At 62.8% G+C, this 57,671-nt stretch carries 47 protein-coding genes (1 of these 47 running past the window's edge); 14 read left to right on the forward strand and 33 right to left on the reverse strand.

From position 1 onward, the window contains the following. On the forward strand, positions 1-912 hold a 912-nt coding region (locus G473_RS30600), incomplete at its 5' end, for an MBG domain-containing protein (RefSeq protein ID WP_169728464.1). A gap of 31 nt (positions 913-943) precedes the next feature. On the opposite strand, the gene G473_RS0100010 is transcribed toward G473_RS30600, so the two are convergent. The 9 genes from G473_RS0100010 to G473_RS0100045 form a co-directional block, all read right to left on the reverse strand. Further along, a complete protein-coding gene (locus tag G473_RS0100010; protein WP_029011413.1) occupies positions 944-3,451 on the reverse strand; it encodes a sulfite reductase flavoprotein subunit alpha in 2,508 nt (835 codons plus the stop codon). A gap of 121 nt (positions 3,452-3,572) precedes the next feature. Then, positions 3,573-4,106, reverse strand: coding sequence for a DUF2244 domain-containing protein (locus tag G473_RS0100015; RefSeq protein ID WP_084437531.1), 534 nt, complete (start codon positions 4,104-4,106; stop codon positions 3,573-3,575). Positions 4,107-4,150: 44 nt separating this feature from the next. Then, entirely contained in the window at positions 4,151-4,588 is a 438-nt protein-coding gene (locus G473_RS0100020) for a hypothetical protein (RefSeq protein ID WP_154667193.1), read from the reverse strand. A gap of 24 nt (positions 4,589-4,612) precedes the next feature. After that, positions 4,613-6,025, reverse strand: a complete 1,413-nt coding sequence (locus tag G473_RS0100025; RefSeq protein WP_051329706.1) for a PepSY-associated TM helix domain-containing protein — start codon at positions 6,023-6,025, stop codon at positions 4,613-4,615. Between the two features lie 31 nt (positions 6,026-6,056). Next, entirely contained in the window at positions 6,057-7,877 is a 1,821-nt protein-coding gene (locus G473_RS24230; RefSeq protein ID WP_210163184.1) for a TonB-dependent receptor, read from the reverse strand. After that, positions 7,864-8,256 (reverse strand): TonB-dependent receptor plug domain-containing protein, encoded by a 393-nt coding sequence (locus tag G473_RS30800; protein ID WP_210163185.1) that lies wholly within the window; start codon positions 8,254-8,256, stop codon positions 7,864-7,866. Before G473_RS30800 ends, G473_RS24230 begins: the two co-directional genes overlap by 14 nt. A 148-nt stretch (positions 8,257-8,404) precedes the next feature. Next, positions 8,405-8,764, reverse strand: a complete 360-nt coding sequence (locus G473_RS0100035) for a DUF2946 family protein (RefSeq protein WP_029011417.1) — start codon at positions 8,762-8,764, stop codon at positions 8,405-8,407. 126 nt (positions 8,765-8,890) lie between these two features. Further along, a complete protein-coding gene (locus G473_RS0100040; protein ID WP_029011418.1) occupies positions 8,891-10,141 on the reverse strand; it encodes a HAMP domain-containing sensor histidine kinase in 1,251 nt (416 codons plus the stop codon). Next, positions 10,138-10,824, reverse strand: a complete 687-nt coding sequence (locus tag G473_RS0100045; RefSeq protein WP_029011419.1) for a response regulator transcription factor — start codon at positions 10,822-10,824, stop codon at positions 10,138-10,140. The genes G473_RS0100040 and G473_RS0100045 overlap by 4 nt, the downstream gene beginning before the upstream one ends. 180 nt (positions 10,825-11,004) lie before the next feature. On the opposite strand from G473_RS0100045, the gene G473_RS0100050 reads away from it, so the two are divergent. Genes G473_RS0100050 through G473_RS0100060 form a run of 3 tightly spaced genes read left to right on the forward strand, consistent with a single transcriptional unit; the run spans position 11,005 to position 16,603 of the window. Beyond that, positions 11,005-12,384 (forward strand): efflux transporter outer membrane subunit, encoded by a 1,380-nt coding sequence (locus G473_RS0100050; RefSeq protein ID WP_245579957.1) that lies wholly within the window; start codon positions 11,005-11,007, stop codon positions 12,382-12,384. Positions 12,385-12,386: 2 nt separating this feature from the next. Next, positions 12,387-13,547: an efflux RND transporter periplasmic adaptor subunit gene (locus G473_RS0100055; protein ID WP_210163186.1), complete on the forward strand. Its 1,161-nt coding sequence runs from the start codon at positions 12,387-12,389 to the stop codon at positions 13,545-13,547. Further along, a complete protein-coding gene (locus G473_RS0100060; RefSeq protein ID WP_029011422.1) occupies positions 13,544-16,603 on the forward strand; it encodes an efflux RND transporter permease subunit in 3,060 nt (1,019 codons plus the stop codon). Before G473_RS0100055 ends, G473_RS0100060 begins: the two co-directional genes overlap by 4 nt. 83 nt (positions 16,604-16,686) lie before the next feature. Here G473_RS0100060 and G473_RS0100065 read toward each other — a convergent pair whose 3' ends face one another. The 4 genes from G473_RS0100065 to G473_RS0100080 form a co-directional block, all read right to left on the reverse strand. After that, on the reverse strand, positions 16,687-18,267 hold the full coding sequence (locus G473_RS0100065) for an FAD-binding oxidoreductase (RefSeq protein WP_029011423.1): 1,581 nt from the start codon (positions 18,265-18,267) through the stop codon (positions 16,687-16,689). Between the two features lie 107 nt (positions 18,268-18,374). After that, the gene (locus G473_RS0100070; protein WP_035704793.1) at positions 18,375-19,595 is read right to left on the reverse strand and encodes an MFS transporter; all 1,221 of its coding nucleotides are present in this window, start codon (positions 19,593-19,595) and stop codon (positions 18,375-18,377) included. A gap of 19 nt (positions 19,596-19,614) precedes the next feature. After that, positions 19,615-20,970 carry an MFS transporter gene (locus G473_RS0100075; RefSeq protein ID WP_029011425.1) on the reverse strand — a complete coding sequence of 452 codons (1,356 nt, stop codon included), beginning with the start codon at positions 20,968-20,970 and terminating at the stop codon, positions 19,615-19,617. 155 nt (positions 20,971-21,125) lie between these two features. After that, on the reverse strand, positions 21,126-22,151 hold the full coding sequence (locus G473_RS0100080) for a DUF1838 family protein (RefSeq protein WP_029011426.1): 1,026 nt from the start codon (positions 22,149-22,151) through the stop codon (positions 21,126-21,128). Positions 22,152-22,367: 216 nt separating this feature from the next. Between G473_RS0100080 and G473_RS0100085 the strand changes: the two genes are divergently transcribed. The 3 genes from G473_RS0100085 to G473_RS0100095 all read left to right on the forward strand — a co-directional run bounded on the left by G473_RS0100085 (position 22,368) and on the right by G473_RS0100095 (position 24,380). Continuing rightward, positions 22,368-23,606, forward strand: a complete 1,239-nt coding sequence (locus tag G473_RS0100085; protein WP_029011427.1) for a class I SAM-dependent methyltransferase — start codon at positions 22,368-22,370, stop codon at positions 23,604-23,606. Continuing rightward, positions 23,606-23,968: a hypothetical protein gene (locus G473_RS0100090; protein WP_035704760.1), complete on the forward strand. Its 363-nt coding sequence runs from the start codon at positions 23,606-23,608 to the stop codon at positions 23,966-23,968. Before G473_RS0100085 ends, G473_RS0100090 begins: the two co-directional genes overlap by 1 nt. Positions 23,969-24,170: 202 nt before the next feature. Then, positions 24,171-24,380: a helix-turn-helix domain-containing protein gene (locus G473_RS0100095; RefSeq protein WP_154667194.1), complete on the forward strand. Its 210-nt coding sequence runs from the start codon at positions 24,171-24,173 to the stop codon at positions 24,378-24,380. Here G473_RS0100095 and G473_RS0100100 read toward each other — a convergent pair. The 6 genes from G473_RS0100100 to G473_RS0100125 all read right to left on the reverse strand — a co-directional run bounded on the left by G473_RS0100100 (position 24,366) and on the right by G473_RS0100125 (position 34,880). After that, complete coding sequence (locus G473_RS0100100; RefSeq protein ID WP_029011430.1) at positions 24,366-25,244, reverse strand: alpha/beta hydrolase family protein; 879 nt, start codon at positions 25,242-25,244, stop codon at positions 24,366-24,368. The genes G473_RS0100095 and G473_RS0100100 overlap by 15 nt on opposite strands. A gap of 254 nt (positions 25,245-25,498) precedes the next feature. Then, on the reverse strand, positions 25,499-27,370 hold the full coding sequence (locus tag G473_RS0100105) for a hydantoinase B/oxoprolinase family protein (protein WP_029011431.1): 1,872 nt from the start codon (positions 27,368-27,370) through the stop codon (positions 25,499-25,501). A 15-nt stretch (positions 27,371-27,385) separates the two neighbouring features. Continuing rightward, entirely contained in the window at positions 27,386-29,434 is a 2,049-nt protein-coding gene (locus G473_RS0100110; RefSeq protein WP_029011432.1) for a hydantoinase/oxoprolinase family protein, read from the reverse strand. A 207-nt stretch (positions 29,435-29,641) separates the two neighbouring features. Next, positions 29,642-30,865, reverse strand: a complete 1,224-nt coding sequence (locus tag G473_RS28795; RefSeq protein WP_051329708.1) for a c-type cytochrome — start codon at positions 30,863-30,865, stop codon at positions 29,642-29,644. Between the two features lie 31 nt (positions 30,866-30,896). After that, entirely contained in the window at positions 30,897-32,369 is a 1,473-nt protein-coding gene (locus tag G473_RS0100120) for a flavin monoamine oxidase family protein (protein WP_029011433.1), read from the reverse strand. 69 nt (positions 32,370-32,438) lie between these two features. Then, a complete protein-coding gene (locus G473_RS0100125) occupies positions 32,439-34,880 on the reverse strand; it encodes a TonB-dependent receptor (protein WP_029011434.1) in 2,442 nt (813 codons plus the stop codon). 298 nt (positions 34,881-35,178) lie between these two features. Between G473_RS0100125 and G473_RS0100130 the strand changes: the two genes are divergently transcribed. Then, positions 35,179-36,264 (forward strand): DUF3089 domain-containing protein, encoded by a 1,086-nt coding sequence (locus tag G473_RS0100130; protein WP_029011435.1) that lies wholly within the window; start codon positions 35,179-35,181, stop codon positions 36,262-36,264. Positions 36,265-36,326: 62 nt separating this feature from the next. Here G473_RS0100130 and G473_RS0100135 read toward each other — a convergent pair whose 3' ends face one another. Then, positions 36,327-37,841 carry an aldehyde dehydrogenase family protein gene (locus tag G473_RS0100135; RefSeq protein ID WP_029011436.1) on the reverse strand — a complete coding sequence of 505 codons (1,515 nt, stop codon included), beginning with the start codon at positions 37,839-37,841 and terminating at the stop codon, positions 36,327-36,329. Between the two features lie 15 nt (positions 37,842-37,856). Beyond that, the gene (locus tag G473_RS0100140) at positions 37,857-39,005 is read right to left on the reverse strand and encodes an FAD-dependent monooxygenase (protein WP_029011437.1); all 1,149 of its coding nucleotides are present in this window, start codon (positions 39,003-39,005) and stop codon (positions 37,857-37,859) included. Between the two features lie 355 nt (positions 39,006-39,360). Here G473_RS0100140 and G473_RS0100145 point away from each other — a divergent pair, with 355 nt between their 5' ends. Then, positions 39,361-40,206: a helix-turn-helix domain-containing protein gene (locus tag G473_RS0100145; RefSeq protein WP_029011438.1), complete on the forward strand. Its 846-nt coding sequence runs from the start codon at positions 39,361-39,363 to the stop codon at positions 40,204-40,206. 377 nt (positions 40,207-40,583) lie between these two features. Here the strand turns inward: G473_RS0100145 and G473_RS24240 are convergent, their stop codons facing one another. Further along, the gene (locus tag G473_RS24240) at positions 40,584-41,306 is read right to left on the reverse strand and encodes a GntR family transcriptional regulator (RefSeq protein WP_035704800.1); all 723 of its coding nucleotides are present in this window, start codon (positions 41,304-41,306) and stop codon (positions 40,584-40,586) included. 201 nt (positions 41,307-41,507) lie between these two features. Between G473_RS24240 and G473_RS24245 the strand changes: the two genes are divergently transcribed. The 4 genes from G473_RS24245 to G473_RS24250 all read left to right on the forward strand — a co-directional run bounded on the left by G473_RS24245 (position 41,508) and on the right by G473_RS24250 (position 47,044). After that, positions 41,508-42,875, forward strand: a complete 1,368-nt coding sequence (locus G473_RS24245; protein WP_051329710.1) for an MmgE/PrpD family protein — start codon at positions 41,508-41,510, stop codon at positions 42,873-42,875. Between the two features lies 1 nt (position 42,876). After that, on the forward strand, positions 42,877-44,247 hold the full coding sequence (locus G473_RS0100160) for an MmgE/PrpD family protein (RefSeq protein WP_029011439.1): 1,371 nt from the start codon (positions 42,877-42,879) through the stop codon (positions 44,245-44,247). Positions 44,248-44,269: 22 nt separating this feature from the next. Further along, positions 44,270-45,676, forward strand: a complete 1,407-nt coding sequence (locus G473_RS0100165) for a phenylacetate--CoA ligase family protein (RefSeq protein WP_035704762.1) — start codon at positions 44,270-44,272, stop codon at positions 45,674-45,676. A gap of 63 nt (positions 45,677-45,739) precedes the next feature. Then, a complete protein-coding gene (locus G473_RS24250; RefSeq protein ID WP_154667195.1) occupies positions 45,740-47,044 on the forward strand; it encodes an amidase in 1,305 nt (434 codons plus the stop codon). 9 nt (positions 47,045-47,053) lie between these two features. Here the strand turns inward: G473_RS24250 and G473_RS0100175 are convergent, their stop codons facing one another. The 11 genes from G473_RS0100175 to G473_RS0100225 all read right to left on the reverse strand — a co-directional run bounded on the left by G473_RS0100175 (position 47,054) and on the right by G473_RS0100225 (position 56,703). Next, a complete protein-coding gene (locus tag G473_RS0100175) occupies positions 47,054-47,746 on the reverse strand; it encodes an RES family NAD+ phosphorylase (RefSeq protein ID WP_029011441.1) in 693 nt (230 codons plus the stop codon). After that, positions 47,743-48,132: an MbcA/ParS/Xre antitoxin family protein gene (locus tag G473_RS0100180; RefSeq protein WP_029011442.1), complete on the reverse strand. Its 390-nt coding sequence runs from the start codon at positions 48,130-48,132 to the stop codon at positions 47,743-47,745. Before G473_RS0100180 ends, G473_RS0100175 begins: the two co-directional genes overlap by 4 nt. A 70-nt stretch (positions 48,133-48,202) precedes the next feature. Continuing rightward, positions 48,203-49,315, reverse strand: a complete 1,113-nt coding sequence (locus G473_RS24255; RefSeq protein WP_051329711.1) for a CaiB/BaiF CoA transferase family protein — start codon at positions 49,313-49,315, stop codon at positions 48,203-48,205. Further along, complete coding sequence (locus G473_RS0100190) at positions 49,315-50,442, reverse strand: CaiB/BaiF CoA transferase family protein (RefSeq protein WP_029011443.1); 1,128 nt, start codon at positions 50,440-50,442, stop codon at positions 49,315-49,317. The genes G473_RS24255 and G473_RS0100190 overlap by 1 nt, the downstream gene beginning before the upstream one ends. Positions 50,443-50,710: 268 nt before the next feature. Then, positions 50,711-51,907, reverse strand: coding sequence for an acyl-CoA dehydrogenase family protein (locus tag G473_RS0100195; protein ID WP_029011444.1), 1,197 nt, complete (start codon positions 51,905-51,907; stop codon positions 50,711-50,713). A gap of 21 nt (positions 51,908-51,928) precedes the next feature. Continuing rightward, positions 51,929-52,450 (reverse strand): MaoC family dehydratase, encoded by a 522-nt coding sequence (locus G473_RS0100200; protein WP_029011445.1) that lies wholly within the window; start codon positions 52,448-52,450, stop codon positions 51,929-51,931. Positions 52,451-52,469: 19 nt separating this feature from the next. Beyond that, positions 52,470-53,285, reverse strand: a complete 816-nt coding sequence (locus G473_RS0100205) for an HpcH/HpaI aldolase/citrate lyase family protein (protein WP_029011446.1) — start codon at positions 53,283-53,285, stop codon at positions 52,470-52,472. Positions 53,286-53,352: 67 nt separating this feature from the next. Continuing rightward, entirely contained in the window at positions 53,353-54,339 is a 987-nt protein-coding gene (locus G473_RS24260) for an alpha/beta hydrolase (protein WP_161630922.1), read from the reverse strand. A gap of 149 nt (positions 54,340-54,488) precedes the next feature. Then, a complete protein-coding gene (locus G473_RS0100215; RefSeq protein WP_029011447.1) occupies positions 54,489-55,376 on the reverse strand; it encodes a polysaccharide deacetylase family protein in 888 nt (295 codons plus the stop codon). A gap of 156 nt (positions 55,377-55,532) precedes the next feature. Next, on the reverse strand, positions 55,533-56,378 hold the full coding sequence (locus G473_RS0100220; protein ID WP_029011448.1) for an SDR family NAD(P)-dependent oxidoreductase: 846 nt from the start codon (positions 56,376-56,378) through the stop codon (positions 55,533-55,535). A 13-nt stretch (positions 56,379-56,391) separates the two neighbouring features. After that, the gene (locus G473_RS0100225; RefSeq protein WP_029011449.1) at positions 56,392-56,703 is read right to left on the reverse strand and encodes an REDY-like protein HapK; all 312 of its coding nucleotides are present in this window, start codon (positions 56,701-56,703) and stop codon (positions 56,392-56,394) included. Between the two features lie 114 nt (positions 56,704-56,817). Here G473_RS0100225 and G473_RS0100230 point away from each other — a divergent pair, with 114 nt between their 5' ends. After that, positions 56,818-57,671: the 5' portion of an NADP-dependent oxidoreductase gene (locus G473_RS0100230; RefSeq protein ID WP_035704765.1), read on the forward strand. It continues 169 nt past the right edge of the window; only the first 854 of its 1,023 coding nucleotides appear in the window; it begins with the start codon at positions 56,818-56,820; the stop codon falls past the right edge of the window.

Below are 57,671 nucleotides of genomic sequence, written 5' to 3' on the forward strand. Positions count from 1 at the left end.
TTGGCCTATAGCGGCGGCAATGGCGTCACCTATACCGGCTTCGTCAATGGCGAAACCGCCGCTATCCTCGGCGGTACGCTGACCTATGGCGGCACGGCCCAGGGCGCCATCAATGCCGGCAGCTACAGCCTCACCGCTTCCGGCCTCACCGCCGGCAACTACACCCTGACCTACAACCCCGGCACACTGACCATCGACCGCGCAGCCCTGTCGGTTGCGGTCAATAACGCCACCAAGACCTATGATGGCTTGGCCTATAGCGGTGGCAATGGCGTCACCTATACCGGCTTCGTCAATGGTGAAACCGCCGCTATCCTCGGCGGTACGCTGGCCTATGGTGGCACGGCGCAGGGCGCCACCAATGCCGGCAGCTACAGCCTCACCGCCTCCGGCCTCACCGCCGGCAATTACACCCTGACCTATAATCCTGGCACGCTGACCATCGACCGCGCAGCCCTGTCGGTTGCCGTCAATAACGCCACCAAGACCTATGATGGCTTGGCCTATAGCGGCGGCAATGGCGTCACCTATACCGGCTTCGTCAATGGCGAAACCGCCGCTATCCTCGGCGGCACGCTGGCCTATGGCGGCACGGCGCAGGGCGCCACCAATGCTGGCAGCTACAGCCTCACCGCTTCCGGCCTTAGCACCAGTAATTATACCATCACTTATCAGTCTGGATTGCTGATCGTGGAACCAGCGGCCCCGGTCCCGCTTCCGCCCATCATAGACAATAATGGTGGTTCTATTGAACGCGAAGTTACCGATGGGGATTTGCTGGTCCTGTTGTCGGACAATATCCGCATAGCGCCGCCGCCCTCAAGCAACATGGTCGGAATTGTTGCCCGCTACCTGTCGGTCACACCTGACCATATCCGCCTGCCGGCCAACGCACCCCGTGAGGAGCCCTGAACCGGAAGGCATAGTCAGCAAATGGAGGTGATCAGTAGATGTCACGGCGGTAGCGGCCATGCTCGACCATCGTCTCCAGCATTTCCTCGCCAAGGATCGCGCTCAAGGCGTGATGGACGGCTGGCGCCATGCCTTGGACACTGCCGCACACGAATATCGCCGCACCCTTGTTTACCAGATCCGCAATGATCGTCGCGGAAACGGTGACCTTATCCTGAACATAGGCACGTTGATCCCCAGGTAACCGCGACCAGGCATATTCGCCCCCGGCCAGAACCCCTTTCACCTGCAGGGAAAGCAGTTCTTCGGCGTGATAATGGTCATGATCAGGATGCCGCTCCCCCCAGAACAGCCAAACCGGACCACCCCCCTCTGCTGCCCTGTAGCGCAGATGGGCAAGAAGGCCGGCAAGCCCGGTACCATTGCCAATCAGGATCAGCGGGGCATCGCTGGCTGCCGGGGGATGGAAGCCGGCATTGGCCCGGATACGGGCCTGCACGACGCCGCCTATGGGCGCCAAAGCCGTCAACCAGCCAGACCCCAGCCCCAGAAAGCCGTCTGCCGCCCGGCATTGACGCACGATCAGTTCCACCCGTCCGGAAGACGGTATAGAGGCGACGGAATATTCACGGTGGGGCAGCGGCGGCAGTGACGTGACATCGATATCCGCGCTGACTTCCGCAGGCAGGATACGCGATGCGAGAAGATCCCTGTTCTCCGCCGTGTCGGGCAAGCCGCGGGATACCAGATAGGCGCTGAGGCGCGCGGGATCCTGGCGGGGCGCGATTTCCAGGATATCGCCCGGCAGCCAGTTTTCGGCACGGCCACCCACCGGTTCCAGCGCGATATGAAAGGTCGCCTCCCCAGCGGAGCCGGGGTTGAGCAACCGGCGCTCCACCAGCCGCCACTCCGCCATCGGGGCCGGGGCCCAATCCGGCTGGTCCGTCCGAGCACCAAGTCCGGTCAGTTGCTGTTGCCACTGGCGTTGAGCGTCAGCATCTTCCCCATCCATTTCGATAAGGTCGAACAGACGTTCCGCCCCCGCCGCGTGCAGAAAATGGTCCAGTTGATGGCCGAAGGCACAGAAATCCGGATATTCTCTGTCGCCCAGGGCCAGAACGGCATAGCGCAGATGTGACAGGGCCGGTGTGGTGCCCAGAAAACGGCGGACAAAGCCGCGGGCAGCGTCCGGCGGCTCGCCCTCGCCATAGGTGCTGGCGATCAGCAACAGGCATTGTGCCTGGGCCAGGGCTGGCTCATCCAGCCGGGACAATGGCAGCAGGGCTGCCCCCGGCATGGCCTGTGCCGTCAACCGGGCAATCCGCTCCGCCGTGCCAGTCTGGCTGGCATAGACGATCAGCGTCCCGGCCCCATCGATCCCAGAGGGGGAAAGAGCCGGTTCGGCCACGGACATCGCGCCTTTCCGGCGCCTGCGACGGGCGAAATAAAGCAGGAAGCCGGTGATCGTGAAAAGCGGCATGGTCAAGCTGGCCAGCATGATGCCGATCCGCCCGGCAAGGCCGAAATAAGCACCGCGATGCAGCTCATAGATGCTGGTGATGATGTCCTGACCAACAGTCCGCTGCGCATAGGGTACGTGGGAGACGACAGCGCCTGTCCTGCCATCAATCGTCAGTTCATCAGAAACACGGTCATGGCGGGCGCCCGGCAGCATGGCGCGGAATTGGATATTATCGGCCCCCCGCACGATCAGGGTCACCGTCTCGTATCGCCGATCCGCCGTTGCCTGCCGGAAGCTTTGCCATACCTGCGTAAGGTCAGGGGGCAGCGTCTCCGCCCGGGCACGGCTGCCCCCACTGCCGCCGGCACCGACGGCGGGGGCCGGCGTTGATTTCTCACCCGTCAGGGCATAGCGCACCCCTTCCCGGTACCAATCGTAAGACCACCACAGGCCTGTCAGCCCGCTGAGCAGATAGAAGACCAGAACCCAACCGCCGATAACAGCGTGCAGCGCACGATAAAGATTGCGGCCAGTCTTCCGCAGGTCCAGGACCAGCCATGCCCGCCAATCCAGCGGGTGGCGTGGCCACCGCAGGTAAAGTCCCGACAAAGCGAAATAGATCAAGGCGATGGCGGAAAAGCCCGTGATCTGGCGACCAATACCATTTCCACCGTCCGGCAATGCCAGCCAGCGATGCAGCCGGGTAATGAAGGCGAAGAAGGCTTCGCCCTGTGCCTCCCCAAGCAGCGTACCCGTCACAGGGTCAACATAGCTGCTGCGCCGCTCCCGTTCACCTGGCGGCACAAAGCTGATCCAGGCGGTCCGCGAAGGATCGTCATGGACGATCAGCCGCACAACACGGGCACCGGGAAAATCCCGTTCAAACCCCGCGATCAGGCCGGGGGCATCCAGCACCGGCCCGCGCCTAGGGTCCGCTTGCATGATCCTGGGATTGAGCGCGGCCAGGATCTCATCCTCAAACGTCATCATGGCACCGGTCACACCCATGACCGCCAGCACAAGCCCCGCTGTAATGCCAAGGAACCAATGAAGCTGGAACAGGATGTTACGGGCCATGAACAACTCTTTCGCATTTATGCAATTGCGAGGCGATTGCATAAATCATTTGGCATCAAAAGCGTCAAGCCTCTGTAATTGCATCCCACCCCCGGATGCGGGGGTGGGTGCGGAAGCCTGTTCACGCCGCAATGATGGGCATGGCGATGCGATGGCCGGCCTTATACAGGCTGCGGCCCAAGGCGTCGGCGAACTGTTCCCGCTCCTGCGGGGTCAGGTCTGCTGCGAAGCCCAGCCGGTCATTGCGGTGATGCAGTTCCAGCCGGCGGCACAACCCGTCCGCGTCACGCACCCGGATCAGCCGCAGGCCAAACAGGGGCAGCGTGTCGCTGCTGCCCGGCTGGCCCTGCCAGCGCCGTTCCAGGCGCAGCACGCCATCGGCGACCAATACACGTTCCGACCGCGCGCGCCCCCGACGGACAGCAATGAAAGCCGCCAGCAGGAAGATCATGTTCCCGGTCAGGAAAATCATCGCCCACCACAGGCCGCTGGCAAGAAAGGCGAGATCAATCAGACAGACAATCGCCAGTGTGATGGCCATGAACGTGGCGAACCCCTTGTTCCCCAGAGAAGCGGGGGGCGTAATAACGGCATCGAACAAGGGGGTGGCCGGCGGCTCTGTCGGCGTGGGGGCAAAGGAAATAGCTTGGTGCATGAGGACACCTTTGGCGTGAAGGGGACCAGCGGCCGGCCCCCGCCTTACAGCGTCACGCCGATCGCACTGATAAGGAAGACCAGACCACCAAGCGGCGGCCCCCGCGCCGACATTGCCCCCCGCATTGCAGACGGACGGGGAAAGGAAACAGCAACAGCGACACCATCCGCGAGCGGCCTTCCCGCCGGAGGTGCCAACATGGGCATGGGGCTTTCCCCCAGCACGGGCAGATGGGCAGAGGCGAAAGGACACAGGGCCTGATCGATCCCGGCCCGATGGTCCAGCGCACCTTTATCCTGGTCACGAGTGCCCGCCACAGCGCAGATGACCAACGGCACGCCGGCCAGCATCTGGGACGCCGGGGCCGGCATCAGGCCAGGCGCCAGCATGGCCCGAAGCAGCAGGGACAGGAACAGCAGACCCGCCAAGGGGGCTGCTGCCCATCCACCGACCCTGTACCGTATCCGCTGCCGCATCATCATGCCGCTTTCATCGCATAAGCCGGCTCAGCCCGCTTTGCGATGCATCAAGCTGGCGGTGAGACGATCACCAATCAACACCGCCAGAAGCGATGCCCCCGCCAGGGGAAAAAGGGCCGACAGCCCGATGGTGATCATCGCCAGATTGCGGAGCTTCGCTGGCGAGGGCACAGCGGGAACGCCCAACTTGCCCTTGGGCCGGCGTTTCCACCACATCCAGGGGCCGGTGATGCACAGCAGGACAATGCCGATGCAGGGCAACAGCATCAGCAACTGGTTCGCCAGGCCGAAATAGCGGCCCAGATGCAGTTGCACACCCAGTTCAACAGCCTGGGCACCCCAGCCATAATCGGCGAAGCGGGTATCGCGCAGCACGGCACCGGTATATTGGTCGAGATACAGGCTGCGCTGGCCCTGGGGCTGACCGGGATAGGTGAAGGCCAGATAAACACCCGTCTCTCCCCGTGGAGTGGAAAGGCGATAGGGCCATTCCAGCCCCTGTTCGGCAAAGATGGCGGCGGCGCGATCAATACCGATGGCGCCTTCCACCGGCCCGGTTGGGACAGCGCCGCCATGATGATGGGCATGCCCACCCCCACCCGATGGGGCCGATGGCGCCGGTGTGGAAACCGGCATCAGCGATGGCTCCAGCGTCCAGGGCACCTCCCCCACCACCTGTTTAGCGGTCAGGGTGCTGGTGGGGGCATTATAACCGCGATGACTGGCGGGATAGCCGATGCCCGCCACATCCATGGCGCCCACCAGCAGCGATCCCCAGAAGGTCGCCCAGGGCAGCCCGGTCAGGATGAGAAACAGGATCAGCAATCCAGTCCAGAAACCGACAACCCCATGCAGGTCGCGCAACAGCGCCCGCCCGCCGGAAGCCAGACGCGGCCAGAGGAAACCGCGCAGCCGCAAGGGGCCTGATGGCCACCAGAGATAAAGCCCCGTGACGGTCAGCACCGCCCCCCAGCAGGCCATCAATTCCACCAGCATATCCCCGGCATCCCCCATCAACAGGGTGCCGTGCATCTGATCGGCAAAACCCACGAGGGTCCGGCGATAATCCAGATCCCCCAGCACTGTCGCCCGATAGGGATCAATGAAGACCCGCCGGCTGCTGCCATCCGGCAAGGACAGGAAGAACTGGACCGATCGGTTGGCATCCCCTGGCGTATCCACCCTGGTGGTGACAGCCCCTGGCAGATGCGCCTCTGCCGCCGCCATCATATGGCTGAGCGGCATCGGCTGCCCCGTTGCCTCCACAAAGCGGAGATGGGGGTATGTCAGATCGTTGATTTCATCATCGAACAGATAGATCGCACCCGTGATCGCCAGGATCAGCAGGAAGGGGGCCGTCACCAGCCCGGCATAAAAATGCCAGCGCCAGACGGCCCGATAGATCGGTCCATAAGGCTTGTTGGCGGTTTTGCTGGTCATGGCTCCCCTCCCCTTGATCCTTAACCGCTGATCAGAACCGGGCCGTCAGCGTGACATCCACGCTGCGCGGGGCGCCGATATAGATGTTGGTGCTGGGATAGCCTGAATATTCGCCATAGAAGGCGTTGGTCAGGTTGCGCCCCCGCACCGACAGGCTGACATCGTCTGTCACCGCATAGCTGACGGAAGTGTCCACCAGCCAGTGACCGCGCACGAAGATGCTGTTCGCATTGTCGGTATAGAAGCCGCTGGCATGGCGCAGGAAACCGCCAAAGGTCACCGGCACAGCATCCAGCGTGTAAAGGGCCGAGGCATTGAACGTCGTCGTCGGCATATTGATCGGGCGGTTGCCCTTGCGGCTGGTCAGCACGCCGCTGACCAGTTCGTTCAGTTCCTCATATTCCGCATCGCTGTAGGATACCCCGGCTGACAGACGCAACTGGTCAGTCAGCGCGGCACTGGCCGTCAGTTCCACGCCCTTGGAGGCCAGTTCGCCACCCTGGATGGACTGGGAAGGGTTATTGGGATCGCGGGTGACGATATTTTTCTGTGCGATGCGATAGACGGAACCGGTCAGACTGACCCGTCCATCCAAGGCATCAGCCTTGAAGCCGCCCTCGACCGACTTGCCCTTGGTCAGTTTGAAGGCGGTATTGGCCAGCGACAGGGTGAGCATGGAGCCGACCGGCTGAGCCGCCGTGGTGTATTGGGCATAAAGCGTGAAGGAAGGCGTCAGATCATAGGTGGTGCCAACGCGCCAGGAGAAGGGGTCGTAATCAGCGTCAGCACTGGTAAAGGCGCCACCCGCATTCAGGTTGGTGATGCCGCGTTCCAACTCAATCTTCTCATACCGCGCGCCGGCCAGCAGCAGCCATTGCGGCGTCAGGTTGAAGGCATCTTCGGCAAAGACGGCCTTGGTCTTCATCTGACTGTCGAAGACGACATTCTGGCTGGTATAGACCGCATCCCCCACCGGCCAAGTGCCGACGATGGGGTTATAGGGATCGACAGCGGCGATGCCGCCCACGCTGCTCTGCTTACGCGGGTTGATGAAGTCGGTATCGTTATATTCCACACCCAGCGTGAAGCGGTTGCGATGACCGGCAAACTGGGTGTCGTTGGACAGGGCCAAACGCTCGTTCCAGAATTCATGATCGTGATAGATGGCCTGGGCGGAGCGGGCGAAGCTGCCATTGGGGAAGGCTGTCGTGGGGGCGGTGAAATTCTGATCCCCGCTCAACACGAAATCACGGTCGGCTGTGTACCAGATCAGGTCATTGGCCAGCGACCACCCTTCCCCGAACGCGTAATCGACGCGGGAACGCAGCGTCGTCTCGTCCGCACCGGAATAGGCACCGTCAGGATTATAATTCTTGTGGCGCAGGGCCTTGTCGATCACCAGCCCATTGGCGCTGCGCAGCGCCTTGCTGGGATTGCGGGCAACGGCGGCGGATACCAGCGGCACACCCTGATAGGAGCTGTCATATTTGTCGTTGTAATGATCGACGGCCAGCAGGACGGTCAGGTTCTGCGCCGGCTTATAAAGCAGGCTGGCGGTCAGGCCACTGGAACGGGTGCGGTTATTTTCCACATCATACAGGCTGTCAGACCGCATGCGGCTGGCATCAGCGCGCACCGCCACATCGTCTGACAGCTTCACATTGATGCCGGCTGCCGTCGTCAGCGTATCGAAGCTGCCATAGGAGAGCATGGCGTCGATATAGGTGCGGTCCAGGGTCGGCTTGCGGGTCACCTTGTTGATCACACCGGCCAGCGCACCTTCGCCGACCAGCACCGAAGCCGGGCCCTTGATCACCTCGATCCGGTCAAAATGCCAGCTATTTGCTGTCACGGGTGACCATGGTGGAGCTGGAAACCCGCACCCCATCTTGCAGGATGGACACGGTATTGCCGGAAAAACCGCGCATCGACACCACAGCCGGATTGCCCGGCACATTACCCGCAACCGCCCCCACCACATCGGCGAAGGCTTCGCGTGAGGTCCGCAGGCCCCGCACCTGCAGGTCTTCCTGGGTCAGCACCTCCACCGTTGCCGGGGTTTCCCGCAGGGTCAAGCCCAGGCGGCTGGCGGTATCGGTCGGCTGGTTGAGCTTTGCCGCTTCCCGGTGGCCGATCACGACCACCGTCTCATCGGCGGCATCGGGTGCGCCATAGGCAACCTGCGCCAGAGCCAGGGTGGAAACACCGGCGACGAGAAATTTCTTCAACATATCAAAAGCCTCACACACCCAGGACAATGGGCGCGACAGATGGCATCCGTGGCTGGCAGCCGTATCCGGCCGCTTCTACGGATGGTGAAAGGTCAAGGGCCCAGAGGGCCCGCACCTTCAGGGATGGTTTATTTGGATAACGCTCGCGTCAGGCGAAGCAGGGAGGTGCCCTGGCGCCCGGCGGGGCGCAGAACAAGGAGCGCAGACGGGGGGTGTCGCCACGTCCCAGGCCCGTCACAAGGCGGGGAAGCACCAGAACCAGCAGGATCAGCAGCGCCAATACCGGCGCCCAGGCCCCCAGCATGGCAAAGGCGCAAAGCCCCTGCTGCTTGCTGTCCGCCTGTATGGCCTTGTCCTTATCGTGCCCGTCCAGTTGAACGGTACGCTCACCGATGCTGGTGCAGATAACCAGGAACCCCCGCCCATCGGCCGGGTCCAGATTGGGCATATAGCCGCCGGGGATGAGACCGCGCAGCAGCAAGGCGCACAGCAGCAGCCAGCCGGCCACCTGCCGCGTCCATAAAGCTGTTAAGGTTCTGCGCCCCTGTCCCACCATCTGCCCCTTTTGAACGGCGGGCAGGCCTGGCGTCAACAGAAGATGGTGCGGCACGGCGTCCCGGCCCCTACAGCCGTGTCACCCTTCCCGGCGCGGCAAGGTGACCTGGACAACCAGCCCACCCAGGGGACCGGCGGATGCGCTGATGGTGCCGCCATGCATCTGCACCGCCCGCTGGGCAATGGACAGGCCCAGCCCCAGGCCCGGATGGCCGCCACCGCTCTCCACCCGTTTGAACGGTTCAAAAATGCTTTCCAGCATATCCGGCGGCACACCGGGACCGGCATCGGCGATGGCAAGCCGCAGACAATCGCCATCCACCCGCGCCTTGATCCGCACCTGCGTGCCGGGGTCAGTGAATTTCACGGCATTGCGCACGATATTTTCAAAGGCGCGGTAGAGCATTTCTCCGCTGACCCAGGAGACAAAGGCCGGGTCCGCCTCAAGGCTGACAGTGCATTCCTTGGCCGCGGCCTCGAAGCTGGCATCCTCCGCGATGGCGGCCAGCAGTTCGATCAGGTCCACCCGTTCAAAAGGCAGATTATGCTGACCGGATTCCAGCCGGGCCAGGGTCAGCAATTCTTCGATCAGTTCGTCCAGCCGCTCGCATTCCCGCTCAATCCGATCCAGCATCACATCACGCTGGTCCGGGGCTTGGCGCACCAGCCCGATGGCGGCCTGCAGGCGGGTCAGGGGAGAGCGCAATTCATGGGAGATATCATGCAGCAGCCGGCGCTGTGCGCCCAGCAACTGCTCCAGCTTGGCGGCCATCTTGTCGAATTCACGGGCAAGATCGACAATCTCATCCCGCCGCCGCCCCATCAACGGACCGACGCGGGTGGACAGCCGGCCTGAGGCAACCGCCCGCGCCGCCTCTCCCAGATGGCGCAAGGGGCGGGTCAGGTACCAGGCCAAAGCACCGCTGAACAGGATCGCCACCGCCGTGCCCACGGCGAACGGTAGCCGGTGGTTCGGTTCGCGCCAAATCTCCTGCCGGGTTTCAAGCAGATAACGCCGTCCCTCAGGATCAATCACCACGGCCCGGCGTCCCTGGTCTCCCAGATCGGCGGTCACCCCCGGCGCCAATTCATCAAGTCTGAATTGTTCGCCCTTCTGATTGGCATAGCCGATCAGTGGCAATACAGATGCCGCACCATGTTGCTCCACCATCGTAGAAATGGTGACGAACATGGCTGTGCGCTGCAATGTGCCGCTGGAAGGGCTCAGACGTTCCTTAAATTCGAAGATGGCGACAACGACGACGAAGGACAAAGCCGTCGCCAGCCAGAAGGCCAGGAACAGTTTCCAGAACAGCCGGCTGGGTCTCATTCGCTGACCAGTTGGTAGCCCTGGCCGCGCACACTGACGATCCAGGATTGGTTGGCCCCACGCAATCCCAGCTTCTGCCGGATGCTGCTGATATGCACATCAATCCGCCGGTCGAACCGGGTCAGCGGCCGCCCAAGCGCATTCAGGGATAGCTGCTGTTTGCTGACCAGTTGGCCCGCATGGCGAACCAGTTCCTCCAGCAAAGAGAATTCCGTGCCGGTCAGGTCCAGCGGCACCCCTTTCCAGATGGCGGTACGGGTGCCGGCATTCAAAGACAGGTCACCACAGACCAACGCCTCCTGCGCGCTTTCCTGCCGGATGGTGCCGGTACGGCGCAGGATGGCCCGCAGCCGGGCCACCAGTTCCCCCGGTGAACTGGGCTTGGGCACATAATCATCCGCGCCCAGTTCCAGCCCGGCGATCCGGTCCACATTGTCACCGCGCGCCGTCAAGAGCAGCACGGGGATCTGGCTGCGTGCCCGGATACGGCGCAAAACCTCGATCCCCGACAGGCGTGGCATCATCACATCCAGCACAATGATATCATACTGGCCGGACAGGGCTTCGGTCTCCCCCTGCTGGCCGTCATGCACCGCCTGGGCCTGGAACCCTTCGCGCGCCAGATATTCGGCCAGCATCGCCGTCAATTCACGGTCGTCATCGACAAGAAGCACGCGCGTCATGGCCGAACCATCATTATCCAAATATCTGTACACATCCGCTGGTTTGCCTTTGTTGCGCCCGCCCGGACAGGGTGCGACACTAATTTTACCCAACTTTACCCTTCCGACACCCCAGTAAACATTCACTTCGTATAAACATGCTCACGCGGCCTCCTGTCGGCCGGCTTGGGAATGCCGTTGATGAAAAGTACCCTTCCTTGCCTTGTCGGCATTGGCCTGTTTTTATCGGGCTGTACGCTGGGTCCGGATTACCGCCCGCCGGAACCCGCCCTTTCTCCCACCTGGCAAGCGCCCCTGCCCCATGGCGGCAAAGCGACAGCGTTGCTGGACTGGTGGGGCCAGTTCAACGATCCCATCCTGACCGACCTGCAAAAGCGGGCAGAAGCGGACAGCCCCACCCTGGACGCGGCTTTGGCCCAGATCGAACGGGCGCGGGCGACGCTGACCAGCAGCCGGTCCAGCCTGTTCCCCAGCCTGGATGCCAACGGCACCTATAGCCGGGCCCGTCAGGTGGTAGCGGGCAATGGCGCGATCAGTGAAAGCCGTGCCGGACGCCTGGATGCGGCCTGGGAACTGGACCTGTTCGGCAAGACACAACGCGGCGTGGAAGCGGCAAACGCGCGTATCCAGGCCAGGGTGGATGAGTGGCACGATGCCCGCATCTCCCTGGCGGCTGAGGTTGCTGATCTTTATGTCCAATATCGGGGCTGTGAATTGCTGGCCGGGGCCTATGAACAGCAGGCTGCTTCCCAGCAATCCACCATCGGCCTTGCCCGCATCGCGGAAGAGGCCGGCTTCACCGCGTCAGGCGATCTCGCTTTGTCGGAAGCCAGTGCCGCCCAGGTCAGGTCCGCTGCCACACAGCAGCGCGGCGCCTGCGACCTGCTGGTCAAAAGCCTGGTCTCCCTGACCGGCGGAACGGAGCCGGACATTCGCGCCCTGCTGACCCAGGGCAAGGACGACCTGCCCCTGACGGCCAGCCTCGCCATCCAGACCGTGCCGGCCAATCTGATCCGCCAGCGGCCCGATCTGGCAGCCATTGAACGCGAAGTGGCGGCCACCAATGCCGAAATCGGTGTGGCCGTGGCCAACCAGCTTCCCAGCCTCAGCCTTGCCGGCAGTATCGGCATCGCGGCTGCCGGCAGCGGGGGCACTGGCACCACCTGGTCCTACGGCCCGGCTTTGTCATTGCCCTTGTTTGATGCCGGCCGTCGCGCCGCCGCCGTCACCAGTGCGGAAGCCGCCTATGCCCAGGCGCTGGCCAATTACCGGCAGAAGGTGCGTGACGTGGTGCTGGAGGTGGAACAGGCCCTGGTCAATCTGGATACTGCTGACCGGCGGGAAGGCGATGCCGCCCAGGCCGCCGCCGGCTTTGACCGCAATTTCCAGGCGGTGGATGCCGCCTGGAAGGCCGGCAGCGCCAGCCTGCTGGACCGGGAACAGGCCCGCCGCAATGCCCTGGACGCCGAAATTGCCCTGATCACCCTGCGTCAGCAGCAGGTTCGCAACTGGATCGCGCTGTACAAGGCGACCGGTGGCGGCTGGCAGGTGGAGGGTTGATCATGAAAGTCCCCTTTTCCCACTCCCTGTTCCCCAATGCCATCGGGCGGAGAAAGCCTGTGATATTCCCAACCTCTTCCCGTTCCGCCGCCATGGTTGCCATGGTCGCGCTTCTGGCCCTGACGGGCTGTGGCAAGCCGCCGGGGAATGGTGCCGCACCGCAGGCGGTCAGCAGCCTGACCGTTACCACCTCCCAGATCCAGCGCTTTTCCTGGCCGCGTCAGCTTAGCGCCGATGGCGCCATCGCGGCCTGGCAGGAAGTGATTATCGGCGCAGAGGTTGGTGGCCTGCGCCTGGATACGCTGAAGGCCGAGATCGGCGATAGCGTGAAGCGCGGGGATGTGCTGGCGACCTTCGACGATGCCACGCTGGCGGCGGAGGAAAAGCGGCTGGCCGCAGCATTGGCATCCGCCAAGGCCAGTTTGGAACAGGCCACCGCCGACGCCGACCGCGCCACCAAAGTGGGCAAGAGCGGCGCGCTTTCAGCCCAGCAACTGGACCAATATCGCATCGCCAAGATGACCGCTCAGGCCAATGTCGCCTCAGCCGAGGCGCAGTTGCAAAGCGCGCGGATCAGGCTGCGGCAGGCCAAGGTGGTGGCTGCTGATGATGGCATCGTGTCCGCCCGTTCCGCCCTGCTGGGGCAGGTGCCCACGGCGGGCACAGAGCTGTTCCGTCTGGTCCGTCAGGGCGAGATTGAATGGCAGGCGGAACTGGACAGCCGCCAGCTTGCCCAGGCGCAGGTTGGCCAGAAAGCCTTTCTCACCCTGCCGGACGGGCAGCAGGTGGAAGGCGTGGTCCGCCTCGTCTCCCCAACCCTGAACAACAATACCAGCCGGGGCATCGTCTATGTCCGGTTGCCCAAGGATAGCCCGGCACGGGCAGGCATGTATGCCAGCGGGCATCTGGACTTGCCGGCCAGCGATGCAGCGACCCTGCCCGACACCGCCATCGTACTGCGCGACGGACGCTCCTATGTGTATCTGTTACAGGATGACATGAAAGTGCGGCAGCAGGTGGTGACTGTCGGCCGCCGCCGTGACGGGCGGGTGGAAATCCTCACCCCCCTGGACGCCACCGCACGCATTGTGACGAGCGGCGGTGCCTTCCTGAATGATGGCACGGTCGTGCGTCTGGCCGGTGACGGAAAGGCCGTGAAATGAACATTTCCTCCCTTTCCATCCGCAATCCGGTACCGGCTGTCCTGCTGTTCATCCTGCTGACCGTTCTCGGTCTGCTGGGTTTTGAGCGGCTGGGGGTGCAGAATTTTCCCGATATGGACATCCCCACCGTCAATATCAGTGCCACGCTGGAAGGCGCGGCCCCTGAACAGTTGGAAACGGAGGTGGCGCGTAAGATCGAGGATCAGCTCACATCGCTCCGCCTGCTGGACCACATTACGACGACCATCAGCGACGGCAACGTCAATATCAGCGTCAGCTTCACCATCGACAAGGACACCAACGAGGCGTTGGACGAGGTGCGCAACGCCGTAGATGGCGCCATGCCCAACCTGCCGGCTGCGCTCAACACCCCCGTCGTTTCCAAGATCACGGCGACCGGTTCTTCCCTGCTGACCTATGAAGTACGCTCGGACCGGATGGATGAGGAGGCGATCTCCTGGTTCATCGACAATGATGTCGCCAAGGCCCTGCAATCGGTGAAGGGCGTCGCCAAGGTCGCCCGTGTGGGCGGCGTCACCCGCGAGGTGCATGTCGATCTGTCTCCCACCCTAATGGCAGGCTTGGGCATTTCCGCTGCCGATGTGGCGTCGGGCCTGCGATCCATGCAGAAGGATAATTCCGGCGGTCTGGGAGAAATCGGCAACCAGCGCCAGTCCCTGCGCACGCTGGGGGCGCTGGATGATCCGCAGCAATTACGCAATGTCACCATCCCCCTGGCGGATGGGCGCACCGTCAAGCTGGCCGATATCGCCACCATCAGCGACACCTATGCCGAGCGCAGCACCCGCGCCTTCCGCGATGGAGAACCGGTGATCGCTTTCCAGGTCACCCGCTCGCTGGGTTTCTCCGACGTTTCCATCGCCACCGATGTGCGCAACGCGGTGGAGAAATTCGCCGTCCAGCATCCGACCGTGGAAATCCACGAGGTGACCAACGGCGTCAACTCGATCATCGATGATTATCATGGCTCCATGCACCTTCTCTATGAAGGGGCGGCGCTGGCCATCATCGTGGTCTGGTGGTTCCTGCGTGACTGGCGGGCGACGCTGATCTCCGCCACCGCGCTGCCACTTTCCATCATCCCTACCTTTGCCATCATGTATCTGTGGGGCTTCAGCCTTAATACGGTGACGCTGTTGTCGCTGGCACTGGTGATCGGCATCCTGGTTGATGATGCCATCGTGGAAGTGGAAAATATCGCCCGTCATCTCCGCATGGGCAAAACCCCTTATGAAGCGGCAATGGAGGCGGCGGACGAGATTGGGCTGGCCGTGATCGCCACCACCTTCACGCTTGTCGCAGTCTTCCTGCCCACCGCCTTCATGGGCGGCATTCCCGGCAAGATTTTCCGGGAATTCGGCATCACCGCCGCTGTTTCCGTGCTGGTCTCATTGCTGGTGGCGCGGCTGCTGACACCGATGATGGCCGCCTATTTCATGAAGGCAACCAATCACGAGGAGCGTGATGGCGCCATCATGAACCGTTATATGGGCTGGGTTCACACCTGTCTGAGGGCCCGTAAACGCACTGTGGCAGCCGCCCTGGTATTCCTGGGCGTGGCGCTGGCCTGTCTGCCGATGCTGCCGTCGGGCTTCCTGCCGGCGCAGGACCGGGGTCAGACCCGCATCAGCCTGGAACTGCCACCCGGCACGACCCTGGACCAGACCACGGCCCTGACGCACCAGGCCGCCGAGTTGCTGGACCAGGTGCCGGAAGTTGTGCAGGTCTTCAGTGCGGTGGGCAGTTCCACCAGCGGTGGGGGTTTGATTTCCAGCAGCAACAGTGATTTTGGTGCCGCCACGCTGACAGTTGACCTGCAGGCCCGTACCGACCGGCATCGGCCGCAAAGCGAGATCGAAGCGGAAATGCGCCGGTTGCTGCGCAGTCTTCCCGGTGTGCGGGTGTCCGTTGGCGGCGCGAACAATGGCGAGAAGCTGGAAGTCGTGCTGGCCGGTGATGATGGCGGCATGCTGGAACGAACCGCCGCCGCCGTAGAGGCGGAAATTCGCCAATCCATCAAAGGTATCGGCAATGTCACCTCCAGCGCTGCCTTGCAGCGTCCGGAAGTGCATTTCCGGCCTGATTATGCCCGCGCTGCGGCCCTTGGTGTTTCCAGCCAGAGCATCGCGGACATGCTGCGTGTTGCCACCTATGGTGAATATTCCGCAGCTTTGGCCAAGATCAACCTGTCGCAGCGGCAGGTGGATATCCGTGTCCGGCTGGACCCGACGGCCCGCGCCGATCTGGCCGCCATCGGCCAATTGCGGGTGAAGGGGACGGATGGCTATGTGGCGCTGGCGTCCCTGGGCGAATTGTCGATGGGCAGCGGCCCGTCACAGATCCGCCGCCTGGACCGGTCGCGCAATGTCACCCTGTCGGTGGAGTTGAATGGCCGCACGCTGGGCGAAGTGATGCAGGAAGTGCGGCGGCTGCCGACGATGGCCAACCTGCCCACGGGTATCCGCATCGTGGAACAGGGCGAGCTGCAGCGCATGGCGGAGATGATGGGCAGCTTCGGCCTTGCCATGGCGATTGGCATCTTCTGCATCTATGCCGTGCTGGTGCTGCTGTTCCATGATTTCCTGCAGCCGGTCACCATCCTGTCGGCTTTGCCCTTGTCACTGGGCGGCGCCATCTTCGCCCTGCTCATCTGCAATATGAGCCTGTCGATGCCGACGGTGATCGGGTTGCTGATGCTGATGGGCATTGTGACCAAGAATTCCATCCTGCTGGTGGAATATGCGATCATGGCCCGTCGTGAACATGGGATGACCCGGTTCGAGGCGCTGGTGGATGCCTGCCACAAGCGCGCCCGTCCCATCCTGATGACCACCATCGCCATGGGCGCCGGCATGCTGCCGACAGCGCTGGGCATGGGCGCCGATCCGGCCTTCCGCCAGCCGATGGCCGTGGTGGTGATCGGCGGACTTCTGACCTCCACCCTGCTGTCGCTGCTGGTGGTGCCGGTGATCTTCACCTATGTGGATGATTTCCTGCTCTGGCTGCGCCGATTGTTCGTGCGTCGCCCGGCATAATCCGGCGGCAATAAAAAGCGGGCGATGGGAATGGTCCCCATCGCCCGCTTTTCTTTTACGTTTCTTGCAAGAACTGCGGTCGGTTACAGGCCCAAAGCCCCCGGATTGCTGTTACTCTGGCTGTCCAGATGCGCCTTCACGGCCCCCAGCAGATTGCGGGCTGCCGGGTTCATCCCCTGGGTAACGGGGTACAGGCGCCCGACCTGCAGGTGGGCCGCCCCATGACGGTGGTAAAGCGCCACCGCATCCGCCTTCAACTGCCGCAGGAGAGCCGCCCCTTCCGGGTTGGAAGGATAACGGGGCAGGTTTTTTGCGGCATCGGGTTCCAGGATATGATCATGGAAGACGGCCCGCTCATCCTCCCAGTAAAAGGCGATCTCGTACAGGAAGCCGTGGGTCGCGATGGTGGAGAACATGGCCGCCGCCAGCACCTTGTGCTGCTTCATCGCCTCGGCATTATCGGCATAGAGCTTTTCCAGATCGGCGCGGAAGGCGGCCACCTTGCTGAAGGGCAGAATGCCATGCACCGGCACCCAGCGTTCCCCCTTCGGTCCCAGGATATGGTTCAGCGGCGGGAACGGATATGCGCGCACCAGCGTCGGCATGGAATTCTCGATCTCCTTGCCAAAGGGTGATGCCGCCGCGCGGATACGGCGCAGCATGGAGCGTTCCTCATCCTTGTCGAACGCATCCACGGTGTAATGGGCGGAATAATTGATCCCGTCCAGGAAGCCACGGCCGGCAATGACAATCTTGGCCATCTGAACCAGGGATTCCAGCGGCCCCCGACCTGCCCGGCCAACAGCCAGCAGCATCTTTAAATCCGATTTCAGGTCGCCCATGCCGAGGCGCTGCTTTTGCAGATAGGGGTCCAGGCCGAAGGCCTCCGACGCCACCCCTTCCCGCGCCACGGCAGCCATGGCGCCCAGCATCTGGTCGAATGTCTGGAACCCGAAGGAGATGCCGGTATTGATGGGCCGGCGGCGGACCAGCCGCAGGGCAACAGCCGTCTTGATGCCGAGCGCCCCCGCATCGCCGCCAAACAGGCCCGTCAGGTCCGGACCGTAATGGCGGAAGAAGGGCGTGCTGTTTTCCCGCGCCCAGGAACCGGTGCGGACAACCGACCCATCGGCCAGCGCGACCTCAAGCCCCAGCATACTGTCCACGGCAGTGCCGTAAATACCGGTGCCATAGGTAACGGCATTCTGCGACATGGTGCCACCCACCGTGGCGCGAATGCCGGAGAAAGGGCCCCAGAAGGCCGCGCGCAGGCCCAGGGGGGCAAGCGCCGCATCCAGCGCGGTCCAGGTCACCCCGGATTCCACAACGACATACATGTCGTTGGCATTGATCTCGATAATCCGGTCCAGGGCACCGGTATCCACCAGCACCGCGCCCGGCTTTCCCGCCAGATAGCCGCTGGAATAGGACATCCCGCCGCCACGCGGCACAATGGCGACACCCGCCCGGTTCAACAGGGCCAGCGCATCCAGCAGCATATCCCGCGTTGCCGGACGGATCACGGCCAGCAACGGCGCCCCGGCAGAATGCACATCATGGCCATAAAAGGCCAAACTGTCTGTATCGGTCTTTATCGCATCCCGGCCCAGCAGGGCGGTCAGTTGCGGCAGAAGATCGGCGGCGGCCACAAGGGTTTCCGGCATGGGTCGGCTTTCCTGACGAGCGTGATTTGCCGCCAGATTGCCAGCATCCCCCGCTTATCGTCGGGCCGGACATGCCCCCTGTCCGGCCAGCGGACAGGGGGAGCGCCTTAATCGCTGAAGCGTTCCGGATAACGGCCCAGCAGGCCGATCAATACCGCACCGACGATAAAACCGATGGCAGCCGCCAGCAGCCCCACCAGATAAGACCCTGTGGCATCATAAAGCCGCCCTACGCCCATCGGCCCCAGCCCGGCACCCAGGGCGAAGAAACCCAACTGCCAGCCATAGATTTCCCCATAAGCGCGCATACCGAAATAACGGCTGGCGAGATAGGCCACCAGATCCACCTCTGCCCCGGCGGCCAGCCCGATCAGCACGACACAGAGCAGGGCGAGCGGCAGCCCCCCGCCCGGCACCAGCAGCAACAGGCAGGCGACGCCCGCCACCACCAGGATGCTGAAAGCCACCAGCGGCGCATAAAACCGGTCGACCAGCACACCGATGCCCAACCGCCCGGCGATAATCGCAAAGCCCAGCAGGCTGGCCGCCCAGACTGCGGATTCGCGTGCCAACCCGCCGCCGGTCAGGATGGAAACCAGATGCACGATCAGGGCAGAGACGGCGAAGGAGGCAAAAAGAAAGCCGATGCCCAGCATCCAGAATTGCCGGGTGCGCCGGGCCTGCGCAGCAGTGAACCCCGGCTGCGCGACTTTAGGCCTGTCGGGTGCCGCTGCGCTGTTGCCCCCAACCTCATGAAACAGCAGCCAGACCATCGGCAGGCCGATCACCAACACCAAAACCGCCTGCCCCAGATAAGCCGTGCGCCAGCCATGTTCGGCGATCAGCCATTGGGTAAAAGGGGGTGCCAGGATGGCGCAGACGCCCGTACCCGTGAGTGTCAGGCCAAGCGCCAGTCCCCGCGCCTTGTCGAACCCGGCATTCACCGCGCGTGTCCAGACGATGGGCAGCGTACCCGCCCCCAGCACCATGGCAATCCCGAAAGCGAGATAAAAGCTCCAGAGGTCAGCGCCGATCAGGCTCAACCCGCCCAACCCAAGGGCCAAGCCGATCAGCGACACCAACCCCACGCGGCGCCCACCAAACCGGTCGGCCAGCCGGCCGACCACCGGTCCCAGCAGCAGCGTGGTCAAGGTGGTCAGGATCGTGGCGCTGGCAAGCGCCGTGCGCGACCAGCCAAACTCCTGACTGAGCGGCCCGATGAAAATGCCAAGCGTATAGAATGTCAGGCCGGTGATCCCCAGCCCCACCCCCGTTGCGGCGGCCAGCACCAGTCGCCAGCCGCGCCGGAATTCCTCTGCCCGATCCATGATGATTGCCCCGTCCCCCTCAATGCCGGCCATACCGCCCGTAAAGGGCGGCGGCGGTGAGATTGAATAGGCCGGGCAGCACCCCGAAAGCCAGCATCACGCCGGTCAATGCTTCATCGGATTGCGGCAGGCCGGCCATGGCCCTGCCGGAATCGAAACCAAAACCGGAGAGGACGAGGCCGACCAGCAGCGTGCCGCCTAAAGCAAAGCCGATCTTGTCCACCGCAATCCAGGCGGCGGAATAAAGCCCGGCATGGGCGGGGTCATCGCCAGCAATATCCGACATCATGGAAAAGCTGAGCAGGGCCCAGCCGGAATTGAAGATGGCGGCCACGAAACAGAAACCATAGGCAACGGTCGTTCCCAGATCCGCATTCAGCGACCAGACGATGTAGGAAACGCCATAGCCGATGGCGGACAGGATATAGACCGGCTTCTTGCCCACCCGCCTGGACAGGTTCACCCACAGCGGCTGACCGACAATGATACCCCCACAGGCGGCCATGATCAGCCCGCCGATAAGTTGCAAGGCTCCGGCACCCTGGCCCATATTATAGGTCAGGAAATAAAGCATCGAGGCATAGGCCATGCCGGAGCCAATCAGTTGCAACAGATTGGAGCTTAGCAAAATGGAATAGCGCGGTGCTGCCAGCACAGCGACGGCGCCGCTGAAACTCAACCGCTTGTCATTGCGTATAGCCGGTGCCCTTCCCATCTGCCGCGCCGCCCGTCCCGCGCCGAAAAAGGCAATCAGCAGCGATACCGGGCAGATGATGGCCAGGATACGGGCCATGCCTTCATAACCCGGCTGGCCGCCCCCGAAGCTCTGCACCAAAGCCGGGGCCAGCGCGCCGCCAACCAGGACGCCGGCGGCGGTAAAGACCAAACGCCATGACATCAGGATCGTGCGCTGGTGCGGATCGTCCGACAATTCGCCGGCAATAGCCAGATAGGGAACGGAGAAGCTGGAGAATACCGCCATATAAAGGCTGAAAGCAGCGGCAACATAGGCGACACGGCCCATCACCGACAGGTCGGCTGGAACATGGAACAGCAGCAGGAAGGCGGCCGGCGAGCCAATCACCCCGGCCAACAGCCACCAGCGGCGGTGGAACCGGTGCTTCCAGCGGTCGGACAGGATGCCGACAAGCATGTCGCAGCCGACACCCCACACCAGTTTCGGTACGAAAATGGCCGCCCCCGCCAGCGCCGGCTCGATCCCCAGGACCGTAGTCATGAAGAACAGCAGCAGCAGCGACGGCACATCGCGGAACACCTGTCCGGCGATCTGCCCGGTGCCATAGCCGATCTGGGCGACAAGACCCAGGCGGCCAATCCGTGCGGGCGGCGGGGCATCTGTAAGGGCGGCGGTCATTCAGCGGTCCCTTTGGAATGGGGAGAAGGGCGCCACATGAACAGGGTGCGCCCTTCCTTATCGATCGGTCTGGATCATCATCCTTTGCACCTGCAAACCATGCGAATGGCAGCAGATGCAAAGGGGAAAGGCCGGAACAAAGTCCGGCCTTTCCATCACTTCTTCGGCGGCATCGCCGGCAAAGTGCGCGGCGGCGGCGGCTGGGGTGGGGTCCAGCCCGTCGGCACCGGGGCCGGTGTCTGCTCCCGTGCATAATTTTCGATGCTGGAGAGCGACGGGCCATAATCCTCCGTCGGTGAAGCCAGCCATTTCGGGTCCATGGCGCGGGCAGCTTCGCGCAAGTCAGCGGGGATTTGGTCCACGCTGTCATAGGCGCCGAAGGAGCAGAAATAGGAGATATGGCCTGGCGCCTGACCCATCAGCATCCAGGGTAGCCAAGGTGTGATACGCGACCAGGAACCGACGCACTTCACATGGGTAAGCGCCGGGTTTTCCAGATCCTTGCGCTTCACCACATAGGTGAACAGTTCCGACACGCGGTTGAACGCGCCGGAGGATTCGCGCACCCATTTGTCGGGCTGCAAGGCATTGGGATAGAACAGATGAATATCGGTGGTCAGGATCACCGTATCATCGGGACCATAGCGCCAATCCAGCAGGAACGGCTCCGGCGGCGGCTTATCCTTGTTCAACCCGCCATAGCTGGGTGGCTGCGGCTTGAATTCGCTGATCGTGTAGTTATAGGGATCGTTGGCGATGGGAACGACGCGCACATCCTCATTCGTATAAGGATTGTGCCAAGTCTTCATGATCTCGCCGGTCTTGGCATCCCGGTAGAAGCCAATCTCACGCAGCATGCGGCGGTACGAACCATCCTCAAGCCGCTTGGTACGGACAAAACTGAACCCGTCCAGAATGAACAGGGTGCGCACCGGCTCATTATCGCGAACACCGTAGACATTGCCCCGGAACCAACCGATCTTCTCCTTGGTCGGATCAATATCGGCGTCCAGTCGGACATAGGTATCCCGATTCCATTTCGGATCTTTAAAATCGATCTTGGTCTGGAAGGACGGGGCCGCGGCGCGGACGACGCTGCCACCCAGGCCAACGGTGCCAACCGTTGCCGCCGCCGCCACAAGGCCAAGGCTCTGGCGCCGCGTCAATTCAGGTCCACTCATAATCCCGTTCTCCCGTTGTTCCTTTGGGCCGGGGCGCCCTGCTCGGGGCACCCTCGCTTGATGGTTAAAGTCTGACGCGGAAGGGTTCGGCCTGGAAACGATCAAGGCCGGTTACATCCACTAGGTGGTCATACGGGTGCGGGCACCTTTGCCCCATGCGCTTCCCACCCTTCAATGGGGATCAAGGCAACCTTAAACAGCGAACGGGTAAGGCCCATGTTGAACACGTTCCAGCAACAGCCCCATCCGGCGCTGCCCAGCCAGACGCATGACGAGGCGGCACGCCAGGAATTCACCAAGAGCTTCAAGGGCTTCATCCAGCAAAAACTGCTGCCGGGCCTGACCCCGATCTATAAGAACCGGGTGGCCCCGGCCTTTGAACGCGAGCATGGCCGGGCCCCGGCTGACCGCCGCGATATCCGCGCCGGCATGGTCCGTGATCTTTACTTCCAGCATTATGCCGCAGCCAATCGGATCGCGCAGGAATTACTTTGGGAAGCCACCAACCTGTCCGTGGACCGGGAATTGCCGGAACTGATCGAGAAGGCGGCGGAATTGTCCGCCAAGACCAAGGCCAAGCTGGAGATCCCGGAAAATTTTGAGGTTCCGCGCTATATCACAGCGCTGGACATCCATTGCATGCCTGGCGGTTACGCCACCGAGGTGACCAAGAACGATGTCAGCGTCGGCGCGCTGTATGACCGTGGCGTCTATCTTTACGCCATGGGCTATATGGGTCCGCTGAATGATGATATGGGCCGCTCGGTCTGCAATTATCTGCAGCGCCGGATGCCGGACTTCAAGCCCAAGCGCATTTTGGACATGGGCTGCACCGTCGGCCATGCCACCCTGCCCTATAAGGAACTGTTCCCGGATGCAGAAGTCTGGGGCATCGATGTCGGCGGGCCTTGCGTGCGCTATGCCCATGCCCGCGCGGCCGGATTGGGACTGGAAGTCAATTTCGCGCAGATGAACGCGGAAGAGACGCGCTTCCCCGACGGGCATTTCGATCTGGTCGTCAGCCATATCCTGTTGCATGAGACATCGGCCAAGGCCATGCCGCGCATCTTCAAGGAATGCCATCGCCTGCTGGCACCGGGCGGGCTGATGATCCATGCCGATCTGCCGCCGTTCGACCTGATGGATCCGTTCACCCAGTTCATCCTGGATAACGAGACCTGGTACAATAACGAGCCGTTCTGGGGCGCCATGCGCGACATGGACCAGTTCGATCTGGCGGAAAAAGCCGGTTTCGACCGGGCTGACGCCAAGTTCGACACCGCCCCCATGGCCGTCATGGAATTCGCCGCCAGCGAGGCCGCCGGCTATAGCCAAGATGCCGCCAGCGCGGTGGCCGAGCGTGAATTCACCGCCGGCGAATATGCGCCGGGCGGCGGCTGGGAAGTCTTCATCGCCCAGAAGCCCCAGACCATCGCCACCAAGGATGCCGCCTGATGACCAATACCGCCGAACGCCCCCACGTCGTCAAAGACGCCAAGGGCAAGCGCCCGCAATTCTATGATGCGCCCGGTCTGGATCAGGCCATCTCAATGATCATGGTCATGGCCAACGAGATGTCTGTGCTGCACGACCGCGTCGACAGCATCGAGCGCGTGGCCAAGGAACAGGGCATCGATCTGGCCGCCGGGATCGAAAAGCTGGTGCTGGACCAGGAAGCGCTGGAGGCCCGCGAAGCCTGGCGCCAGGATTTCCTGGAACGCCTGTTCTATCTGATGCGCAAGGAAGCCCGCGAGGCGTCCGAAGCCGACACCAAGGAACGCTATAACAGCACCATTGAAGAGATCGCGCGGGCCTGACGCCCGACCGATCCGGCTGGCCCTTTCCCTGTCGGCGCCTGCCGGTTTTACTGCCTCCCTGACGCCACCCCGTTACCCATGGGGTGGCGCCTTTGTCTGGGGAAGGCCCAACCACAACCCATAGTCCAAAATGCAGCTTTCCCTCGACAACCATACCCTTCGACGCAGCCTGGGCGAGCCCACAAGCGTGCCCGAAGTGGTGATGATGATCCCAGCCTATTACCGGCTGTATATGCTGTTGCGTGGAGAGTTGCTGGGCGATGCCACGCGCGTGGTTCCGACCACGCAAAAGGGTTTGGCCGCCCATTACGGCGTGTGCCGGGGGACGGCCAGTGCAGCCTTGGCCCTGTTGAACCGGGACGGGCTGATCAAGCCCGCCCGTCGCGGTCGCCCCCGCCTACTTGACCGTTAAGCGGGCCGGGCCGGTTTCCGACAACCGGCCTGTCAAAGCCTGCAGGGCGGCCTTGTCACCGCCGGCATGGGCTTGCATGAACAGGACCGACAGATCGGTCGCGATGGCCAACTGGTCGGCCTGCACCGGCCCCGGCAGTTCCGGCCGACAGATGCCACCGCCGAAATAATGGTCCACCCCATCCAGCACCAGTGCGTAGCGATAGCCGCCGGGGGCTGCTTCCTCATAGGGCAGCAGGTGGCTGCGCCAGTCACCGCCGGGACCGGGGGGAACGTCCTTGTCACCAGTCTGGATCAGGGCCGGCACGGCGAGCGGTGCGTAATCCCCCGGATTGATAAAGCCCATACCGGCACCCGGCGGGGAGAAGGCCAGGACCGCCTTGGCACGCAGGTCGCGCAGCGGGGTCTTCACCTCCGGCGGCACGGCAATGGCCGACCCGCCCAGGCAGAGCGCGACCAGCCCGCCATAGGAATGGCCAGCGGCGATATAATCTCCGCCCAGATGGTCGGCCAGCGCACGCACATCTTCAATCCGGGCTGACCAGCTTGCCATGCCCTGGAACTTGTCCCGGTCGGGATGGTCGGTTGAATCGACATGCAACGGCGCGTGGACGCTGTAGCCGGCCTTGGTCCAGGCATCGACCAGGGGCTGGTACTTCCACGGCGCCGACAAGGCACCGTGGGAGAACAGAATACGGCCCTTCTCCGGGCCCAGGGCTTTCCAGACACTGACGGGAACAGCGCGACCGGTAGAGGTCTTGACCGTCAGGTCAGCAGGACGGGGCGCAATCCCCTGGGCCAAAGCCGGCAGCGCCGCCGTGGCGGCCATGGACAGCAGCAATAAGCGGCGAGACAGCAAGGCCATGGAGAGGCTCCGGGAGAAGGGTGGAATATTTATCAGTAACTTAAACGGTCACGCCAGTGGGGGTAAGGGCACAAACTTAGTCCCCTGGTGTAACGTGCTTTCCCCGCGAAAGCGGGGATCCAGGGCCAAGAGCACCAACCGTTCTTCTTGTGGCCCCTGGACCTCCGCTTTCGCGGGGGAGGCAGATAGGTTCAGAGTTTTAAGTTAGGCCCCGGCCTTCACCAGAGTAACCCGATGAGGCCAGAGCCCGAAACTCAAGCCGCCCAGTGACGCGGCTTCACCGGAGCCTTCGGCGCCGGCAGGCCGGTCTCAGCCAGGCTGTTGGCGCGCAGGGTTTCTATGTCGGGACCGAAATTGAAGATCTCGGTGATCGGGCCACGCGCGGTCCGCATCTTCTCCCGCAACGTCTCCGTGGCATCCACGTCGACCTTGCCGTCAACCAGTACCACACCGTAGCGCTTGGCCCCTTCCGCCGTCACCAGACCGCGCTCCAGTTCCAACTCCAGCAACTTGGGATCGCGGGCCAGCGGGTCGCCCCAGCCGCCACCGCCCCAGGTGATGAAGTGGAGCTGGTCGCCGGCTTCAACCGTCAGGTTCTCCAGCTTGTTACCGACGACAGTCTGGGTGCCGTCCGGCTTTTCCAGGACCTTGCGGGCCCGCGCTCCGGGTTCACCGCCATTCACACCCCAGGGGGAGGTGAACCAGCGGTCGTCATGGATGGCGATCACGCCCGGCTCCAGGAAGCGGTAGGTCATGATAATGCCGTTGCCACCGCGATGCAGGCCGGCACCGCCACTGTCGGCCACCGTCTCATACCGCTCGATCACCAGCGGGAAATAGCGCTCCAGGAACTCGTTCGGCACGTTGGTGAAGCCGGGGAACAGGGAGTGCCCGTCCGGCCCATCACCCAGCGGGCGTCCGGGGATGCCGCCGAAGCCGATCTGGAACAACTGGAACCAGCGGCCCTTGGCGTCATAGCCGGAATAGAACAGATGCGGGGAGGAGGAGAAGCCGGCCGCATTGAGGAATTCCGGCGTCTTCTGGCCCAGCAGCCCGCCCATGATGTCGAACAGGCGGCCCAGCGCGTGGGTGCGGCCCGACAGCGCCGACGGGAATTTCGGCTTCAACAGCGAGCCTTCGGGGATCTTCACCCGGATCAGATCGTAATAGCCGTCATTGAACAGGATCTGCGGGTCGAAGACCATGATCATGTAGATGCCGAAGAACATCTTCAGCATGTTCTCGTTCAGCAGGAAATTGATCGAGGCCTGGCTCTGCGGGTCGGTGCCCTCGAAATCCAGCACCACGATATCGCCTTCACGATGCATGGTGCAGCGGATCTTGTAGGGGCCGAAGCCCAGGCCGTCATCGCAGAGATAATCCTCGAAGCTGACCTTCTCCTCGCTGATGGAGGTGGCGATCAGATGCTTCATGGCGCGGTAATTGCGGGCCAGCAACTCGTCAGTGGCGGCGGCAAACACATCGTCGCCAAACCGCTGGCACATCTCCACCACGCGGCGCGCGGCGACGCGGCAAGACGCGATCAGGGCGTTCAGGTCGGCCGTACACCATTCCGGCATGCGGGTCTGGGCCATGATCAGCTTGATCACGTCCTCATTATAGACGCCGTTCTTATAGATCTTCACCGGCGGGATGCGCACGCCTTCCTCGAAGATGGAGGTAGCGTCGATGGGCATGGAGCCGACGACCTTGCCGCCAATATCGGACTGGTGCCCGAACATCGAGGTATAGGCGACCAGACGGCCATCCTTGAACACGGGCAGCAGGACAAGCCAGTCATTCAGATGGCTGATGGCGCCACCGACGGAGTAAGGGTCGGACAACATGATCATGTCGCCCTCCTCCACCGTGCCCTCATACCCGTCCAGGAAGGGGCCGATATAGGAGCCGAACTGGCCGACGATCATCTGGCCGGTACGGTCGGCGATCAGCGGGAAGGCGTCACCCTGCTCCCGGATGCCGGGCGACATGGCGGTGCGCACCAGGGTGGCATCCATCTCGATACGGGCATTGCGCAGGGCGTTCTCGATGACCTCAAGCGTCACCGGGTCGATGGTGACCTTGTTGAAGGGGGTGGTATTGGTCTGGATGATCTGTGCGGGCATGGATCACACTCCCCTTCAGCGCGGGTTGATCAAGATATTGCCGACGCGGTCGACCAGGCCGTCACAGGCGGCTTCGATCAGCGTCGTGCTGTCCATTTCGATGACGATGGCGGGGCCCTGGATCAGGTCACCGGCCTTCAGCTTGGACCGGTCATAGATCACGGCCGGCACCATCTTGCCGTCCATCCACAATTCATGATCGCGGATCTTGGCCGCCGATGGATCGCCATTGCCCTGGGGCAGTTCAGCCGCCGGCAGGTCCAGCACGGGGCCCAGGGCCACGGCGCGCAGATTCACCAGTTCGTGCGCGGACTTCATGTTGAAGGTGAACAGGCGGTGATGCTCATCGTCAAAGCGCTTGGTGACGCCGGCCAGCCCGTCGCGATGCAGCGTTTCCGGGTCGATGGACAGCGGCACCTCGAAGGCTTGGCCTTCATAGCGCACGTCAATCTCGAACAGGCTGGTGATATCCTCGTCCTTGATGCCCTCGGCCCGCAGCTCTTCCCGGGTCTGCTTGGCCATGGCATCCAGTACGGCCAGCACTTCCGCCTCATCCGTCTCATCAAACCGGCGGGAGAAAGAGCGGGCGGTCTCGGTACGCATGCGGGTCGTGGCATCACCCAGGGCGCACAGCACGCCGGGGGAGACGGGCGACACGGCAGGCCAGGAGCCCATCAGGCGCGCCACGGCATTGACATGCAAGGGGCCGGCGCCACCAAAGCCCATCAGGGCGAAGTCGCGCGGGTCATAACCCTGCTGAACGGAGATCATGCGCAGCGCGCCGAACATGTTCTCGTTCACGATATCAATGATGCCGCGGGCGGCAGCATAGAGATCAATGCCCAGCGTGTCAGCGATGGTCTGCACCGCCTTCTTGGCACCCTCCCGGTCCAGCTTGAAGGTGCCACCCAGCAAGGCTTCGGGCAGGTAGCCCAGCACGACATTGGCATCGGTCACGGTCGGCAGCGTGCCGCCCTTGCCATAGGCCACCGGGCCCGGCACGGCACCGGCCGATTGCGGGCCGACGCGCAGCGCCTTGGTCAGTTCCGGCACATAGGCGATGGAGCCACCACCGGCACCCACCGTCTTCACATCCAGGGAAGAGGCACGGACCGCCAGATGGCCAACCTCCGTCGTGCGCACCCGGCGCGGGTCCAGGTTTTCGATCAGGGCCACGTCGGTGGAGGTGCCGCCCACATCCAGGGTCAGGATGTTACGGATACCGCTATTGGCACCCACCCACAGCGCCCCGGTCACGCCACCAGCCGGGCCGGACATCAGCAGAGAGACGGGATGTTCTTCCGACTTTTCCGACGACATCAGCCCGCCATCAGAACGCAGCAGCGACAGGCTGCCGGCAAAGCCACCACCACGCAGCTTTTCACGCAGGTTGCGGACATAACGGCCCACGATGGGGCGGACCGAGGCATTGGCAACCGTGGTCAGCGTGCGCTCATATTCCTGCATCTCGGGCAGGACTTCATGGGAAAGCGACACCGGCACACCGGGCAGGATTTCTGCCGCCAGTTCACCGACGCGCTTCTCATGCGCACCATTCAGATAGGCGTTCATCAGTGAAACGGTGACTGCCTCAACACCGCGCGCCTTCAGCTTTTCCAGGGCGGCACGGATATCAGCATCGTCGATGGGGCGCAGTTCCTCACCATGGGCGGTCATGCGGCCCTTGATTTCGAACGTGTCTTCCAGCTTGGCCAGCGGCTCCGGCTTCGGCCAGACGATCCAGCCAGCAAGACCACCCGGCACGAAGGAGCGCGCGATCTGCATGATCTGGCGATAGCCTTCGGTGACGATCAGGCCGACCTTGGCGCCCTTGCCCTCCAGCACGGCGTTGGTGGCCACCGTCGTGCCGTGCAGGAAGAACTCCACGTCCGCCGGGGTGATGCCGGCCTTTTCGCAGATGGCCGTGACACCGTTCAGGATGCCGACGGAACTGTCGGCGGGGGTTGAAGGGGTCTTATGGCGCCAGAAGGCCCCGGTATTGTCATTGAACAGCAGCAGGTCGGTGAAGGTGCCCCCCACATCGACGCCCAAGCGGTAACCCATCACATCCCCCATGTCTGGAAGGTCAAAATCTCTGTGTCAGCAGTAGCGGAAAGGCGCGTCGGCTCCATCCTGTCAGCCCCGGCCTGACCGCTCTGCGGATGGCTTCAGGAAGACGCAGCAGCAAGGTGCAGAAACCCGTTCGCGGCCCCTGTAAACCAGGGACCGCGCGGGGCTTAACCAGCAGGAAAAGACGAGCAGAGAGGGGAGTTACGGCGCTGCCGAACCCGTCTCACGCTTCAAAATGGTGATGATCGCCTTCTGTACGTCCGGATCGGTGACGTTACCGGAGGAGATGATCATCGACGTGCCGGGGGCAAACGCATCCGGGTTGTTCAAGAACTTCGCCATATTTTCATCCGTCCAGGTTTCCCCGGCCTGCCCATGGGCAGCAAGGCTGTCGCCATAAGGGAAATTTGGCACGGTGGCGATCTTCTGGCCGAAGATGCCGTACAGGTTCGGCCCCACCAGGTGGGCACCGCCCTTATTCATGGTGTGGCAGAAGGTACACCATTTGAAGGTTTCGGCCCGGACCTTCCGCTCGAATTCCGTTTCCGGCGGCAATTGCTCCACCACCAGCGGGGCGTCATGGGACGTGATGTGCGCTTCGGCTTCCACCCGCTGCCCTTGGGCCAAGGGGGAAACGCGGAACAGCATATAGGGACCATACATGCCGACGCCGACAACGATAGCCGTTGCCAGAACCGCCGGCACCACGCCGCGCACCGCCTGCGGCTCGGCCACCTGCGTGACGCGGCCACGCCGCACCAGCCAGCCCAGACCCCAGATGGCACCGCAGATGGCCAGGAAAATGGCCACCGCCGCCGGCCCCCGCTCATAGGATTTGAACGTGGACAGCGCGAAGACGGATGAACTGAAGCTCAACAGAATGAACAGGCCATAGCCCGGCGGGAAAGCGGCGAACAGCCCGCGACCATGGCGGAACAGGAGCCAGACGGCCGTCAGCAAAACCACCAGTTTCAGGACAAGAAGGCTGGTGCTGACACCGGAATGGAAATAGCCGGTAAACAGCCAGATATCCCGATCCTCCCCCATCAAAGCGGGGATCGGGATCGGCCCCAGATGCAGGTTCATGCCGTGGCTCCACACCACGAACACACCCAGTATCGGCGCAATGAAGAACATCAGATAGGTGGCGTTGACCAGGGTCATGGTCCAGGAACGGGCGCGGGGCGGCAGCGGGGCCTGCGGCCCCGGTGCCCTGCCCTTCAACCATTGCCAGAGGCGCATGACCGCATACAGGAACAGCGCGGTGCCCAGAAAATAATGCCAGCCGCGCAACTGCTCGCGAATAGGTGCTGCCTTATCGGCGCGCAGCAGGAACATGGTCAGCACATCATGCACCAGCACCAGAGCCGGCAGCATATAGGCCAGGATTTTCTCCAACGGCCTGTTCGCGTCACGGTGTTCCATTATCTGTTACCCCTCCGCCCCGTTCGGGGTCTCAGATTTTTTCCAGGATTTCCATGGCAGCAGCTTCACCGGTTTCCATGGCGCTTTCCATGCCATGTTCCAGGCGCCGCAGATGCTCACCAGCGAAGTGGATGCGTCCGGCGGGCTTGCCCATTTCGGTCGCAAAACGCTTTACCTGGCCCGGCGCATAGAAATGCTTGTTGCCGCCCACATAGGGGTTACGGCCCCAGCTATAACCGATCTTATATTCCAGGGCGCCCGCCATGCTGGGCCGGATGCGGGCCAGTTCGGCCAGCACCAGTTCGACCTGCTTATTGGTATCCCGGTCGTCCCAGCGGGTGGCACCGTCACCATTGACCCAGACGATCATCGTGTCGATCGCGTCCGTCTCCGGATTTTTCAGCGCGAAAGCGCGCTCGAAGGAGGCGTTGCTCCAGATCGAGGGCGGCAGGCCGTCCTTTTCCCAATAGGCATTCTTGATCTTGAAATGGAACTGGGTCGTGGCGGAATAGCGCGCGCCGGCGATGGCATCAGCCTGGGCATCCGGCAGGCCGGGGGTGAAGCGAATGCGGCTGACAGCGCTGAAGGGCGCCGCCATGACCAGGAAGCGGCTGGTCAGCACATCGCCATTGCCAAGACGGGTTTTCACCTGATCGCCAGCCTGATCAATGGCGATGACAGGGCTGTTCAGACGAACCGGCAGCTTCAGCGCCGCCGCCATGGCGCGCGGCAACATGTCGGAACCACCGACAATGTAGCTGCGATCCGACACAAGCGCGGCACCGCCATATTGCGGCTTGTTGGGGTCTTTAAACCCTTCCACCTGGGCACGGGCCATGTCACGGAAGATCGAAAGGGCCGAAACCCCTTCCAGGCTGGCCCCGTTCAGATCCACATCCGCCAGACGGATCGCCGCCTCCGAAATACCTTTGGAGCGCATCAACTCAGCAGCGGAAATGTCGAATTGCATATTCTCGGGCTGCAGCCACGCATTGGTCTGGTTGAAGGGCAGCCAGTCATGCATCAGGCGGTTTTGCAGGATATAGGGAAGGAAATCGCGTTCCTTGCCACGGGTCTGGTTGACGGGCGACTTGGCCCAGTCGGACGGCAGCACGCTGGTGCCATCGACATTCAGCAAAAACTCGGTGCCCTTGGCGCCCTTGGTGGTCAGTCCGACATTATGGCGGGCGCAGGCATCACGGACACGGCCATAGAGCGCCCCTACCTCGCTGCCACCCAGTTCCGCCTGATAGCCTTCGGCCCGGCCGGTGCGCAAACGACCGCCAACGCGGTCGGAAGCTTCCACCACCTGCACAACCAGGCCCTGTTCCTCCAGCATCGCGGCCGCGTTCAGGCCGGCCAGACCAGCACCGACGACGACGACATCGACTTGGGCAGGGCCAGCGGCCCAGCCGCGGGAGCCAATAATCAAGGGAGCGGCAGCCATCATGCCGCCCACGACAGCGCGGCGGGACAGGATCGGCGAGGAATTCTTGAAGCTCATGGGGCGTCTTCCAACCGTTGAAAACAAGATCCCCCCGGCCGCGAGCCGGGGGGATGATGACGAGAAGGATCAGAACTTGGCGCTTGCCGTGACGCCGAAGCGGCGGCCTTCACCCGGGTAGATTTCCATGATGCGCTGGGTGCCGACTGAGTAGTTACGCGGCTGCTGGATGACGTTGGCGTTGTAGCGCTCGTCGGTCAGGTTCGTGACCCAGGCCGCGATGGAGTAAGTATCGCTTTCCAGTGCCAGACGCAGGTTGGTCAGCGTACGTTCACCGAAGCTGGTGACATTCAGGCTGTTGGTGTAGCTGGGACCGGTATAGTTCACATCCACACGGCCCGACAGGTTCCAGTCGGCGGAAACCGGCACATCAGCCGTGGCATGCACATTATACTGGAGCTTCACCGACCGGGCCGGACGATGGCCGGCGATGGAAGCCTGCAGGCCGCGTCCCGGAACGGTGATCAGCTCGCAGGTTGTGGACGGGTTGCCGCACTGGGTCGAGTAGGCCGGATCATAGACATTCTTGCCGAACTTCGGATCGGAATAGGTCACAGAACCACCGACTGACAGGATGTCGGTCGCCTTCACTTCCGTCTGAACCTCGAGACCATTGGTCTTCATGTCACCGACATTGGTGATGATGGCCTGGGTGACGACGGGATTGGAAGAGAAGGTGGAGATCTGCAGGTTGGTCCAGTCCACACGGAAGACCGAGGCATTCAGCATGACGCGACGGTCGAACAGCCAGGACTTCACGCCCGCTTCATAGGTCCAGTTCTCTTCTTCCTCGAAAGTCAGTTCGCTGGCGGCCAGGCCGCCCACGGCATTGAAACCGCCCGAACGCACACCCTTGGCAGCAGACGCAAACAGGAACACGTCTTCGTTCACCTTGTAGTCGGCGGTGAAGCGGGGCGTGAAGCTTTTGAATTCTGCCGTCAGCGGCTGACCTGCCGGACACGGCCCATAGGCGCCGAAGAAGGTGACGATGCAGCTATCGGTCTTGCGGTCGATATTGTAGCGGCCTTCCGCAGAAACCCGCAGCCCGTCCACAATCTCATAGCCAAGCGAGCCGAACACTGACTTGGTGACGTTCTGGCGATAATTGAGGCTTGAGAGAATGGTCTTGGCGGAGCTGTCCGGCACCAGCGACAGGTTGGACAGAGTGGCCAACGGGCCGGTACCGGCCGGCATGCCCGGCAACACCTGTACCAGACGCTCATTGGGCGCCAGACCCGGGGCGCTGGTGCTCGCCAGGGCTTTGGATTCCACGTTGGACTGGAAGAACAGGGCGCCGGCCAGCCACTGGAAACGGTCGCTATCCGGCGACTGGATACGCAGTTCCTGGCTCTTGGTGACCACCTCGTCATTGCTGACCAGAACGGAATTGCCATTCACCGTGCGGGTGTAACTGCCCGTAGTCGCACCGCAGGTGCTGCCCAGGGTACAGACACCATAAGGGGCACCCGCGCCCGTCACATCGGAATCACCCCAAGCCGTCACGGCGGAGGAGGTGAAGCCGGTAACACTGACGACCGAGAAGCGGTCGAACTCATATTCCAGTTCAAGGGCCGCCTGACGGGCACGCGATGTGCTGTCGGGAATGTTGGCGGTTCCATCCGTCGGGCGATCCGTCGGCAATTTACCGCAATAAAGGAAATAGGCCTGCGTCTGGGCATTGAAGCCGCCGCAATTATGCAGGCTGATCGGGGCCAGGGCCAGACCGGACAATTCCATGGTGGATTTGGTGGCAAAACCCGTCAGCGTAGCCGTCAACGCTTCAGTGGGCGTGAAGACCAGTGCACCAGAGACACCGCGCTTCTCATACCCGCCCATCTTGTCGGAGGGGTTGGAGGCGTTCTTGAATTCCCCGCCATAGGTCGAGTAGCTGGCCGCGACATGGGCTGCGAGCTTGTCTTCAATGATCGGCTTGGACAGCGAAACCTTACCCCGGTAGTCGCCATTATTGCCAACAGTAACCGTCGCCTTGCCCTCTGGCTCATTGCCGGGGCGGGCGGTGGTGATGCCGACGGCGCCTGCGAAGGTGGAGCGGCCATACAACGCGCTCTGCGGTCCCTTCACCACATCCAACTGGGCAATATCAACGGTACCCAGAACGTCTGCCGTATTACGGCTGGTCTGATAGATGCCGTCGATGAAGATGCCGACATTGGCCTCGACATTCAAATCCTGGGAGGAATTGGCTGGCGCCAGACCACGGACATAAACGTTGGTGAACGTGCCGCCAGTGATATTGGTAACCGTGATGCCTGGCGTGGTGCTGCCGAGATCGGTCAGGCTGGTGATGTTACGCTCAGCCAGATCATCGGCGGTCAGGGCCTGAATGGAGATCGGAACCGTCTGGATGTCTTCCTTACGCTTACGCGCGGTGACGATGATCTCTTCCAGCATCAGACCGTCGTTCGCCAGTGCCACCGGCACAATGGCAGAAGCGGCGAAGGCGCCGACCAGCGCGGACGTGGTCATCGCGATTAATTTGGAACGATACATGAAGCCCCCTCGGATTTTCAGTTTGTTTGTGTGGTTATTTTCTGGCGCCAAGTTCCCGCTTGTTGGCGACTGCACTTTATTTGGCAGACAATTCGCGAAATCTGTTAGGATTCACGAAGTCATTTCAGTTGCAGTCCGTGAGCCAGAGTTTCACCGGTCCTGTCAGCTAATTCCTTTAGCGAACTTTCCTCAACAATCCCGGCGGCGCTGTCCGTCAAGTGGACAAGGATTTTCGGAGCAGACCTGCATCCAGGCGGGTTGGGCGTATCTTGGCGTCAGACTTTTCCGGGATAGCTCAATGAGACAGACCGTTTTTCTGGCGACCGCCATCCTGTTGGGAACGGCTTTTCCGGCCGCTGCCGCTGGGGGGGCACCGCCCTCCTTCGCGCAACAGCCGCCGCCGCCGGTGCCTGATTATGCGAATCCCAGCGCCTGGGCCGCCCGTCCGACGGCTCCCGGCGCCAGCGCTGCCCTGCCGACCGGCGCCGATACGACCCGTCCCGCAGCAGAAATCGACGTGTTCTACGTCCATCCCACCACCTACCGCAGCAAGGACAGGTGGAACCAGGATATTGCCGATCAGGCGACCAATGCCTGGACTGATGCCAGTGTCATCGCCCGTCAGGCGGGGGTCTTCAATGGCTGCTGCCGGGTCTATGCCCCTCGCTATCGTCAGGCATCATCCCTCTCTTTCATGGCCATGGAAGGCGATGGCGGCAAAGCCTTCGATCTGGCTTATGAGGATGTGAAGAGCGCCTTCGACTATTATCTGAAGCATGAAAATCAAGGCCGTCCATTCATTCTGGCCGGTCACAGCCAGGGCGCGCGCCACTTGATGCATCTGCTGGAAGACCGGATCGACGGGACCCCGCTGGCACGGGAAATGGTTGCCGCCTATATCGTGGGTGTGAACCTGTCGGAAGGCGATTTTCCCAAGACCTACAAGACCATCTCCATCTGCGACGAGCCCGACCAGACCCGCTGTGTCATCGCCTGGAATGCCGTCCTGCCGGAATTTAACATCGCCATGATGGCCGCAGCCGGGGAACGGCGTTATGTGGAGCGATATGGCGATGATCCGGGGAAACGGGCCCTTTGTATCAATCCGGTCACCTTTGACAGGGCAAAACCCGTCTCCACCGCCGAGCAGGCCCTGGGTGCCGTTCCCGGCGAGCCAGGGGAGGGGCCGATGCAGCCGCTACGCGCCAAGGCTGTCGGCGCACGATGCGAGCAAGGCTATCTGGTTGTTGAACCCGCTGCCGATCTGGACCTGACGTCCCTGCCCGGTGGCAGCATGCATTATCATGATTACGGCCTCTTCTATGCCGATATCCGGGCCAATATTCGGGTTCGGATCGACAATTTCCTGAAAGCCAAACCGTAAAAGGAAAAGGGTCGCGGCGATGATGCTGCGACCCTTTATGGCTGTAATTACGATGGCAAAGGTCACAGCCGGGCTGTGACCGCCTTCGTCTGGAGATAGGCATCCAGCCCTTCGCGACCAAATTCCCGTCCCCAGCCCGACTGTTTGTAGCCGCCGAACGGGATGTTGGTGGCGATAGCGCCGTGGCAGTTGATTGAGACCTGCCCGGACCGGATGCGCGATACCAGCTTGTGCGCGGTGGAAAGGCTGCGGGTCCATACGCTGCCGGACAGGCCATAGACGCTGTCATTGGCCATGGCCGCAATGGTGTCCACATCCTCTGTCTCGAAGCGGTGGATGGCCATGACGGGGCCAAAAATCTCCTCCCGGAACACGGCCATGTCGGGGCTGACATCTGTCAGAATGGTCGGTGGCACAAAATGGCCGGCGCGGTCCAGCTTCTGTCCACCCAGCACGACGCGGGCACCATCGGCACGGGCGCGATCAATATGGGCCATGACGCGGGCGGCATGGGCAGCGCTGATCAGCGGCCCGAAATTGACCGCCGGGTCCAGCCCATGGCCGAGGGTGAACCCCTTGGCGAAAGCGACGATCCGTTCAACCAGCGCATCATGGACGGCGCTATGCACGAAGATTCTTGTGCCGGCCATGCAGTTCTGGCCCTGCAGGAAAAAGGTCGCCATGGCAACGCCGGGACCCGCCAGATCAAGATCCGCATCCGGCATCACCACCACCGGGGACTTGCCCCCCAGTTCCAGTGACACTTTCTTCAGATTGCCGGCCGCTGCCTGCACAATCTTCCGCCCAACTTCCGTCGACCCGGTGAAGCTGATCTTGTCCACGTCCGGATGGGCGGAAAGGGCGGCGCCCGCCGTTTCCCCCGGACCGTTGACGATATTCACCACACCCGGCGGGAAGCCCGCCTCTATGATCAGTGCGCCGAGTGCCAGAGCCGAAAGCGGCGTTTCTTCCGCCGGCTTGACAACAACCGTACAGCCGGCGGCCAGCGCCGGGGCCAGCTTCAGCACCAGCGTGGAGACGGGCACGTTCCAGGGGACGATCAAGCCGACCACGCCCACCGCTTCGCGCAATGTATAGGTCAGCGCCTCCGCATCTGCCGTGACATGCGGCGGCGGGGTGGTTGTCACCCCTTCGATACCCAGGATGCAGCCGGCATAATAGTCGAACATCTCGACACAATTACTGACCGTCAGCCCGGCGATGAAGCGGGGCATGCCATTGTCCAGGATTTCCAGTTCCGTGAACAGGGCGGCATCCCGCTCCAGCAGGCGGGCCAGCCGGTTGATCAGCCCGGCCCGCTCCCGTGCCTTCAGCCGCGACCAGGGACCGTTGAAAGCATGCCCTGCCGCCGCCACCGCATCGTCGATATCGGCAGCACCGCCGGATGCGACGCTGGCCAAGAGCCTCTGCGTGGCCGGATCGGACGTGGTCAGGCTGTCGCCCGCGCGACCTTGCCGCCATTCGCCGTTGATCAGCAGCCCATGCCGCTTTGCCAGGAACGCCTGCGTGGCGGGGGAAACGGCATGGCCGTCAAACGGCTGGGCTTCAATCGACATGGTAGGGTCTGATCCTCAAACGGCGACAGTGCGGCAATCATAATCCAGCAGGCCAAGGGAATCTTCGTTGCGAAGCCCCTCCAGACCGAACAGTTCCGTATCACGCGCCTGCATCCGGTCGGCGTTGGCGTTGGATTCCTGCTGGATGAAGGTCGCCCGTTCATGACGGGCAGCAACATAACGCTGTAGCCCATCGCCTATGCTGCTGGATGCGGAAAGCGCGCGCGACAATACGATCGCATCCTCAATCGCGCAGGCGGCCCCCTGCCCCATGAAGGGGGTCATGGCATGCGCCGCATCGCCCAGCAAGGCCACCTTATCCTCGATGATCCAGGTGGAAAGCGGCTTGCGGGCATTGATCGCCCATTTATAGAGACGGTCTTCCGGTGCCGCCGCGATCATGGCCTGCACTTCCGGCGCCCAGCCGGCGAAGGTCTCTTCCAGGTCGGCACGCGATGCGGGAATGGTCCAGCCATCCTGCACCCAGCCTTCCTGACGGGCGAAAAACACCATGTTCAATATCTTTGATCCACGCACCGGATAGCGCACCACCATCCGGCCCGGACCGATATGCATGCCGGGGAAAGCCGCCAGTTCCGCCAACTTGCCTTCTGCCGGGGCCAGACCGCGCCAGGCCACGTGCCCGGTGAAATGGGCCTTTTCCGGTTCGAACAGCCCGCGAACGACGGACTTTAGGCCATCGGCCCCGATGACAAGGTCACCGTCGATCCGCCGGCCATCTGCCAGCAGGACAGTGGTCCCTTCAACCGCTACGGCGGCAGCCCCGGTCAACAAGGTGCATCCGCCGGCTTGGGCCGCCTCCACCAGAATGGCGTGCAGGTCGGCACGATGGATATAGACATAGGGCGCGCCGTAGCGCTGGCGCATGTCGGCTCGGTCCATCACCACAAGGGTGCGGCCATCCTGCCAATGCTGAATGCGCTGGCGTGTGGGCTCCACGCCAGCCGCGGCGATCCGTTCCGCCAGCCCCAGATACACATAGCCCTTCATGGCGTTGGGGGAGAGGGTCACGCCTGCTCCCACTTCCCCGAAGGCAGGAGCGGCTTCCAGCAGGGTGACGGCAAAGCCGCTTGCCTGCAGGGCAATCGCCGCCGTGAAGCCGCCGATGCCTCCACCGACGACAGTTATTCTCGCTTTGCTCATGGGCTTTAGGGCCTTCAGATTCGCTTGAAGCCGATCATGGAGTCGGCGCGAGATCGATTAGGCCGCGCACTCTGCCCGCTTCATAGGCGACGGCTTTCGCCTGTCCGCATGGCGGACGGGCGCTTAAATGTGCAAAATGTATATCTATAGAGCATTTACTGCATTTTTATCCGGCAGTCGGATAAGCGCATCTGGGAACCCGGCAGGGATATGCGTACAGAATGGGCGATATATGCCTATTCCCTTCGGTTCGTATCCGACAGGTGGACATACGAACATATTCTAAGGTTACAGTTTTAATTCGCCGTCATGATCAATGCAGATGGCGCATGGTTGCCGTGACAGGAGGTTCTGAATGGACAAGGTCAAGCCCGTACGGGCGATGCTCCGTGTACTGGATGTTCTGCAGGTGCTGAATAGCCGCAATGGCGTGACGGTGACCGATGTCGCCAACGCCATCGACCTGCCGCGGACCACCGCCTATCGGGTGCTGGAAACCCTCTGTTCCGCCGGTTATGCGATGCGAGACGGTGCAGATGAGCGTTACCGCCTGACCGTGCTGGTCCGCGGGCTGTCCGATGGTTATGACGATGAAGCGTGGATCGGCGAGGTTGCCCAACCGATCGTGGTCCAGTTGGGCCAGAAGCTGATATGGCCGGTATCCATCAGCACCAACCAGGGCAACAGCATGCTGGTCCGGTTAACCACCGACAAGCAGAGCCCGCTGGCGCTGGAACGCTATAATGCCGGCGTGCGGTTGCCGCTGCTGAACAGCGCATCGGGCCGCACCTATCTGGCCTTCAGCCCGCCCCCGCAAAGGGCGGCTTTGCTGGATATCGCACTGGGTTCCGGTGGGGAGATGGAAGGTGCCGGCCGCCAGCGCGATATGATCGAGAAGATGCTCGGCAATATCCGTAAATCAGGCTACGCGATCACCATCCGTCAATATCGCGGTGAATCCAGCGCCGCCGTGCCCGTCTATGCCGGCACCAACCTGCTGGGCGTCGTGGGCATGCGCTTCATGGACAAGGCTGTGACGGAGCAGGTTTTTACCAGCCGATATCTTCCGGACCTGAAGCAGGCCGCCGCAGAAATCGGTGAGGCTTATACCGACTGGCAGGGTGGCGTCATGCCCGACGCAATGCAGCAGATGCCCGCACCGCGTTGGGATTGGACCCTGGAACGCCGGGTGGAGCATTGAGGCCAACGTCCCCCCCGATATCCATCATCGACGGATATCGGGGGGACGGGCGCGGCAAGCATCATGTCAACGCGACGGCCAATGAAGCGGGACGGTTCAGTCCCCCCGCTCCCGGGTAAAGCTCTGGGAATAAACAAAACGATCAGCCGGATGCGCGGTCTCGCTGGCCAGGAACAGGTTATTCTGTTACCGACTGGCAGGGTGGCGTCATGCCCGACGCAATGCAGCAGATGCCCGCACCGCGTTGGGATTGGACCCTGGAACGCCGGGTGGAGCATTGAGGCCAACGTCCCCCCCGATATCCATCATCGACGGATATCGGGGGGACGGGCGCGGCAAGCATCATGTCAACGCGACGGCCAATGAAGCGGGACGGTTCAGTCCCCCCGCTCCCGGGTAAAGCTCTGGGAATAAACAAAACGATCAGCCGGATGCGCGGTCTCGCTGGCCAGGAACAGGTTATTCTGTTCGTCATGATAAAGCCGGCGTGTTCGCAGCGCCGCAGCGCCCGGCTCTGTTCCCAGCAACTGGGCCAGGGGGGCATCCAGCACCATCGCGGTGATCTGCTGGTCAATGCGGGTAGCAACGATGCCGAACCGCGCTTCTATCGCATCGGCAATGGTGGGATGGGCCTGGATTTCAGCCCGTTCCGGCACGCAATCTGCCCGGATCAGCACACGGGTCACGCCCACCGCCTTGGGGCCGGTGCCGCGTTGTCCGCGAAGCTCCCACCAGCCCGCCGTGTCCAGCCCCATCGCCTGGGCCAGACCATCTTCCGGCGCCGGCCCATAGGTCATGATTTTCAATTGGGCGTCGCGGGCATATTGCAGCAAATCCTGGAACCCCCCCAGGGGCTGCACGAAAACCGCCGGTTCAGCGGGCGCGGTGACAATGGTACCGGCCCGGCGCTTGCGCGTTACCAACCCCGCTTCCGACAGAAGGCGCAGCGCATCGCGCGCCGTGTGGCGGGAGATGTCGTGCAGGGCGCACAATTCCTGCTCGGTGGGCAGCAGATCACCCACCTTGTAAGTGCCATTGGTAATGGCAGCGCGCAGCATCTGGGCGATCTGTTGGTAACGTGGTGCCGTCCCGGTTGCCAAAACAACCTTCCCCTTTCCCTGTGCCCGGCAATAGCCTGCCGGTTCCCAAATCGGATCAAGGCCATGGCAGCCCTGGCCCGTCAAGCCCGGCGACCTGTCCTATCCGATTTCAGCCGCTTTTTTGCACTGCATCCTCAACCGGGTCTTTCCCCATGCGGTCGGCTGTGCTAGTGAGATTATGTCCGGACAATTGGTGGGCCAATGTCACTGATCGCTCAATTTGCCGACCATCTTCTTCGCCCCGTTCCACAGGATTTGCGGGCCAAGGCTGCACTGCATCTGCTGGATTGGGCCGGCTGTGCCACCATCGGCGCCACCATGCCGGTGGCGGATGCCCTGGCCCGTGTCTTCCTGACCGGGGAGACGGGCACCTGCACTGCCATTGGCCAGCCTGTCCCGGTTTCAGCGGAAGCGGCTGCCCGATATAACGGCGCGCTGGGCAATATTTTTGAAATGGATGATGTGGACAAGCGGGCGCGCCTGCATCCCGGTCCCGTCGTCATTCCCGCCGCCCTTGCCATGGCGCAGGCCGTGGGAGCGGATACGAAGACATTGCTAGGCGCCATCGTGCGGGGCTATGAGGCCATGGTGCGGCTGGGCCGTGCCTTGGGCGACCCGCATTACCGGGTCTGGCACAGCACGGCCAGTTGCGGCACGGTTGGCGCCGCCGCCGCCTGCGCCAGCATCCTGGGTATGGACCGTGACGGGCTGGCGCATGCGATGGCCCTGGCCATCACCCGCACCGGCGGCTTGTGGGAAACGCGCAACGATCCTCAGTCCAATGCCAAGCAGGTCCATAATGCCCAGGCGGCAGGCGATGGATTGCTGGCGGCGCGCATGGCCGCCGCCGGTCTGCGTGGCCCCGCTCGCATCCTGGAGGGGGCGGAAGGGCTGTTCGCTGCGACCGCCGCCGGTTCCAACCCCGCTTCCATACTGGCCGATGCGACGCCACAGGGCTGGTGCCTGAGCGATATCAGCCTGAAGCCCTGGCCCGCCTGCCGCCATGCCCATCCGGCCATTGATGCGGCCCTGGCCATCCTGGCGGAATGTAAAAAGGAAAAGCTGCGCCTGTCCGACATTTCCGCCGTTGCCGTGCAGACCTATGGCGATGCGCTGCGCTTCTGCGACCGGCCAACACCGGAAACCGTGATCGAGGCGAAATTCTCTATCCAGCATGCCGTGGCTGTCACCCTGCTGGGCGGCCCGCCGCCGCTTTCGGCCTTCGACCCGCCGGCCATCGCCGATCCCACCATCGCCGCGCTGCGCGCCAAGGTGAAGGTTCTGGCAACAGAACCCTATATCGGTGCCTATCCCAACCATTTCGGCGCCCGTCTGTGCGTCGCCCTCGCAGATGGAACTTTGCGGGTTCATGAACAGCCTGATGCGCTGGGCGACCCGGAAAACCCGCTGCCCCATGACCGGGCCATCGACAAGGCCCGCAGCCTGATGCGATCCGCCGGGATGGCGGAAAAGGCGGCCGAAAAATTAATCACGGAATGTCTGGCCATGGCGGATGGCGGGCCAATCCCGCGTGCCTGGCCGACCCATAGCTTGCCGGGGAAGGCGTAACATGACGGCATCGGATAGGCTGGCGCGGCACGCGCTATCGGTTGAATGGGTGACCCTGCCGGAACCGGCCCGCCATGGGGTCCGCACGTTCCTGCTGGATACGCTGGGGGTCGGCATTGCCGGGGCCAAAGCCCCCTTTGCCGCCGACATCGCCCCCATGGCCACCGCCTGGGGGGGCGAGGGGGCTGCACCGGTGCTTGGCCGGGGCATGGCGCTGACCGCGCCCCAGGCCGCGTTCCTGAACGGTTACCAGATCCATGCACAGGAATTTGACTGTGTGCATGAAGCCGCGGTCGTCCATCCGTTGGCAACTGTCCTGTCCGCGCTGATGGCGGATACGGCCCGTCTCCCTGGCCTGGTCAGCGGTACGGATTTCGGGGCGGCCTTGGCCGCCGGCGTGGATATCGCGGCAACGCTGGGATTGGCCGCGACCACACCGCTGAAATTCTTCCGCCCGGCCACAGCCGGTATTTTCGGCTGTGTCGCTGCCATGGCGCGCCTGCGCCGGCTGGATGTGGAGGTCACGCGCAGCGCCTTCGGCCATGCGCTGGCCTTTGCATCCGGCACCATGCAGGCCCATGTGGAAGGCAAGCCCGGCCTGCCCCTGCAGGTAGCCCATGCCGCACAGGCCAGCCTGATGGCGCTGGACCTTGCCATGGCCGGGGTGCCCGGCACCGATGGCAGCATTGATGGCCCGTTCGGCTATATGGCCATGTTCGAGACAGGCACCGCCCTCGCCCCCCTGCTGGACCGACTGGGCCAGGATTGGCGGATCGCGGAGGTCAGCCACAAGCCCTTCCCCACCGGCCGCGCCGCCCATGGTGCCATTGTCGCCACCCAGGCGCTGATGCGCGACCATGGCATCACGCCGGCCAATCTGGAAAGCCTGACCTACACCGCCCCGCCGCTGATCCATCGGCTGGTCGGACGTCCCCTGCCAGCCTATCCGGCAGCGATGACGGCCAATTATGCCCGGCTTTGCTTTGCCTGGCTGGGGGCGGTGGTGCTGACGCGCGGCACCGTGGGGCTGGCTGATTTCACGCCCGGTCGCCTGACCGACCCGACCTTGCACAACCTGGGTGCCCGCATCCGCGTGGTGGCTGATGATAATCCGGACCCCGCCGCCTTCACCCCGGCCATTGCCGAAGCGGTGTTGAGCGATGGGCGCTGTGTCACCACCCGCGTGAACAGCCAGTTGGGCAGCCCGACAACGCCGCTCAGCCGGGAACAGCATCTGCGCAAATTCCGCGCCTGCCTGGATTTCGCCGGGATGACGGCGCTGGCCGACCCGCTGATCCAGGACATCGACCGGTTGGACGAACAGGATGATATGGCGGCGCTGCTGCGCCGTGCCGGCGGTCTGCCGGGCTGAATAAACAGGGAGAGTGTGATCTATGGACGGGCATAAGACTTATTTTAACGCCGTGGATTGGGACGCCCTGCAGAAGGACCATCCGATTGGCGACGATTTCGTGCGCTTTGCCACGAAGACCAGCCGGGACGAGTTGACCACGCATCAGAACCGCCTGTTCATGCGCTGTGTCGCCCGCGCCTGGGCTACGCCCTTCTATCAGCGCCTGTGGGGCAATGCGGGGATTGAGAAGGGCGACATCCGCTCCATCGCCGATCTGCCCCGCCTGCCGACCTTCGACAAGTCGGACATCATGGCCAGCCTGGAACTGGCGCCGCCTTTCGGCGATTTCTCCGCCTTTTCCAGCTATCCGGCTGGGGAACGCCCGCCGGTCGTCTTCCACACCACCAGCGGTACGACGGGAAAGCCGCAGGTGCTGCTGTTCGGCGCCAAGGGGCGCGAGGCACAGAACCTGCTGCTGGGCCGCCTTTACCGGTTCCAGGGCATGCGCCCGGATGATGTGGTTCATTCCGTCTATGGCCATGGCATGATCAATGGCGGCCATTATGTGCGCGAAAGCGTGCTGCACTGGACCTCCTCCATCTTCATGTCGGCTGGCACGGGCGTGGAAACTCGCTCCATCCAGCAGGTGCAATTGATGAAGGAGTTTGGCGCGACGGTGATCGTCGGCTTCTCCGACTACATCAAGAAGCTGGCCGAAGTGGCGCGGGAGAACGGGATTGATCCGGTCAAGGATTTGAACATCCGCATGATCTCCGGCCATCTGGGCAAGGAGGACAAGGCGGGCCTGTCGGCTGCCTGGGGCGGGGCGGAGTGTTTTGACTGGTACGGCGTGGGCGATACCGGCTGCATCGCCGGTGAAGGCCCGGACCGCGATGGTCTTTATGTGATGGAAGACGCCCAGTATCTGGAAGTCTGCGATATCGACACCGGAGCGCCGGTGCCTGACGGCGCGCTGGGCGACATGATCGTCACCTGTATCTACAAGGACGATATCCACCCCATCATCCGCTTCAATACCCATGACGTGACCCAGGTCCGCCCCGGCAAGTCCGGCATCGGGGTGGAGTTCAAGCGGATCGAGGGCTTCCTTGGCCGGTCGGACAATATGGTCAAGATCCGCGGCATCAACATCTTCCCCCAGGCCATCGGCCCGATGCTGAATGGCGTGGAAGGTGTGGCTGGCGAATATATTTGCAAGGCCGTGCGCGACGGGGCCGGACGTGACGAATTTATCGTCGTTGCCGAAACCAATGCCGGCTCTGCCGACCGCCAGAGCGTGGCGGAACGCTGCCGCGCCGTGCTGAAGCAGAAGATCGGGATCGAGGTGGGCGTGGAACTGGTGGACCATCGCGCCACTGCCGGCCTGACCCAGATCGACGTGCGCCAGAAGCCGATCCGCCTGATTGACGAGCGGTTCAAGAAGTAAGGGGCGCGGGACACTCCCGCCCCGTCATAAGCACGACCTTTATCCGTCCGCGAGAGCCAAGCCATGACCGACGCCCATATGCTTTATTCCGCTGGTGCCGCTGGTCTGGCCGCCCTTTACCGCAATGGCACCACGGATCCGGTTACCGTCACGCGCCTATATCTGAACCGGATCGCGGCGCGGAATGGGCAGGTTCGGGCCTATACCCAGGTGCTGGCGGAGCCGGCACTGGCGGCAGCCATGGCATCGGCCACACGCTGGGCTGCCGGACAGCCCTTGTCGGATATGGATGGGGTGCCTGTTGCGGTTAAAGCCAACATCGCCATTGGCGGTGCCTTCTGGCATGCGGGCATCGGCGCCTATCGTGATCGGGTAGCGGCACAGGATGCCGATTGCGTGGCCCGCCTGCGCGCAGCCGGTGCCATCATCCTGGGTACGGTCAACATGCATGAAGGGGCGCTGGGGGCGACGACGGATAATGTCTGGTTCGGTCGCACCGAAAATCCCCTGCGCACGGGCTACACCGCCGGCGGGTCCAGCGGCGGATCGGCGGCGGCTGTTGCCGCCGGGCTGGCGGCAGCGGCGCTGGGCTCCGACACTATGGGATCGGTGCGCATTCCTAGCGCCTATTGCGGTCTTGCCGGGTACAAGCCCGCCCGCCGCGCCATCAGCCTGGAGGGGGTGATCCCGCTTTCGACCACGCTGGACCATGTGGGTGTGCATGGCCATACGGTGGCCGATTGCGCCCTGGTGGCAGCCTATGCCGGTGTGGGAAAGGCCGAACCGGTCACCTCCCTGACGGGTCTGAAACTGGCGGTGCCGGACTGGCATGCCCGCGTGGACGCGCCCGATTATATCTGGGCCGCACGGGACAATGCCGCCGCCGCCTTGCTGGCGCTGGGCATGGTTGCCCATGATGCCGACATGCCCGGCTACCAACCCGGCCAAGCCCGCCGCCTGGGCTTGCTGGTATCAGAAGTGGAAGGGTTGAACGCCCATGCCGCCAAACTGGCCGAGAGCGAAGAGGGTTTCTCAGCAGAGTTCCTGAGCCTGCTGCGCTGGGGCGGCAAGCAGCCCGCTACCAAATTGGCCGCCGCCTATCAGGGGCTGGATGCCATCAAACTGGCCGGCCAAGCCTGGCTGGATCAGGTGGATGCCGTGCTGCTGCCCACGGCACCACAGACGGCTTTCCCCTTCAGCGATCCGGTACCGCATAATCAGGCCGATTTCACGGCGCTCGCTGATTTTATCGGCTGCCCGGCGGTGGCCGTTCCGGCGGGTTTGTCACCGGATGGAATGTCGCTATCGGTTCAGGTGATCGGCCGCGATGCCAGCACGGTGCTGGCAGTGGCAGCAGCGCTGGAATAGGCCCCGTGGCTACACCCCGCATAGCGTATAGTCCGCCGTGCCCTCCCAGCGCAGTTCCCAACTGGCACCGGGCCGGACATTCTGAATAGCAGACGGTTCGAACGCCACTAGGCACCGTTCCCCCGGCTGGCGGACGGAGCCATAGATCAGGCCCCGGTGACCGTCGCGTTGCAGGCCCTTGGCAAAAACCTGCCCCTCAGCATAGCCGATGGCCGGATCGGGATGCAGGGCGCGGTGGCCCGGTTCATCGGTGATGTCGGGATAATCGCCGATGAAATCGGCCAGCAATTCGACATAACGGGCCGTATCGCGGTAAATCCCGATAAAGCCAAGCTCCCGCGTGCGGTGGAATGCCACTTCGGCAACGGAGGTCAGCAGATTCCAACTGCAATACCAGGCACCCCGGCTTTCATCATTGAAGCGGTTGCCGCCAGCACGGGTATAGGTGAAGGCGGCGTTGATATGGCTCTGACCATAGATCTGCAGGTCATTCTTGCGCCGGCTCCAGGCCAATTCCCGCCGGTCGACATGCAGATTGCGTCCGCGTTCGGCCCGCAGTCGGGCGCTGGTCAAGCCCTCAATCTCCGCCAGGACTGCCATCTCATGGTCACTGTCCACCAAACCGCGCAGGCTGGGCGGCTTGTGGTAGGTGGCGGGGATCAGGCGGACCAGACCCCGGTCGGCAATAGAAACAATCCTCACGCCCCGCCCCGCAGCGCATCCAGATAAAGACGCACTTGCAGGAACTGCGGCAGGCCATCCTGGATCATGGTGTCAACCGGTCGGGCACCACTGAATAAAGGCCCCTGGTTGGGCAGGGTGATCCAGCGGGCAGCAATTTCGTCCCCGAAGTATAAGGCCAGCGCCTTATAGATGCCGATCACCGCGCTGAGCCGCAGCATCTGGTCATGCGTCAGATCCGCGACATAGCCGGGCTTCCTCGCCCGCTTCCAGGTGCTGTCCGACATATCGGCCAGGGCCGCCGCTTCGGCCAAGGTCAGGCCCCAATGCTGCACAATGCGGCCATAGGCCTTCAGCGCAATGGCATTTCTGTCCGCTGCCGACGGGTGCTGCAGGACAACATCCATCTATCCCTCCTGTAACAACAGGAAAGATAGGCTCATATGGACCTTACTTCAAGTCCATATGAGCCACCCCTTACAACCACCGGGCCGATTTATCCCCAAAGGCAGGCAGGTCGAAACACGGCTGGGCCGGTTCCTGCTTAAAGCGGATGGGCACGCCGATATGACGGTAGCCGTCCTTGTCGGTCAGCACCATGCCCCGTTCAGCCACGAACGGATCGTCAAACGCATCCTTCAGGCTGCGTACCGGTGCCCAGCAGCAATCCACCCCACGCAGGAAATCCTGCCATTCGGCCAGGGTCCGGGTGGCGAAGATTTCCTTGAAGAAGGCACGCAGCGGCTCCTGCGCCGGTCCCGGCTGCTGCTTGGCAAAGGACAGCAAATCTGGCCGGCCGAGCGCCGTCAGCAGGTTTTCCGCAAACTTGACCTCTGACCCGCCCAGCACGATGAAGCAGCCATCCGCCGTTTCATAGATATGGTACATGGCGGAGCCGCCGAAGCTGCGCATCTCCTTCACCGGCGGGTGGCTGTCTTCCGCGAAGACCGGGCCGGTGACATTGGGGGTCCAGGCCAGGGCGGCATCGAACATGGACAGGTCGATATAATCCCCCTGCCCCGTCTGCCCCCGGCGCAGCAGCGCCATCAGCACCGCCGACAGCGCCATCAGGCTGGCGGCCATGTCGGCAACCGGCATATTGGGGCTGGCGGGCTTATTGTCGGTCAGGCCCCGGTTCAGGTCCACCAGACCGGCCAGCGCCTGCACCGTCATGTCATGGGCGGGCTTCTGTGCATAGGCCCCCTCCTGCCCGAAGGCGGAGATGGAGCAATAGACAACCCCCGGATTGATGGCGCGGATAGAGTCATAATCCACACCCAGCCGCTTCACCACGCCAGGCCGGAACGCCTCCACCACCACATCGGCGGAGGCGGCCAGTTCCATGAAAAGGGCGTGATCGGCAGCATCCTTCAGGTTCAGCGTCACCGACCGCTTGCCACGCCCGATATTGCGGAACCAGACAGTGGTACCATCGGCCGTCTTCTGCCCGATGGCACGTGTCGGCTCGCCCTGGCCGTTGGCGGGTTCCACCATGATGACGTCGGCGCCATGGTCGGCCATCATCATGGTCATGTGCGGACCGGGCAGGAAGGCCGACAGGTCCAGAACCTTGATCCCTTCCAGCTTCATCACGCACCCTCCCCCAGCTTGGGCGCGCGCACGCCCTTGGGCCGCTGCCCATTGATGCGGATGGGCGAAGACAGAAGCCGCAAGGCCCCCCCGTCGGCATCCGGATGATCGACAGTTTCCACCATCCCCACCTCGGCCACGAAGGGATTATCCAGCGCCTGATCCAGCGTTGTAATGGGGGCGAACGGCACATGCCCGCCCAGCAGCGCCAGCCATTCCGTCGTTGTCCGCTCCGACAGAACCGCGTCCAGCGTGTCAGACAGCAATTGCCGGTTCACGCGGCGGGCGGGAATATCCTTGAATTCCGGCCGTTCCAGCAGGTCCGGCCGTTCTGCCCGGCGGCAGAATTCCTCCCAGAATTTCGGCGTCTGGCACATCAGCATCGCCCAGCCATCCTTGGTCTTGAAGGACTGGCTGGGGGCGATGGAAGGATGGGCGCCGCGCGGCAGGCGCGTGATCTGATCGCCGGCATTCAGGTACCAGGTGGCGGGGTAGGAGAGCTGGTGCAAGGCCGTGTCGAACAGCGACACATCCACATCACAACCCACCCCCGATGCCTTGGCGCCCAGAATGGCGGAGACGGTGCCAAACGCCATCATGGTGCCGGTCATGAAATCGACCATGGAGACGCCTAACCGTGTCGGCGGTGCATCCGGTTCGCCGGAAAGCGCCATGAAACCGGCTTCCGCCTGCATCAGATAATCATAGCCGGGCCAGGCCTGCCGGCTGTTGCCCCGTCCATAGGCCGAGAGATGGGCGCAGACCAGACGCGGGTTGATCGCCTTCACCGCTTCATAGGTCAGGCCCAGCTTGGCCGGCTGGTCACCGCGCAGATTGTTGATCAGCGCATCGGCCCCTTCCAGCAGGTGGTTGAAGGCCGCCCGCCCTTCCGGGCTTTTCAGATCAATATTGGCCGATTGCTTGCCCTTGGAGAAGGTCTGGAAGAACTGGCTGTCCTGTTCGCCTAAGAAATGCGGCCCCGTGGAACGGGAGACATCCCCCCCCGTGGCGGCATTCTCCACCTTGATCACCGTGGCGCCCAGATCGGCCAGCAGCATGCTGCCATAGGGCCCGGCGCCATACTGCTCCACCGCAACGACGCGGATGCCGGAAAGGGGTCGGGTCATGGACAATCCTTCTCAAGGCGGGCGCGATGCTCCCATTCTCCCCCCGTCACCCCGGCGAAGGCCGGGGTCCAGGGTCACAGGCGTCTCGCTTTACGAACTGGACCCCGGCCTTCGCCGGGGTGACGGTGTTAAAGGAGGGGGAACAACCCCTCCCTTATACCCTGTGCCTTTGATCTCGACGTCATCGAGCTCAAAGGCTTCGGCGGCACGAGCCGCCGCCGCGCCGGTCGGCGCAGATACCAAGGGGCATTGTCCATGCCCCTTGGTATTACACCGGATTACGCGCGATCATCTGCTTGGCGATGATGATGCGCTGCATCTCGTTGGTGCCTTCGCCGATGCACATCAGCGGCGCGTCGCGATACAGGCGCTCAATCGGATACTCCTTGGAATAGCCGTAACCACCGAAGATGCGCATCGCTTCCAGCGTCACTTCCACGCCCGTCTCAGACGCGAAATACTTGGCCATGCCGGCTTCCATATCGCAGCGGTCGCCACGGTCATAGGCAGCAGCGGCATCCTGGACCAGCAGTTCGGCGGCGCGGACCTTGGTGGCCATTTCGCCCAGCTTCAACTGGATGGCCTGATGCTCCCCGATCGGCTTGCCGAAAGTCCGCCGTGTCTGGGCATAGGCCACGCTTTCCTTCAACGCACGACGGGCAATGCCCACGGCGCGCGACGCGACATTGATGCGGCCCAGTTCCAGGCCGCCGACGGCCATCAGGAAGCCCTTGCCCTCAATCCCGCCCACCAGATGGCGTTCGGCATCCAGTTCGTAATCCTCGAAGATCAGCTCGGCACTGTCGATGCCCTTATAGCCCATCTTCTCCAGCTTCTTACCGGTGCGGAATCCTTCATAGCGCTTGCCATTGTCCGGATCGATCTTGGGCGCGATCATCATGGACATGCCGCGATGGCGCGGCTGGGCATCCGGGTCGGTCTTGACCAGCAGCGCCACGGCTCCACCCTCGATCCCGTTGGAAATCCAGGTCTTGGTGCCGTTGATGACATAGGTGCCGCGATCAGTGCGGATAGCACGGGTGCGGATGGCCTGCAGGTCGGTGCCGGCATCAGCTTCCGTCAGGCCCAGACCGCCCCGGATTTCACCGGCGCAGAATTTCGGCAGCCAATATTCCTTCTGGGCCTCGGTGCCGAACTTCTCCACCACCGTCGCCATCATGATATGGCTGTTGAAGATGCCGGTCAGCGACATCCAGGTCTCAGAGATCAGGGCGACGATGCGGGTATAAGTCGATGCTGGCAGCCCCAGCCCGCCATATTCCGGGCTGATGGTGGCACCGAACAGGCCCAGTTCCTTCATCTGCTCGACCAGTTGGATCGGGTAGATGTCGTCATGTTCCAGCTTTTCCGCCACGGGGCGGACTTCGCGGGCCAGCCAGCGCTCGACGCTGTCCAGGATGGCGGCTTCATCATCAGGATGGATGCCGGGATGGGGCGTGGTCATGGGTGAAATCCCCTTGCTGGATCAGTAATTTTCGACGCGGTCTTCCACGGCATGGCCGCGGAACGGGATCAGCATGTTGCGCTTGAACGAGCAGACGGTGACGCCGTTCTGGTTCTTGCCAATGGTGCGGATGGTGACGATGCCCTGGTTGGGCCGCTTTTCCGACGCGCGCTTGGCCAGCACTTCGCTTTCGCCATACAGCGTGTCGCCGGCGAAAACAGGGGCGGTGAACTTCACCTCGTCCATGCCCAGATTGGCAATCGCCTTCTGGGACACGTCGGTCACGCTCATGCCAATCAGCAGCGCCAGCGTATAGGGGCTGACCACCAGGTTCTGCTTGAACTCGCTGGCCTTGGCGAACTCCGCATCGAAATGCATCGGATGCGTGTTCAGCGTCAGCAGCGTGAACAGGTGGTTGTCATATTCGGTAACGGTCTTGGCCGGGCGATGCTCATAGATGTCGCCGACATTGAAATCTTCGAAATAACGGCCGAACGTCTCGCGATAGCGGTTCGGACCGACTTCCTTCCAATTCTGAACCATGTGCTTTTCTATCCCCTCATCACCCGGCAGCAGCGGCCAGCACGCGCCGGGCCGCCCGTACTACGGGAATCTCGATCAGTTTGCCGTCCAGCAGGGCAACCCCGCCGCCAGCCGCGTTGAAGGCTTCGACAATGCGATTGGCGCGGGCAATTTCCGCTTCCGTGGGCGTGAAAACACTATTTACCACCGCCACCTGGGCCGGGTGGATACAGGCGCGGGCGGTGAAGCCCAAAGCCTTGGCCCGCGCTGTGCCGGATTGCAGCCCTTCGGCGTCCGACACATCGATATGCGGCACGTCGAACAAACCGACACCACCTTCTGCGGCTGCCGCCACCAGACTGGCGCGGGCATGGAGCAGCGGTTCCCAATCCAGGGTGCAGCCCAATTCCACCGACAGATCAACCGCGCCAAACAACAGCGCATGCACCCGCTTGGACGTGGCGATGGCAGCGGCGTTGCGCAGGCCGACCGCCGTCTCGATCAGCGGCACGAAGCGGATGGGGCGGTCGCCCATCACTTCATCCAGCAGGGCAAGGTCGGCGGGATCGGACAGTTTCGGCAGCATCAGCGTGGTTGGTGCCGCAGCTTTGTCCAGCACCGCCAGGATATCCGCCAGACCGGTGGCGCTGCGTACCGGGTTGATGCGCAGCCACAATCCGGCAGGTGCCCCTTGCGCGGCGATGAAGTCGATGGCCGCCGCACGGGCCGCCGCCTTGCCTTCCGGTGCTACAGAATCTTCCAGGTCGATGCAGACGATATCGGCACCGGCGGCCAGCGCTTTGCCGAACCGCTCTGGCCGCGAACCGGGCACGAACAACAAAGAGCGCTCAGCCATGCGGGTCCCCACTTTCTATTTGTCCGGACATAATAGAGAGCGGGACACCGCCCGGTCAAGCCCCCCCTCACGGGTTCTTGAGAATCTCGTCAAAGAAATCGACGGTGGCCTGAAGCGCCTTCAGATGGGTGTCGCGGGTCGCTTCCGGCGTGGCAGACAGCCAGCCATGATTGGCGCCGGCATATTCAACCAGCCGCGCATCAACCCCGGCGCCTTTCAGCTTATCCAGCATCACCTTGGCCTGGATCAGCGGAACCGCCTGATCCACCTCCCCATGCAGCAGCAGGAAGGGGGGTGTCTTGGCATCCACATAATTGATCGGGCCGACGGCGCGGATTTCCTCCACGCAATCCTCCGCATCCTTGCAGCCCAGGAAATCATAGATCGGCTTGAAATCTTCCGGCGGGCGCGGCTTGTCGGTGACGGTGAAATCATAGATGCCGTACCAGGGCACGGCCGCCTGCACGCAATCGCCCTTCTCTACCGCAACGGTGCGGTCGCAATCCACGGCAGCCATGGCCGCCAGATGCCCGCCGGCACTATCGCCGAACACGCCCACACGGGTCGGGTCGATGCCATATTCATCGGCGTGGGCGCGCAGCCATCGGATGGCAGCATCCACATCCTGGGCCTGGGCCGGATAGGGTGCTTCCGATTTCAGACGGTAATTGACGGCGGCAACGGCATAGCCGCGCGCGGCCAGATCGGCCATCACGGCTGGGAAATTGGTAAACCCGGCCAGTCCGCGGGAATCGCCCATCGCCCAGCCACCGCCATGGATATAGACAAGCAGCGGCCGCTTGCTGGCCCCCGGCTTGAAATAGACATCCAGTTTCAACGGGCGATAACCGATGATGGTGGCATAGGTCAGGTCCGGCACCGCCACCACGCCGTCGGGATAGCTGACGCGCACCTTGGGCAGCTTGTCACCCTGGTTCCAGCCGGTGCCAACCTCTGCCTGGATCGGTTTGGCGGCCTGCACGGCGGATGTCGCGGATGCCAGCAAACAGAGTGCCGACAGGATAGACGCCTGAAACAGGGACTTTGTGCGCATGGGCATGGCCTTCATCGTCAAGGGGAAGGATGTCGTCCCCAGCCCTTCATCCCTGAAAGACTGGGGATTGCATCATTCCGCCGGATGATGGCGTGCGTCGCCGCGCACCACCCAAGACGCCCGCCAGACGGACAGGAATCCAGCCATCCTCAACCGGCCGTGGCAGGTACGGCGTCGGCGAAAGCCTTGGCGATATTGGCCCGGCTGGTCACCCAGACATCGGGATGCCGCTTCACATGATCCAAGAAGGTCTGGAACGCACCGATACGACCGGGGCGGCCAATGATGCGCAGATGCAGACCCAGGCTCATCATCCGCGCGCCCTCGGTATGGGCCTCACGATACAGCCAGTCGAAACTGTCGATGGCATATTGCGCCCAGTCGCGCGGGGTCAGGGACGGGGACAGCCAGAACTTCATATCGTTGCTGTCGATGGCATAGGGCATGATGACCATGGGTTTGGTCGTGCCGTCGCTCATCGGGACATGATCCCAGAACGGAAAATCGTCGGAATAATCATCCATGTGATAGGAATAGCCCTCTTCCGCCAGCAGCCGGCGGGTAGCTTCCGTATGCAGATAGCGGGACAGCCAGCCCTGGGGCCTTGTGCCGGTGGTCTTCTCGATGGATTGCCAGCCATCACGGATGAATTGCCGCTCCCGGTCTTCCTTCATCCAGAACTGGTGCGTCCAGCGGTGGCCGTGGCAGCAGATCTCGTGCCCCTGTTCCACGATCTCCGCCGCCAGATGCGGCGCCCGCTCCAGCGCCACGGCGGCTGCGGTGAAGGTAGCTTCCACGCCATATTCCTTCAGCAGCCGCATCACGCGCGGGGCGCCGGCCTTGATGCCATACTGGTAATTGCTTTCATTGCCATGGATGCGGATGGGCTTGGCAACATGGACGGAAAGCTCGTCCACCGGCTCCGGGCCCTTGTCGCCGTCCCGGATATTCTGTTCAGCCCCCTCTTCCACATTCACGACAATGGAAAGGGCCAGCTTCGCCCCGTTGGGCCAGGTGAAATCGGCGGGTGCGGGCATGGGGTGACCTCAATGGTGTAAGGGTACAAGTAGAGTCTTGGGTTCCAATAGAATTGGACGCGACTCTTACTGCCGTCACCCCGGCCTGCGCCGGGGTGACGGTGAGGGTGATACAACCTCAACCTGACAATCTGACGGACAAAACGGAAATGTACCTCAATGCGGCTCTTCCCCGCCCGACACATTCATGCTTTCCGCCGTGATATAGCGGGCATCGTCGGAGCAGAGGAAAGCCACCGCACCGGCGGTATCTTCCGGCAGGCCGGGCCGGCCCATGGGGATGCGGCCCTTCATGCTGTCCAGATAGGCTTCCAGCGACAGGCCCAGCTTCTGGCTGAAATATTCATTCTGCCAGGCGCCCAGCCCCGTGGTCACATGGTTGGGGCAGACATTGTTGACCGTGATCTGATGGCGCCCCAGCTCAATTGCCGTGGAGCGTACCAGACCGACAAGCCCATGCTTGGAGGAGCAATAACCAGCCGCAAACGGGAAGCCCGACTTGGCCGCCTGGCTGGCGATATTGATGATGCGCCCACCCTTGGCAGCAGGGACCATGATCTCTGCTGCCGCCTTGATGCCGTTGAAGCACCCGGTCAGGTTCACATCAATCACAGCCTGCCATTCGCTGGCTTCCAGTTCCAGCAGCGGCTTCATGATATAGCCGATGCCAGCATTATTGACCCAGATATCCAGGCCGCCCAGCTTCTCCACCGCGAAGGCCGCCATGGCCCGCATGGAGGCAAGGTCGCGCACATCGCAGGTGAAAGTCTCCACCCGCGATCCGGTATCGGCGGCGATCTCCGCCGCCAGGGCCTGCATCTCCGACAGGCCGCCGATCATGCTGTCCGGCGTAGCGGCATCGGCGGAGCGGCCGATATCCGACAGCACAACGGATGCCCCCTCAGCCGCCAGCCGGCGGGCAATGGCCTCGCCCAGCCCCTTGCGGCGACCGGACCCGGTGACGACCGCGACCTTGCCGGCGAAACGTTTGGAAGTGCCCATATCCATACCTTTCTCAGCCCAGCTTGTCGGTCAGGATAAAGGTGACATCGGCCATGTCCTGGAACTGCGCGGCGATCTTCTGCATCGTCTCCGCCGCGATATCCTTGCCGAACTGGTCCATGTCGGCCACGTCGATAATCTCGACATACTGGTAAGGCGGGGCGGCATCGCTGCCCAGCATGGCTACAGAGCGGAACACGGAAAATTCCTGGATGGAAGTCAGGCCATTGACGGTGGGAAGATCGACGCTGCGCGCCCATTCCTCATAGGCGGCCTGGTCGATGCCGGGTTTCAGGTTGAACAGGGCGACGATGCGCGTGGCCATACCGGTTTCCTCCACCTGTCGAAGAAGATCGAAAATGCACTTGCATAGAATGCATGGTATATCATTATACCAATTACAAGCGGTTTGTCGCGCTCAATCGAAGGACCCCAACGCATGAACAAGCGCATCGTTCTGGCCCGTCCCGTGGGGACGTCGCCTGTGATCGAGGATTTCCGGCTGGAGGAAGTTGCCCGCCCCAGCCCCGGCCCCGATCAGGTCCTGATCAAGGTCGATCACGTCTCGCTTGATCCCTATATCGCCAGCGCGCTGCGCGGCCGGCACATGTCCGGTGCCGTTGCGGTGGAAGCTGTGGTGCCCGGTGAATCGGTGGGCACCGTAGTGGAAAGCCGCCACGCCAGCCTCGTCCCCGGTGACCGGGTGCTGTGCCGCGCCGGCTGGCAGGAATATGTGGTGGCCGATGTGCCGGCCCCCGGTGTGCCGCAAGGCCCGCTAAGCCTCGCAGCGCAGAAGATTGAGCTGCTGGAAGGCGTTCCCGCCACGGCTTTGCTGGGTGTGCTGGGCATGCCCGGCCTGACGGCCTGGGCCGGCACGGTGCGCGTGCTGAAGCCGATCCCCGGCGACACGTTCGTCGTTTCCGCCGCCACCGGCCCGGTCGGTGCCACGGCGGGCCAGTTGGCCAAGCGCATGGGGGCCCGTGTTGTCGGTATTGCTGGCGGCCCGCAGAAATGCGCCTTCGCCAAGGAAACGCTTGGTTTTGATGACTGCATCGACCATCGCGATCCGGATTGGGCCGCCAATCTGGCCAAGGCCTGCCCGAACGGGATCGACTGCTATTATGACGGTGTGGGCGGGCGCATCCTGGAAGGCGTGATGGCCCATCTGGCCATGGGTGCACGCATCGTGCTGGTTGGCATGATGGAACAGTATAAGGCTGCTACCCCCCTGCCCGGCCCCAATCTGGTGCCGATCATCAAGTTCCGCGCCCATATGGAAGGGCTGGTGGTTTA

The sequence above is a fragment of the Niveispirillum irakense DSM 11586 genome (assembly GCF_000429645.1).
In the GTDB taxonomy this organism is placed as follows: domain Bacteria; phylum Pseudomonadota; class Alphaproteobacteria; order Azospirillales; family Azospirillaceae; genus Niveispirillum; species Niveispirillum irakense.

Bases quoted from the DNA above. Each gene is read 5' to 3' on its own strand.
- G473_RS0100010 (WP_029011413.1), bottom strand. From the start codon at position 3,451: ATGGCCCGTAACATCCTGTTCCAGCTTCATTGGTTCCTTGGCATTACA.
- G473_RS0100015 (WP_084437531.1), bottom strand. From the start codon at position 4,106: ATGCACCAAGCTATTTCCTTTGCCCCCACGCCGACAGAGCCGCCGGCC.
- G473_RS0100020 (WP_154667193.1), bottom strand. From the start codon at position 4,588: ATGATGATGCGGCAGCGGATACGGTACAGGGTCGGTGGATGGGCAGCA.
- G473_RS0100025 (WP_051329706.1), bottom strand. From the start codon at position 6,025: ATGACCAGCAAAACCGCCAACAAGCCTTATGGACCGATCTATCGGGCC.
- G473_RS30800 (WP_210163185.1), bottom strand. From the start codon at position 8,256: ATGTTGAAGAAATTTCTCGTCGCCGGTGTTTCCACCCTGGCTCTGGCG.
- G473_RS0100040 (WP_029011418.1), bottom strand. From the start codon at position 10,141: ATGAGACCCAGCCGGCTGTTCTGGAAACTGTTCCTGGCCTTCTGGCTG.
- G473_RS0100045 (WP_029011419.1), bottom strand. From the start codon at position 10,824: ATGACGCGCGTGCTTCTTGTCGATGACGACCGTGAATTGACGGCGATG.
- G473_RS0100050 (WP_245579957.1), top strand. From the start codon at position 11,005: ATGAAAAGTACCCTTCCTTGCCTTGTCGGCATTGGCCTGTTTTTATCG.
- G473_RS0100055 (WP_210163186.1), top strand. From the start codon at position 12,387: ATGAAAGTCCCCTTTTCCCACTCCCTGTTCCCCAATGCCATCGGGCGG.
- G473_RS0100060 (WP_029011422.1), top strand. From the start codon at position 13,544: ATGAACATTTCCTCCCTTTCCATCCGCAATCCGGTACCGGCTGTCCTG.
- G473_RS0100065 (WP_029011423.1), bottom strand. From the start codon at position 18,267: ATGCCGGAAACCCTTGTGGCCGCCGCCGATCTTCTGCCGCAACTGACC.
- G473_RS0100070 (WP_035704793.1), bottom strand. From the start codon at position 19,595: ATGGATCGGGCAGAGGAATTCCGGCGCGGCTGGCGACTGGTGCTGGCC.
- G473_RS0100075 (WP_029011425.1), bottom strand. From the start codon at position 20,970: ATGACCGCCGCCCTTACAGATGCCCCGCCGCCCGCACGGATTGGCCGC.
- G473_RS0100080 (WP_029011426.1), bottom strand. From the start codon at position 22,151: ATGAGTGGACCTGAATTGACGCGGCGCCAGAGCCTTGGCCTTGTGGCG.
- G473_RS0100085 (WP_029011427.1), top strand. From the start codon at position 22,368: ATGTTGAACACGTTCCAGCAACAGCCCCATCCGGCGCTGCCCAGCCAG.
- G473_RS0100090 (WP_035704760.1), top strand. From the start codon at position 23,606: ATGACCAATACCGCCGAACGCCCCCACGTCGTCAAAGACGCCAAGGGC.
- G473_RS0100095 (WP_154667194.1), top strand. From the start codon at position 24,171: ATGATGATCCCAGCCTATTACCGGCTGTATATGCTGTTGCGTGGAGAG.
- G473_RS0100100 (WP_029011430.1), bottom strand. From the start codon at position 25,244: ATGGCCTTGCTGTCTCGCCGCTTATTGCTGCTGTCCATGGCCGCCACG.
- G473_RS0100105 (WP_029011431.1), bottom strand. From the start codon at position 27,370: ATGCCCGCACAGATCATCCAGACCAATACCACCCCCTTCAACAAGGTC.
- G473_RS0100110 (WP_029011432.1), bottom strand. From the start codon at position 29,434: ATGGGTTACCGCTTGGGCGTCGATGTGGGGGGCACCTTCACCGACCTG.
- G473_RS28795 (WP_051329708.1), bottom strand. From the start codon at position 30,865: ATGGAACACCGTGACGCGAACAGGCCGTTGGAGAAAATCCTGGCCTAT.
- G473_RS0100120 (WP_029011433.1), bottom strand. From the start codon at position 32,369: ATGAGCTTCAAGAATTCCTCGCCGATCCTGTCCCGCCGCGCTGTCGTG.
- G473_RS0100125 (WP_029011434.1), bottom strand. From the start codon at position 34,880: ATGTATCGTTCCAAATTAATCGCGATGACCACGTCCGCGCTGGTCGGC.
- G473_RS0100130 (WP_029011435.1), top strand. From the start codon at position 35,179: ATGAGACAGACCGTTTTTCTGGCGACCGCCATCCTGTTGGGAACGGCT.
- G473_RS0100135 (WP_029011436.1), bottom strand. From the start codon at position 37,841: ATGTCGATTGAAGCCCAGCCGTTTGACGGCCATGCCGTTTCCCCCGCC.
- G473_RS0100140 (WP_029011437.1), bottom strand. From the start codon at position 39,005: ATGAGCAAAGCGAGAATAACTGTCGTCGGTGGAGGCATCGGCGGCTTC.
- G473_RS0100145 (WP_029011438.1), top strand. From the start codon at position 39,361: ATGGACAAGGTCAAGCCCGTACGGGCGATGCTCCGTGTACTGGATGTT.
- G473_RS24245 (WP_051329710.1), top strand. From the start codon at position 41,508: ATGTCACTGATCGCTCAATTTGCCGACCATCTTCTTCGCCCCGTTCCA.
- G473_RS0100160 (WP_029011439.1), top strand. From the start codon at position 42,877: ATGACGGCATCGGATAGGCTGGCGCGGCACGCGCTATCGGTTGAATGG.
- G473_RS0100165 (WP_035704762.1), top strand. From the start codon at position 44,270: ATGGACGGGCATAAGACTTATTTTAACGCCGTGGATTGGGACGCCCTG.
- G473_RS24250 (WP_154667195.1), top strand. From the start codon at position 45,740: ATGACCGACGCCCATATGCTTTATTCCGCTGGTGCCGCTGGTCTGGCC.
- G473_RS0100180 (WP_029011442.1), bottom strand. From the start codon at position 48,132: ATGGATGTTGTCCTGCAGCACCCGTCGGCAGCGGACAGAAATGCCATT.
- G473_RS24255 (WP_051329711.1), bottom strand. From the start codon at position 49,315: ATGAAGCTGGAAGGGATCAAGGTTCTGGACCTGTCGGCCTTCCTGCCC.
- G473_RS0100190 (WP_029011443.1), bottom strand. From the start codon at position 50,442: ATGACCCGACCCCTTTCCGGCATCCGCGTCGTTGCGGTGGAGCAGTAT.
- G473_RS0100195 (WP_029011444.1), bottom strand. From the start codon at position 51,907: ATGACCACGCCCCATCCCGGCATCCATCCTGATGATGAAGCCGCCATC.
- G473_RS0100200 (WP_029011445.1), bottom strand. From the start codon at position 52,450: ATGGTTCAGAATTGGAAGGAAGTCGGTCCGAACCGCTATCGCGAGACG.
- G473_RS0100205 (WP_029011446.1), bottom strand. From the start codon at position 53,285: ATGGCTGAGCGCTCTTTGTTGTTCGTGCCCGGTTCGCGGCCAGAGCGG.
- G473_RS24260 (WP_161630922.1), bottom strand. From the start codon at position 54,339: ATGCGCACAAAGTCCCTGTTTCAGGCGTCTATCCTGTCGGCACTCTGT.
- G473_RS0100215 (WP_029011447.1), bottom strand. From the start codon at position 55,376: ATGCCCGCACCCGCCGATTTCACCTGGCCCAACGGGGCGAAGCTGGCC.
- G473_RS0100220 (WP_029011448.1), bottom strand. From the start codon at position 56,378: ATGGGCACTTCCAAACGTTTCGCCGGCAAGGTCGCGGTCGTCACCGGG.
- G473_RS0100225 (WP_029011449.1), bottom strand. From the start codon at position 56,703: ATGGCCACGCGCATCGTCGCCCTGTTCAACCTGAAACCCGGCATCGAC.